General features: G+C 58.4%; 48 protein-coding genes and 1 pseudogene (1 of these 49 running past the window's edge). 16 read left to right on the top strand and 33 right to left on the bottom strand.

What is annotated here, in order from left to right:
- The 5 genes from P3T21_RS31705 to P3T21_RS31685 all read right to left on the bottom strand — a co-directional run.
- Positions 1 to 547: the 5' portion of an AraC family transcriptional regulator gene (locus P3T21_RS31705; RefSeq protein ID WP_429259896.1), read on the bottom strand. Its footprint begins 299 nt before the window's first position; only the first 547 of its 846 coding nucleotides appear in the window; it begins with the start codon at positions 545 to 547; the stop codon falls past the left edge of the window.
- Between the two features lie 400 nt (positions 548 to 947).
- Positions 948 to 1,886: a helix-turn-helix domain-containing protein gene (locus tag P3T21_RS31700; protein ID WP_429259895.1), complete on the bottom strand. Its 939-nt coding sequence runs from the start codon at positions 1,884 to 1,886 to the stop codon at positions 948 to 950.
- A gap of 76 nt (positions 1,887 to 1,962) precedes the next feature.
- Complete coding sequence (locus P3T21_RS31695; protein ID WP_429259906.1) at positions 1,963 to 2,784, bottom strand: VOC family protein; 822 nt, start codon at positions 2,782 to 2,784, stop codon at positions 1,963 to 1,965.
- Between the two features lie 108 nt (positions 2,785 to 2,892).
- A complete protein-coding gene (locus P3T21_RS31690; RefSeq protein WP_429259894.1) occupies positions 2,893 to 3,276 on the bottom strand; it encodes an ectoine synthase in 384 nt (127 codons plus the stop codon).
- A 172-nt stretch (positions 3,277 to 3,448) separates the two neighbouring features.
- Entirely contained in the window at positions 3,449 to 4,612 is a 1,164-nt protein-coding gene (locus tag P3T21_RS31685; RefSeq protein ID WP_429259893.1) for a branched-chain amino acid ABC transporter substrate-binding protein, read from the bottom strand.
- 389 nt (positions 4,613 to 5,001) lie between these two features.
- Between P3T21_RS31685 and P3T21_RS31680 the strand changes: the two genes are divergently transcribed.
- Positions 5,002 to 6,447, top strand: coding sequence for a PLP-dependent aminotransferase family protein (locus P3T21_RS31680; RefSeq protein WP_429259905.1), 1,446 nt, complete (start codon positions 5,002 to 5,004; stop codon positions 6,445 to 6,447).
- A 355-nt stretch (positions 6,448 to 6,802) separates the two neighbouring features.
- On the opposite strand, the gene P3T21_RS31675 is transcribed toward P3T21_RS31680, so the two are convergent.
- The 3 genes from P3T21_RS31675 to P3T21_RS31665 form a co-directional block, all read right to left on the bottom strand.
- The gene (locus P3T21_RS31675) at positions 6,803 to 8,905 is read right to left on the bottom strand and encodes a 2Fe-2S iron-sulfur cluster-binding protein (RefSeq protein WP_429259892.1); all 2,103 of its coding nucleotides are present in this window, start codon (positions 8,903 to 8,905) and stop codon (positions 6,803 to 6,805) included.
- 256 nt (positions 8,906 to 9,161) lie between these two features.
- Positions 9,162 to 9,773: a glutathione S-transferase family protein gene (locus P3T21_RS31670; protein WP_429259891.1), complete on the bottom strand. Its 612-nt coding sequence runs from the start codon at positions 9,771 to 9,773 to the stop codon at positions 9,162 to 9,164.
- A gap of 336 nt (positions 9,774 to 10,109) precedes the next feature.
- Positions 10,110 to 10,583 carry a DUF1348 family protein gene (locus P3T21_RS31665; RefSeq protein WP_429259890.1) on the bottom strand — a complete coding sequence of 158 codons (474 nt, stop codon included), beginning with the start codon at positions 10,581 to 10,583 and terminating at the stop codon, positions 10,110 to 10,112.
- A gap of 418 nt (positions 10,584 to 11,001) precedes the next feature.
- Here P3T21_RS31665 and P3T21_RS31660 point away from each other — a divergent pair, with 418 nt between their 5' ends.
- Both P3T21_RS31660 and P3T21_RS31655 read left to right on the top strand, forming a co-directional pair.
- Complete coding sequence (locus P3T21_RS31660; RefSeq protein ID WP_429259889.1) at positions 11,002 to 11,889, top strand: MBL fold metallo-hydrolase; 888 nt, start codon at positions 11,002 to 11,004, stop codon at positions 11,887 to 11,889.
- A gap of 147 nt (positions 11,890 to 12,036) precedes the next feature.
- On the top strand, positions 12,037 to 12,540 hold the full coding sequence (locus P3T21_RS31655) for a GNAT family N-acetyltransferase (RefSeq protein ID WP_429259888.1): 504 nt from the start codon (positions 12,037 to 12,039) through the stop codon (positions 12,538 to 12,540).
- A 346-nt stretch (positions 12,541 to 12,886) separates the two neighbouring features.
- On the opposite strand, the gene P3T21_RS31650 is transcribed toward P3T21_RS31655, so the two are convergent.
- Positions 12,887 to 13,357, bottom strand: a complete 471-nt coding sequence (locus P3T21_RS31650; RefSeq protein ID WP_429259904.1) for a DUF6130 family protein — start codon at positions 13,355 to 13,357, stop codon at positions 12,887 to 12,889.
- A gap of 288 nt (positions 13,358 to 13,645) precedes the next feature.
- Here P3T21_RS31650 and P3T21_RS31645 point away from each other — a divergent pair, with 288 nt between their 5' ends.
- From P3T21_RS31645 to P3T21_RS31630, 4 genes are all read left to right on the top strand, one after another.
- Positions 13,646 to 14,308 carry a carbonic anhydrase gene (locus P3T21_RS31645; RefSeq protein WP_429259887.1) on the top strand — a complete coding sequence of 221 codons (663 nt, stop codon included), beginning with the start codon at positions 13,646 to 13,648 and terminating at the stop codon, positions 14,306 to 14,308.
- 24 nt (positions 14,309 to 14,332) lie between these two features.
- Entirely contained in the window at positions 14,333 to 14,803 is a 471-nt protein-coding gene (gene cynS / locus P3T21_RS31640; RefSeq protein ID WP_429259886.1) for a cyanase, read from the top strand.
- Positions 14,804 to 14,932: 129 nt separating this feature from the next.
- A complete protein-coding gene (locus tag P3T21_RS31635) occupies positions 14,933 to 15,580 on the top strand; it encodes a cysteine hydrolase (protein WP_429259885.1) in 648 nt (215 codons plus the stop codon).
- Positions 15,581 to 15,733: 153 nt separating this feature from the next.
- A complete protein-coding gene (locus P3T21_RS31630; protein WP_429259884.1) occupies positions 15,734 to 16,219 on the top strand; it encodes a DUF3331 domain-containing protein in 486 nt (161 codons plus the stop codon).
- 179 nt (positions 16,220 to 16,398) lie between these two features.
- On the opposite strand, the gene P3T21_RS31625 is transcribed toward P3T21_RS31630, so the two are convergent.
- Together P3T21_RS31625 and P3T21_RS31620 are read right to left on the bottom strand one after the other, a co-directional pair.
- Complete coding sequence (locus tag P3T21_RS31625) at positions 16,399 to 17,811, bottom strand: MATE family efflux transporter (RefSeq protein ID WP_429259883.1); 1,413 nt, start codon at positions 17,809 to 17,811, stop codon at positions 16,399 to 16,401.
- A gap of 374 nt (positions 17,812 to 18,185) precedes the next feature.
- Positions 18,186 to 18,935: an SDR family NAD(P)-dependent oxidoreductase gene (locus P3T21_RS31620; protein ID WP_429259882.1), complete on the bottom strand. Its 750-nt coding sequence runs from the start codon at positions 18,933 to 18,935 to the stop codon at positions 18,186 to 18,188.
- A 92-nt stretch (positions 18,936 to 19,027) separates the two neighbouring features.
- Here P3T21_RS31620 and P3T21_RS31615 point away from each other — a divergent pair, with 92 nt between their 5' ends.
- The 3 genes from P3T21_RS31615 (at position 19,028) to P3T21_RS31605 (ending at position 21,745) form a co-directional block, all read left to right on the top strand.
- Entirely contained in the window at positions 19,028 to 19,381 is a 354-nt protein-coding gene (locus P3T21_RS31615) for a winged helix-turn-helix transcriptional regulator (protein ID WP_429259881.1), read from the top strand.
- Positions 19,382 to 19,876: 495 nt separating this feature from the next.
- A complete protein-coding gene (locus P3T21_RS31610; RefSeq protein ID WP_429259880.1) occupies positions 19,877 to 20,581 on the top strand; it encodes a glutathione S-transferase N-terminal domain-containing protein in 705 nt (234 codons plus the stop codon).
- Between the two features lie 735 nt (positions 20,582 to 21,316).
- On the top strand, positions 21,317 to 21,745 hold the full coding sequence (locus tag P3T21_RS31605; protein WP_429259879.1) for a hypothetical protein: 429 nt from the start codon (positions 21,317 to 21,319) through the stop codon (positions 21,743 to 21,745).
- A 9-nt stretch (positions 21,746 to 21,754) separates the two neighbouring features.
- On the opposite strand, the gene P3T21_RS31600 is transcribed toward P3T21_RS31605, so the two are convergent.
- From P3T21_RS31600 to P3T21_RS31540, 13 genes are all read right to left on the bottom strand, one after another.
- Positions 21,755 to 22,537 carry a hypothetical protein gene (locus P3T21_RS31600; protein ID WP_429259878.1) on the bottom strand — a complete coding sequence of 261 codons (783 nt, stop codon included), beginning with the start codon at positions 22,535 to 22,537 and terminating at the stop codon, positions 21,755 to 21,757.
- A 56-nt stretch (positions 22,538 to 22,593) separates the two neighbouring features.
- A complete protein-coding gene (locus P3T21_RS31595; RefSeq protein ID WP_429259877.1) occupies positions 22,594 to 23,097 on the bottom strand; it encodes an HAD domain-containing protein in 504 nt (167 codons plus the stop codon).
- A gap of 907 nt (positions 23,098 to 24,004) precedes the next feature.
- Positions 24,005 to 24,382, bottom strand: coding sequence for a hypothetical protein (locus P3T21_RS31590; protein ID WP_429259876.1), 378 nt, complete (start codon positions 24,380 to 24,382; stop codon positions 24,005 to 24,007).
- Positions 24,379 to 26,172 carry a hypothetical protein gene (locus P3T21_RS31585; RefSeq protein ID WP_429259875.1) on the bottom strand — a complete coding sequence of 598 codons (1,794 nt, stop codon included), beginning with the start codon at positions 26,170 to 26,172 and terminating at the stop codon, positions 24,379 to 24,381. The genes P3T21_RS31590 and P3T21_RS31585 overlap by 4 nt, the downstream gene beginning before the upstream one ends.
- Before the next feature lie 288 nt (positions 26,173 to 26,460).
- Positions 26,461 to 28,200 carry a hypothetical protein gene (locus P3T21_RS31580; RefSeq protein WP_429259874.1) on the bottom strand — a complete coding sequence of 580 codons (1,740 nt, stop codon included), beginning with the start codon at positions 28,198 to 28,200 and terminating at the stop codon, positions 26,461 to 26,463.
- Positions 28,201 to 28,326: 126 nt separating this feature from the next.
- The gene (locus P3T21_RS31575) at positions 28,327 to 29,769 is read right to left on the bottom strand and encodes an integrase (RefSeq protein WP_429259873.1); all 1,443 of its coding nucleotides are present in this window, start codon (positions 29,767 to 29,769) and stop codon (positions 28,327 to 28,329) included.
- Between the two features lie 55 nt (positions 29,770 to 29,824).
- Complete coding sequence (locus P3T21_RS31570) at positions 29,825 to 30,595, bottom strand: DUF7221 family queuine tRNA-ribosyltransferase-like protein (protein ID WP_429259872.1); 771 nt, start codon at positions 30,593 to 30,595, stop codon at positions 29,825 to 29,827.
- A gap of 67 nt (positions 30,596 to 30,662) precedes the next feature.
- The gene (locus P3T21_RS31565; protein ID WP_429259871.1) at positions 30,663 to 30,992 is read right to left on the bottom strand and encodes a GntR family transcriptional regulator; all 330 of its coding nucleotides are present in this window, start codon (positions 30,990 to 30,992) and stop codon (positions 30,663 to 30,665) included.
- Between the two features lie 163 nt (positions 30,993 to 31,155).
- Positions 31,156 to 31,719, bottom strand: a complete 564-nt coding sequence (locus tag P3T21_RS31560; protein ID WP_429259870.1) for a phospholipase D family protein — start codon at positions 31,717 to 31,719, stop codon at positions 31,156 to 31,158.
- 77 nt (positions 31,720 to 31,796) lie between these two features.
- Positions 31,797 to 32,000: a hypothetical protein gene (locus P3T21_RS31555; protein ID WP_429259869.1), complete on the bottom strand. Its 204-nt coding sequence runs from the start codon at positions 31,998 to 32,000 to the stop codon at positions 31,797 to 31,799.
- A gap of 120 nt (positions 32,001 to 32,120) precedes the next feature.
- The gene (locus P3T21_RS31550) at positions 32,121 to 33,587 is read right to left on the bottom strand and encodes a hypothetical protein (RefSeq protein ID WP_429259868.1); all 1,467 of its coding nucleotides are present in this window, start codon (positions 33,585 to 33,587) and stop codon (positions 32,121 to 32,123) included.
- 8 nt (positions 33,588 to 33,595) lie between these two features.
- A complete protein-coding gene (locus P3T21_RS31545) occupies positions 33,596 to 34,060 on the bottom strand; it encodes a PRTRC system protein E (protein ID WP_429259867.1) in 465 nt (154 codons plus the stop codon).
- Between the two features lie 82 nt (positions 34,061 to 34,142).
- Complete coding sequence (locus tag P3T21_RS31540; RefSeq protein WP_429259866.1) at positions 34,143 to 35,807, bottom strand: PRTRC system ParB family protein; 1,665 nt, start codon at positions 35,805 to 35,807, stop codon at positions 34,143 to 34,145.
- Positions 35,808 to 36,293: 486 nt separating this feature from the next.
- Between P3T21_RS31540 and P3T21_RS31535 the strand changes: the two genes are divergently transcribed.
- On the top strand, positions 36,294 to 36,584 hold the full coding sequence (locus tag P3T21_RS31535; protein WP_429259865.1) for a hypothetical protein: 291 nt from the start codon (positions 36,294 to 36,296) through the stop codon (positions 36,582 to 36,584).
- 66 nt (positions 36,585 to 36,650) lie between these two features.
- Here the strand turns inward: P3T21_RS31535 and P3T21_RS31530 are convergent, their stop codons facing one another.
- Positions 36,651 to 36,956, bottom strand: a complete 306-nt coding sequence (locus tag P3T21_RS31530; RefSeq protein ID WP_429259864.1) for a panthothenate synthetase — start codon at positions 36,954 to 36,956, stop codon at positions 36,651 to 36,653.
- A gap of 189 nt (positions 36,957 to 37,145) precedes the next feature.
- Here P3T21_RS31530 and P3T21_RS31525 point away from each other — a divergent pair, with 189 nt between their 5' ends.
- The gene (locus P3T21_RS31525) at positions 37,146 to 37,400 is read left to right on the top strand and encodes a hypothetical protein (protein WP_429259863.1); all 255 of its coding nucleotides are present in this window, start codon (positions 37,146 to 37,148) and stop codon (positions 37,398 to 37,400) included.
- Positions 37,401 to 37,766: 366 nt separating this feature from the next.
- On the opposite strand, the gene P3T21_RS31520 is transcribed toward P3T21_RS31525, so the two are convergent.
- The 5 genes from P3T21_RS31520 to P3T21_RS31500 all read right to left on the bottom strand — a co-directional run bounded on the left by P3T21_RS31520 (position 37,767) and on the right by P3T21_RS31500 (position 50,609).
- Positions 37,767 to 38,609 (bottom strand): outer membrane lipoprotein-sorting protein, encoded by an 843-nt coding sequence (locus P3T21_RS31520; RefSeq protein WP_429259862.1) that lies wholly within the window; start codon positions 38,607 to 38,609, stop codon positions 37,767 to 37,769.
- A 73-nt stretch (positions 38,610 to 38,682) separates the two neighbouring features.
- On the bottom strand, positions 38,683 to 39,117 hold the full coding sequence (locus P3T21_RS31515; RefSeq protein ID WP_429259861.1) for a hypothetical protein: 435 nt from the start codon (positions 39,115 to 39,117) through the stop codon (positions 38,683 to 38,685).
- A gap of 38 nt (positions 39,118 to 39,155) precedes the next feature.
- On the bottom strand, positions 39,156 to 47,381 hold the full coding sequence (locus P3T21_RS31510; protein WP_429259860.1) for an SdrD B-like domain-containing protein: 8,226 nt from the start codon (positions 47,379 to 47,381) through the stop codon (positions 39,156 to 39,158).
- A gap of 27 nt (positions 47,382 to 47,408) precedes the next feature.
- A complete protein-coding gene (locus P3T21_RS31505; protein ID WP_429259859.1) occupies positions 47,409 to 49,034 on the bottom strand; it encodes a multicopper oxidase domain-containing protein in 1,626 nt (541 codons plus the stop codon).
- Between the two features lie 12 nt (positions 49,035 to 49,046).
- Positions 49,047 to 50,609, bottom strand: coding sequence for a multicopper oxidase domain-containing protein (locus tag P3T21_RS31500; protein WP_429259858.1), 1,563 nt, complete (start codon positions 50,607 to 50,609; stop codon positions 49,047 to 49,049).
- A 582-nt stretch (positions 50,610 to 51,191) separates the two neighbouring features.
- On the opposite strand from P3T21_RS31500, the gene P3T21_RS31495 reads away from it, so the two are divergent.
- Positions 51,192 to 52,829 carry a c-type cytochrome gene (locus tag P3T21_RS31495; RefSeq protein ID WP_429259857.1) on the top strand — a complete coding sequence of 546 codons (1,638 nt, stop codon included), beginning with the start codon at positions 51,192 to 51,194 and terminating at the stop codon, positions 52,827 to 52,829.
- Between the two features lie 378 nt (positions 52,830 to 53,207).
- Here the strand turns inward: P3T21_RS31495 and P3T21_RS31490 are convergent.
- The 3 genes and pseudogenes from P3T21_RS31490 to P3T21_RS31480 form a co-directional block, all read right to left on the bottom strand.
- Positions 53,208 to 54,367 (bottom strand): annotated as a pseudogene (locus P3T21_RS31490) (IS30 family transposase).
- A 423-nt stretch (positions 54,368 to 54,790) separates the two neighbouring features.
- Positions 54,791 to 55,528 carry a hypothetical protein gene (locus tag P3T21_RS31485; RefSeq protein WP_429259856.1) on the bottom strand — a complete coding sequence of 246 codons (738 nt, stop codon included), beginning with the start codon at positions 55,526 to 55,528 and terminating at the stop codon, positions 54,791 to 54,793.
- Positions 55,529 to 55,565: 37 nt separating this feature from the next.
- Complete coding sequence (locus P3T21_RS31480; RefSeq protein WP_429259855.1) at positions 55,566 to 55,847, bottom strand: DUF3303 domain-containing protein; 282 nt, start codon at positions 55,845 to 55,847, stop codon at positions 55,566 to 55,568.
- 414 nt (positions 55,848 to 56,261) lie between these two features.
- On the opposite strand from P3T21_RS31480, the gene P3T21_RS31475 reads away from it, so the two are divergent.
- The 3 genes from P3T21_RS31475 to P3T21_RS31465 all read left to right on the top strand — a co-directional run.
- On the top strand, positions 56,262 to 56,639 hold the full coding sequence (locus P3T21_RS31475) for a RidA family protein (protein WP_429259854.1): 378 nt from the start codon (positions 56,262 to 56,264) through the stop codon (positions 56,637 to 56,639).
- A gap of 53 nt (positions 56,640 to 56,692) precedes the next feature.
- A complete protein-coding gene (locus tag P3T21_RS31470; RefSeq protein WP_429259853.1) occupies positions 56,693 to 57,007 on the top strand; it encodes a transposase in 315 nt (104 codons plus the stop codon).
- Positions 57,004 to 57,671, top strand: a 668-nt coding sequence (locus P3T21_RS31465; RefSeq protein WP_429259852.1) for an IS3 family transposase, incomplete at its 3' end; no start/stop codon positions are given. The genes P3T21_RS31470 and P3T21_RS31465, both read left to right, overlap by 4 nt.

Here is a 57,671-nt window from a genome sequence, read left to right as displayed (position 1 = left end):
GGTGAAGACCTGGCTCCGTACGCATCCGCAGCGATGACGCGGCTTTCGAGGAAGGCGAACCCCGATACTTACCCAGCAGCGATTCACAGAAGAGCGCCCACTCCCCCGACCACGCATCTACCGTCTCCGGCGACACGATAATCTGGTCCACGAACGCCTGTGTGAGCCGCATTTGTCGCAGGTCACCCGGGAATTCCCGCGTGAGTTGGCGAATGTCCACGTCGAAGGCTGCACACTGCTGCCGCCACGCTTCGTCGGGAACATAAAGCATCACGTACTCGCACATTCCGCCGACCGTCTTCCCGGCATGCGGACTCTCGGGAGGCATGCAGTAAACCTGGTTTTGCCCAAAGACCCGTTCGCGTCCTTTTTTCGCCGCGATGTCTTTCGCTCCCGCCACCACGGCTCCTATCGACCAGGTATCGTGCGCGTGGACGGCGAAGCGATGGTCTTCAAATCTGGCGTGCAACGCTTCAATCGCTCCGATTCTATCGACGCGCCCAAAACGGGCGAATTCGGTCGGAGTTCGACGTCGAGTTTCTGCCATAGTCGAGAGATGCTTTTAAAATCGGGGCCAAGTAAAAAAGTGACATCGCCGCCGGACCGCCGCTATGGCCTCGGCAAAACCGTAAGCAATTTGGAATATGCCAACGCCAGAAAGCACGCTAACTCACGCACTTGCTAGCAACCCGCGACGCAACGGTATTGGACCACATACGGAGGCAGCCGCTAAGAGGCTCAAGCCTTGAACGCCCTAAAGCGCAGTTCCCTTGGGACCAGACATGACGCTTCGTCAGCATCCGCTTACGTCGTCACCTTGGCCCGATATCGCGCGGGAATTTTTACATCAGCGTCCGCGCATGTATAGAACGTTTTTGCGTCACTTTTCATATTGTGCGAGCTTTGCCCTTCCTGTTTCCCCGCTTCGAGAGGCCGGCCATTGCCCGCTATCGCTTTGACCGTGAGGCCTGTTCCCTCCAACGCTTCGGTGTCAAACCCGTCGCCTTGCGGAACACCGTCGTGAAATGCGCCTGCGTATGAAATCCCACAGCGTAGGCAATTTGTGCAATCGGCAGGCGGCCTTCCGCAAGTAGTGATTTGGCTGCACCAAGCCGTTTCTCTGTCAGGTATGCATGCGGACTCAGTCCCGTGGCAAGCTTGAATTGTGCAGCAAAGTGCATCCGACTCAAGCCCGCGCGTTCTGCTAGGTCTGTCAGGCTAATCTGCTCACCGAGATTGTCCTCGATGTACTCAATGGCACGCTTCAGCCTCCAAGGCGCAAGTCCTTGGCGAAGACCCTCATCTGAAAACGCATTTTGAAACTCCATCGCGCGAGCAAGAATCGCCATGCCAAGGCTCTCGCAATAAAGACCAGAAAATGGACTTCGCAAGCTCGTGGCCTCGAGCAAGGTACACCCCAGCTTACCCATCACGGTGTCGGGGGCAAACCCGGGGTCCGACAAATGATATTCAGGTGGACAGCTGCATTGCTGCAGTTCCTCATAGGTTGCGACGAGAATCGCGCGCGGCACGAATACATGGACTGCTTCGACCGGTCTTCTGAAGCTGCAACGGATTTCTTCTCCGGGCGCTGCGATTTGAGTGCCCCCAAATCCTCCCGTGCCCTTCGTTATACGTCGACCATTTCGAAAGCAGTCCACGATGGTGTTCCGCAGCAGCACTTCGATAATGTAATGTGCTTCAAGTACTGGAGCGCGCAACTGCCGCTCATGTTCCGCAGTGTCACGCCAGAATGCGATAGAAATGCGCGACGCTGTGAGTTGGACATGGGCGCACTTTCGCCAGTCCGCCTCTTCTTCGAGCGAGTTTCCGGGGCTTCTGTCTTTTTGGAGCCCGGGCTCACATGCAAACATATCGGGATACATGACACTGCCCCTTACTCAACATATTACGTTGTACTAATCTAATTGGCCTTATTCCGCACCAATAGCAAGCACGCGACTAAGCTTGCAGCGTGGAATTCAGGTAGGTGCGTGGCGGCTCTCTATTCGCACACAGGCGGAGAGCTACTCCGCACGTATCGGCCACATTTAAATTTATCGGATTTGGCTGCTTTGGCGAACAGAGAACAAGGACGCACGGGCCTTGTCCTCTACGCGCGACGTAGTTCCGCACACGCGTTGCCACCGCTGTCATTGCTGGTGCTTCGACACTTACCAAAACGACCTGTGTCGCCCCGAAATCGACGACTGCCATGCATACGCCGAATGCGTCCGCCTCCGGGTAGCGCGCACTCTCAACTTCGAAGAGTTGTTGATATCGGCCAAGGGATGCTGGAGCGTCGACGACTGCAATCCAAATCGAATCTATGCCGGTCACGCCGTTGGGATGCAACCGGATATCACCATCAGGAACTCGAGCGGTTCGAGGCGTCATGTCGCAGCAAGCGAAAGGAATTTCTCTTGAAGCTGGCCATCCAACTCTCCACCGCAAGTCAAAGCCGTCTACCGTCTTTCTGGACCCGTCAATGGGTCCAGCCATCTGAATACTGTGGCTTTGCGCACAAGCGAGTAAACCGGCAAGGTCCTGCGTACTCACGGCAAAATCTACCAAGCCCTCGCCATCGGCTTCCAGAATGTGCTGCCAACGGTCTGCTGGTGAGTGCGCGGACCACTCAATCAGCTCAATGAATGACCCGTCACCAAATACAACCAACGCATTCCGCGTCGGTGCGTGTCCGTGTGCCCCCCCGGCAACCACATTGAAACCCAGCGCCCGATAACTGCGGCTCGCGTCCGCGAGATTCCGTACCGCGACGACCACATGGTCGATTTGCAATTTCGGGTTCACAACGGGAACTCCTTCAAATACTGACCGGCCGCAGCAGGGTCGTCACCGCATCAATCGCTTTGCAGTCCAATCAGGAGCGACTCATATCGGCTCGTATCCACCGTCTGCCGTGTGAGTCTCTTCGCCAGCGAGGGCGGGTGTGAATACACAAACAAGTCGAAGGTCACCTTTGATAGCACGCACGACGTGCCGGTCATGCTTATCAAGCACATATACGCTACCTGGCCCCAGCTGAAATCTCTCGCCACTCGCGAGGTCTATGACCTCGCCTTCGCCAGCGAAGCAATAATTAGCCTCCACGTGATGCCGATACTGCAGTTCCATCTGGGTGCCCTCTTCGACTGTCGTATCGTGAAGAGAAAAACCTACACCGTCTGCGGCAACGACCAACCTCTTACTGTCCCAACCTTCCCCACGAACGTGTCTCGGGGTTCCAACGGTCAAATCGACGTCACGTACTAACATTTCATGTTCCTCTCACTACCGAGCGATATCCCCTCGGGTCAACTGCTTGTCCATTTGCCAGTAACCAACCAAGCATTACTCAAATGCGAGCGACATGCGTCGTTGGACCAAGCAAGGCAGCGCGGAGTGACAACAAAGGCCTTGAAGCATGGCCCCATTCACCCGCCCCTCTCTACTTACCGTGGGCGACAAACACCTTTGCGTCGACCCAATGGTCACCGGTCAGTCGATACATCGTATACGGAGACACGGCGAGGTCACCGTTGGCGTCAAAGGCAATCGGCCCCGTCAAGCCGTCCATGCTTGTCTTCCTCACCGCCTGAAGTACGTCGACGGCTTTAGTAGATTGGGCGGCCAATACCGCCTGCACGATGACCGACGTTGCATCGTAGGCATAAGGTCCCTGGAATCCTTCCAGCTTTGCCTTGAATCGCGCCTCATAACGGGACGGAAAACCCTTTGCTGGCATCTTGTCGGATGGCAACCCGGGCTGGACAGTGACCGTGCCTTCACCGTCGCCGCGCGCCATATTCAGGAAGGTGTTGTTGTTGAACCCTTCGCCGGCGAGCGTCGCACGCATACCCAAACTTCGCATCCGTCTGACTATCTGGCCGGCTTGCGCATCAAATCCACCGAACACAACCACATCAGCGCTCTGGGAGCGTATCCGGGTCAAGACGGCGCTGTAATCAACTGTCTTGTCAGTTACGTACTCTCGGGCGACGATTGCGACGTGGCGTTGGGTGATGAAATCGTTCACCCGGTCGGCAAGGCCCGCACCAAAATCGGTCCGGTCGTCGATAATTGCGACCCGCTTGGCCTGAAGGTCTTCGACGATATAGCGTCCCAACTCGGCACCGGCCACCGCGTCCTGCCCAACCACTCTGAATGACGACTTTTTGCCTCGAAGCGTATATGTAGCGTTCGTGGAGCTCGGGCTTACCTCTGCTATATGAGCGTCGTCGTACACGTTCGAGGCGGCGATACTGCAACCAGAATTAAAATGCCCTACCACCCCGGCCACAGACATGTCCGCAAAGCGCTGGGCGACCTGACTTGCGACTCGCGGGTCCGCCTGGTCATCTAGTGGCACCAACTCGAATGAGACCGCACGGTCGACTATCTTCGGATGCCGCTCATTCGCATCCTCGATTGCCAGTCGCGCAGCGTTTTCCATTTCCTTTCCGTCGGCCGCCGACGGTCCTGTCAACGGGGCAGCAAATCCAATGCGGACAACAACCGCGTCCTCCGCCTGAGCGCCCTGACACCAGAGAGCTCCCATCACGACAAGCACGCCGGCAACGAAAGGCTTCAACGTGGTCATGAACCAGTTCATGATTTGCTCCCGATGAACGTTACGTCCCTAGTTCAACGGCGCGGTGTAAAACCACAGGCATTGCTGCATCGCGCATATCCATACAATAGAAACAAGCCTCGCGGAATGCAAACAATTTTCTTCGAAAAAACCACTTGTCTGCATTCAATCATCCAATTAAGCGCATACATTTTTCAGCATTGAATTTTTGGGCCACCAACGATTATGGTTCTATTTCGGGGCTCTCAGCCTTCATCTTATGTAAGAGCACAAGGTGCAAAAGGTCAATGTATGTATCGTTCCGAGGAAACCGCTATGGTTCCGACCAAAGCGCATCATTCCGCCAGACAGAGGGGATGCAGACACTGACGCACAAAAGTGGAGCAGATTTCAAAAATGTTGCATACAATATGAACAGATTGCTCCGGGCGAGGTGCGAAATGTTGCGAACATCTGGCTGGACTCCGGTCCTTCAAGATGGGAACGGTCCCACGTATTTGGCAATCGCAAATGCCGTCGCCGAAAGCATCAACAAGGGCGAACTCCGCGTTGGCGACAGACTGCCCCCACAACGCGTACTCGCCGCGTCTCTCGGCATCGACTTCACAACCGTTAGCAGAGGCTACGCGGAGGCCCAACGACGAGGCCTGCTTGAAGCTCGTGTGGGTCGAGGCACCTATGTGAAGGCAATACACCGTCCGCCCGCCAGCCCAACGAACGTGTCCGGCATCGACATGCTGATAAATCAGCCGCCGCCGTTCGACAATCCCACACTGGAAAAGCGAATCTGGGAAGGCGTGCCTGCAATGCTGACCGAGCGCGGCATGGAAATGCTCATGCGTTACCAGGTGCCGAGTGGAGCCATGAGAGACCGCCTGGTGGGGGCAAACTGGCTGGCTCAACGTATTCCGGGGCTTGGGCCTGAGCGCGTCCTCGTTTGTCCCGGCGCACAAGGCGCACTCCTTGCCGTCTCCATTATGTTGGCAAGCGCAGGCGACACCATTTGCGTCGAAGCGTTGACATATCCAGGCTGCATCCTGCTTGCGAAGGAACTGGGCATCCGTCTGTCGGCCGTCGAGATGGACGAACATGGAGCGATACCCGAATCACTTGACGCAGCTTGCCGGTCCGAGAAGCCGAAGGCGTTCTATTGCACTCCCATTGTTCACAACCCCACCACGATTACGATGCCTCTGGACCGGCGCATCGCGTTAGTTGAAGTAGCGCGCCGTCACAACATCCCAATCATCGAAGACGATAATTATTGGCCTCTGGTCAACTCGCCCGATGATTCTGCCGACGCCTTGCGCGAACTTCCCAGTCTTGCGTCCTTGGCGCCCGAGCTGGTCTATTACATTTCGGGACTTGCGAAATGCGTTTCTCCCGCACTGCGAATCGCCTATCTAGCCGTTCCTGACCAAAGCTCCGCAGAAAGAGCTTCCGTCGTGATACGTGCGACGGCTTCGATGGCCGCACCGTTGAGCGCAGCTGTCGCTACTTACTGGATTGAATCTGGCTTGGCAGAAGAGATGCTTCGTGCAATACGCACAGAAAGTGAGGCACGCCAAGTTATCGCGCGCCGACATCTTGGTGTGGACCTTGAAAACCGACATAGCCACGGCTTTCATTTGTGGCTACCGTTGCCCATGCCCTGGACGCGCAACGCGTTCATAACCCAATTGAAGCTCTCAGGTATATCCGTCGCTGGTACCGACGCCTTTTCGGTTTCCGAGGCGCCCGATGGCGTCCGACTCTGCTTAGGCGCGCCGAGAACACGCAGCGACCTTGAAAATTGCCTGCACCGAATCGCCGACATCCTGCATCTCAAATCATATGAACCGAGTCAGGTAATCTGATGCTCGTAGTGCTACGCGCTGAGATGTTCGTTTGAAGAACGCTAGGGGCCGAGCATCGCCTTCTGGCGTGCGCGACTACGCGACGTGATATTGAGAGGGTCGGGACGGTACCGTCTTACGGCATTGAGGTACCGTCTTGCGGCATTGAGGTTTCGTCCGTGCCATTCAACCATAGGCGATACGAGTCCAAAGGCTTCTGCAGCCTCCTCTGCGGAGGTGGAAGAGGCATCTTCACGCGACTTATGAACATCGCGGCGATGATGCACTCTTTAATAATACCCTCGCTCCACTTTGCTCGAAATGTCCATGCACCTCGCTAACATGCAAAGCGAAGCGCCCAAGTTGTCCAAAACACCTAGATATCCAGAGTGACGCCCTCACGATTGAGCGTTCCGTCCTCGAGGTGAGGCCCTGGATGCGGGCGTGCGATACAAATCAGCGCTTCGCCCGGTTCGACGTCATGCGCTGGAGGTTCAGTGTAGTCGACCTCACCTTTAACAACTCGCGTCACGCAAGTGCCGCAACTGCCCGAACGGCAGGCGTAGAGTGGCTGAAGACCATTGGCTTCCGCCAACTCGAGCAGACTGCCAGCTTTCGGCCTCCAGATTGCAGTCTTGCCACTTTTGGCGAACGTGACCACGACACCCTCGCTGTTGTCCACTTCCGCTGTCTGTTCGATTCGACGCGAGACCGAGCCCGGGCCGAAGCTCTCAAGGTGGATTCTGGAATCCCGCACGCCTAGTGATAGTAACGCGTCGTACACGCTCTGCATGAAGCCCGGTGGTCCGCAAAGATAAACCTCGTAATCGTCAAGGGGAAGCACCCTTCGCAGAAGCGTCCGGTCGATATATCCTTCGCTGTGGTGCGTTTTTCCGAGAACATCATCTTCAGATGGACGGCTGAACACCATGTGGAGAATCAGGTTGGCGTGAAGTTCTGCTTTCGTCGCGAGGTGTGCCGCAAATGCTCGGTGCTTGCTGTTAATCGCGGAATGTATGAAGTAGATTGGCTTGTGGAGGAGCGTACGGCCATCGTTGACCAGTTGACTATTGAGCATCGCGATAACGGGTGTAATGCCAACACCGGCGGAGATAAGCGCTAGAGGTCTGCCTGCAGTTTCATTGAACACGAATGCACCGCGCGGTGCGAGCGTCTCAATTGTGTCGCCAACGCCAATGTTGTCGTGCAGGTAGTCGGAGCAGCCGCCGTTGCCTTCGCGCTTGACGCTAATCCTATAGGTGCGACCGTTCGACGCGTCAGACAGAGTATAAGTTCGGGTCGCTGGCTCGGCCCAGCCAGGCGGCTGCACCCGGATAGGCAGATACTGCCCCGCCTGGTAAGTCACGAGGCCGCTGCCATCCCCTGGCGCGAGGATGAAAGAGCGAATACTCGTACTCTCGTCGACGGTCTCAAGAACCTTGAATGGTCGCCAGACCGTGCGAAGCCGCTCCGCTTCCAACGTCTTTTCGACGTCGCCCCAATCGCCAGTACGCTCAAGAAGTGGCGAATAGTCCGGAGCCGTGAAGGTGCACGGCAGGCTTGCCTCGACACGGCATACTTCGTCAATGTGATAGCGGAACAGGCGCTGTGCGCCGGTGAAAGCGCGGACCTCAGGACCGTCCCAGACAACCTCCGCGTGAGCGGCAATGTAGAGCATGTCGCCCCTATCAAAGTCGACGAACATCAACCCTGCATGAGTGTCGAATTGCCAGTTGCCAATCGTATTGAAGAGAAAGTTGCCAACAAAGTCCGGTGCGGTCAGCGTATGGTCGTCATCGATACGTACGAAGCCGGGCCGGCCGCCTCGGTGCGACACATCTGCACCAGTGGCAACCGCGTCTCCTTCTTGTAGAAGGACGCTGGCAACGAAATAGGTGTCGGATTTAGAAATAATGGCCGAGGCCGAGGCGTCCAGGTGGCTACTGCGGTGAACCGGTCGTGGCTCCGGTGAAAGCGGGTCGCGATGAAACGAAAGCGCGCGCCCCTGAATATATTGCGGGCAGATACCTAAGGTCTGCCGGACGTCGATTGTGAAACCATCAGGCAGCAAAGTCCCGACGGTGCCTATCATGCGATTGCGGCGGCGAGTATGAAACTGGACGCCGAGCAACGCTACCTCTGCGCCGGGCATGAGCGTGTCGTTAAGCGGGTCACCGTAAAGCGCGCGGGCCCGAACCGTAACTGCCACATCACTTGTGGGACTGACGAAACCGGGCTCGCCAACCAGCAACGACGCCCAAGGTCGACCAGCGGAGTCGACGGATGCCATGAAAACGTACGGGAGCATCGGGAAGAATTCCCGCTGTTGAGGTGTCAGGTAGCGGCGGACAGCACGGCGCCCCTGAGCGTCTATCTTTTCGCGGACGCCAACACGCTCTTGCACTTCTAATTCGCCTTCATGGAACGGCGAACGCTCAAGGTCCCACCCTGGTGAAGGGGGAACGGTTGAACCACTCATGACCTTGCTCCCTATGTCTCAACGTCTGGCGCCAAACTTCGGGATTCACCTTGATGAAGCACATCCATCGACGGGACCGTCCATCAGACCTGCCGGGATTGACATATCCGTTTCACGATGATTGTCCTTGCTTCTTCCAAAGTGGTCCGAGGCACAGTTACCCTCAAAATGGCGCAAAGGCGGAAAGCGTCCACTCCCATCTTCCCGGGTTGTTTCCCATGTCACATGCAAAGACCAGGCTTTTCCTCCAACACCCTTAGACGTTCAACCCGGCCGGAGTTTTCTGAAATTCCACAAATCCCGGCAGCGCCTCGATTCGCCGCAACCAGGCATTCACATTCGGGTAGTCTTTCAGGTCAACGTTACCTTCGGGTGCTCGCGCGATGTAGCTATATAGCGCGACGTCAGCGACGGTCGGATGGTCGTGTGAAATGAACTGGTGCCCATCCAGCTCCGCCTCGATGAGTTTCAGTATGCTGTGTGCAACGCCAATTACCTGCTCCGGGTCGTACTTCGCTCCGAAGACCGTGATTAAACGCGCTGCGGCAGGCCCATGCGCAATCTCACCAGCGGCCACGGACAACCAACGCTGTATGGCTGCCGCAGCCTGTGGTGCTTCCGGGAGCCAATCTTCCTTGCCATACTTTTTCGCGGCATAAATGAGAATGGCGTTCGAATCGGAGATTGCCACGCCATCGTCGACCAGCACCGGTACTTGCCCAAAGCGGTTAAGTTTCAGGAATTCGGGTGCCTTATGCGCCCCTTTCATCAGGTCGACCTCCACGAGTTCAGGCTGCAGACCTATAAGGGACAGGAAAAGTCGAGCACGGTGGGAATGACCGGACAGTGGATGGTAATAGAGCTTCATGGTTTTCTCGCCTCTTTCGAAATTTGAGTGGGTGATGCCGGTCGTCGGTAGGGAAAAGGGTCAATGGCGGACGGGACGTCCGGCGAAGCGAACCATTGACGCGCTCACTTTCCCAAATAAGCTCGAGGGCCTGGGGCTGGCGGAGCCTTGCTGCGCCTGCCCCCGAGCCCATCCCGCGGCGAGGACTTCCCCGCCTTGGGGCGGGGTTAGGGGTGGGGTATCGTCACCCAAGAGCGGTCCAATGCTCAAAAAATGTGCAAATTCTTACCCACTCCATTTTCAAAAGAGCCGTTTTCTCTCAATCGAAATGGAACAAGGAAGCGCTGCGGGTTGCCGTCAAAGTCCGAGGTCACTCAGTCCGGCGTGGCCGTCAGGACGTCGACCGAGCGGCCAATGGAACAATCGCTCATCTTCCCGAATAGGAAGGTCGTTGATGCACGCGAAGCGACGAATCATCAAGCCGTTCTCGTTGAATTCCCAGTTTTCGTTCCCGTATGAACGAAACCAATTGCGGGAGTCATCGTGGCATTCGTACGCGAAGCGCACGGCAATTCGATTACCAGAGAACGCCCAAAGCTCCTTAATCAGCCGGTAGTCAAGTTCGCGCTGCCACTTGCGCGTCAACAGCGCAACTATCTCAGCTCGCCCATTCGCAAACTCGGCACGATTCCGCCAGTGTGAATCGACGGAGTAAGCAAGGGAAACCCGCTCGGGGTCGCGAGTGTTCCACCCATCTTCAGCAAGCCGCACTTTGAGTGTCGCGGTTTCGCTGTCGAACGGGGGACACGGAGCGCGTACGTCTTCCGACATCATTCACCTCCTGCCCAGGTAAAGGGACATCAATTGCTGACCGGCGAGGCAAAGGCTGCTCACGCAGCAGCCGCCGTGCATTGGATGTGTGCGGACAAAGTTTGACCGTTGCCGATTCCGGTTGGTTACGTTCGCGAACGGTCAAAGCAACGTTTGTATTGGTTTTGCACGATTGCATCGCTGGGCTACACGAGGAGTGTTAGGCCACGCTGAAGATACAGTGCGAAATCGATACGAAATTGCAAACTTCGAAACAATGAGAGTGCGAAGCAAGGCAACATCCTCGAGCGAAGGCGACGCCGGCCAGCCAATCCAGGGCGCGCGGGCCTACCCCGTCCGATTGGACCTAGGTTTCAAAGGGGCGTCCGACCTGTGAACCAGCACAGAGCCGTATCATCATTTCGTTGTGGGAGGTCGCATGGCTACCGAGGCAGACAGCGGTGCGAACGACGGTCATGCCAGCACGGACATTCCAAGGTATCAATGCGTGCGCTGCACCGGGCCGTTCGCCGCCGTACCTAAGTCGTCCCTTGGACACCCTCCCGGACCGAGCGGTTACCGGCTCGAAAAAATCGAGCCTGGCGTCACGGCGGACCAAGTCACACACGTCATCTACAGTCAGTCTCACTTCGACCACATCGGCGCCGCCGATATCTACCCGCAAGGCGCAGTACGAATTGCACGCCAGTGCACTGCAGACAAGTTGGCCGAGTATCGCGACCATAAGCGTTCGATGCCGACAATCACATTCAGTGATGAATATGTGCTGGAGCTAGGCGCTACCAGGCTCGAACTCCGCTATCACGGAAACATCCATCAGCCCGGCAACATCTTCATATACGAGCCGAGACAAAAGGTCCTCATGCTCGTGGATATCATTTTCCCAGGATGGGTACCCTTCAGAAACCTGGCGGTTGCCAATGACGTTCACGAGTATTTGCATGCCCACGACTTGCCCCTCGATTACGACTTCGACGTTATCGTGTGTGGCAACCTTACGCGTTACGGCACGCGTGCCGACTTCGTCACACAGAGGGAGTTTGTGCAGCAACTGCGCGCGACTTCCATCAAGGCCTTGAAGTCTGTACGAATTGAAGACGTCGCCGCACGGACCGGGACGGAAAACCTGTGGGCCCTGATGGACGGCTATCTGGAAGATGCAATCGAAACTGTCACGAACGAAATGCTCACGACCCCGACTTCCGATGGACGGCTGTGGACCGAGAGGCTGGGAGGTGCGGACGTATGGACCAGGCACCATGCGTTTTCCATGATTCAGGCGCTACGCATCGAAAAACCCGATTAGTCGTTATGGAGTGCAACGCAAGAACGTTCTATAGATGTGGCGGCTGTTTCTATAAACTGTGTTCACGCCCGAGCTAGGTGAAAAACATACACGCTTCGCGGGGGACATATCTTGGCATGTCAACAAAGACAACCATGGAGCCACACCGTGCTGGATTGCAAGCAAGACAATAGGTGGAACATCGTCGATTACCGTCCCGAATTCACGGATGGGGTCATCGATTTGATTCTGACCATACAAAACGTTGAAGCGGGTCTTGACATATCGCTCGAGCAGCAACCCGACCTTCTCTCTATCGAATCAAATTACCTGCAGGCGGGTGGCGGATTTTGGGTCGCAGTAGACGAGTCGGGCGACGTAATTGGCTCCGTAGGACTTCAACGCGAGACCGAGGCCGTCGCCGTTCTCAAGAAATTCTTTGTCAAGGACGGCTATCGTGGGGCTGGCGTCGCGGCTGGCCTATTTGACAGGCTGCTCGCATTCGCAGACCAGAAGGGCGTGAAGACAATCATCCTGGATACGCCATCCCTTGCAAGTCGGTCACACGCGTTCTATCGCAAGAAGGGCTTCCGCCAGATAGATAAGTCCGAGGCACCTATCACGTATGACTACCCTGACCGGAATTCGCTGTTGTTCCGCCTGGACCGCTAAAGCAAACAAGAGGCGGCGAACCTATCGTCGCCTCTATTTTTTCGCCTCGTCGGCGGAATCTGTGGGTTAGTTTGGGCCCGAATCGTCATCAAACTGCCTGAATTAGGCTACTTCTGTGGTGCCGAAGCCGATACAGATTCAATACCGCTTTCGACGGGCAGTTCGAACCACTCGAGGGTCGTGCAGCGTCAAGTGTGGACGTAGTCCAGCGAAGCGAACACTTGATGCCACGCAAGCAAAATACGCTACCTGTATGGCCGGAAGCGGCGCACTCTCGCTTCCGGCCATACAGACCAGCGAGCACTCAGGAGCCGCATACCTAATGACATATCCAGCGGTCTCAAAATCACCCACAGATTCCGCCCAGGACCCATTTTTTCTTGGGGCGCGAAAACTGTTTCGGCACGACGAAATTTACAACTGCGCTGTCGAGCGTTTCATGATTGGCGTCCACGAGTTCGACTAAAACCTTGTGCGGTCCAACCACCAGCCCAACAATGATTAGGGGTTCCCCGCTTGCATCGGCCCAATGCCACGGCGCGTCGTCGACCGTTACATGAATGTGTCCGATACGTGGCGAGTCATCGAGTGCCTTAGGACCAAAGACCGGTACGATGTGAAGATTCTCTGCCCGGTACTGGATAAATAGGAAACCTTTTTCTAGAGGCTCGGGGAGTGGCGGGTCGACAACGATTCGTGCGGGGGGTTCGTTTTCAAGCGGGACAACGGGGTCCGCTCCGCGTATGTCTCGTGCACTCTGCCCGAACGCACCGCTCGCGCATAGAAAGACAGTCGCTGCGGCAATGCTAGCCAACATCCGATTCACGACAGGCTCCCTTTGTTTACCCCGAATGCGTCGCTCGACGTTGCTTGAACGAGCATCCGCCCAATCCTTCGATGGCGAGTATAGGTTAAGTGTTCGTAGCGTCGCACCGGCTTAACACGCGTCGGAGCCGAGCCCGCTATCCGGGACTGCGCCGCACCTGTGGTTCAAGACCGGGCAGACTCCCGTGCTAACAGGAAGCTTTTGCGTGCAAATCGGAAATACTTTGCCCGTGGTCGACGACTAACCTCAAGGCATCCTCAAGACAACGCGAGAGACGCCATGAAAGAAATCATTGAGGGGTTTCTACGGTTCCAAAAAGAGATTTTTCCGGAAAGAGCTGAGCTCTTCAAAAAGCTTTCAAGTGCTCAAGCCCCCACGGCTCTCTTCGTCACATGCTCGGATAGCCGCTTTGTCCCTGAGATGGTCACTCAACGAGAGCCCGGAGACATTTTTGTGATACGCAATGCGGGCAATATCGTACCCGCCTATGGCGGTGAGCCTGGCGGTGTCTCCGCAACTGTGGAATACGCTGTTTCGGTCCTCGCAGTCGCCGATATCGTCGTCTGCGGACATTCTGACTGCGGTGCCATGACAGCAATTGCGACGCACAAGGACCTGAAGCACCTGCCTGCCGTTGCTGGCTGGTTGCGCCACGCGGACGCAGCCGCAGCAATCAACGATTCGCATCAGCACGCATCACCCTCCGACGCACTTAACTCAATGGTGCGCGAGAACGTTATCGCTCAGCTGACCAATCTTAGGACTCATCCATCGGTTGCGTTGGCGCTCTCAAACGGTACGGTGAGACTGCACGGGTGGGTATACGACATCGAAACCGGTTCAATCGTCGCCTTGAATTGGGAGACACGGTGCTTTGTGCCGCTTTCAGAGTACCCGGAAGCATGTGCAACACCTGTGATGTCGGCGTCCCGTCTACCCTAAATCCTTCGTGATAGGTGATTAATCATGCTCCAGACACTTGTCTCACCGACCGCCCGCGAACAGCTTACCGACAAGGTTCTCGCATCGAAAGCGAGCAAGGGATTGTCCTGGCAGGACTTAACTGAGGGAACCGGACTGAGCCTGGTCTTCCTGACAGCAGCGCTCTTGGGCCAACACCCGATATCGAAAGAGGCAGCGGAGACCGTATCTCGGCGGCTTGAACTCGATGAAGAGGCAGTCGCACTTCTGCAACAGGTTCCGCTTCGCGGCAGTATTCCGGGCGGCGTTCCTAGTGACCCGACGGTCTATCGCTTCTACGAAATGATTCAAATTTATGGGACGACGCTGAAGTCCCTTGTACATGAAATGTTCGGCGACGGCATCATCAGCGCAATCAATTTCAAGATGGATATACAGAAGGTACCCGACGCCGAAGGCGGAGAGCGAGCCGTCATCACGCTGAACGGCAAGTTCCTGCCTACCAAGCCGTTCTGAGCCCCCTGATTCCCAGTGCCACTTTACAAAGAGATTGACTTGAAATTTTCCATTTGCGCTCGGCGCCCTTCCCAACATGAAGGGGCCGAGTTGAAGCGAATCCGACGACGTTACTGAGGAGTCTGAAAAGTGAACTTCAATCCTGACAATGCGGCCGTCGTGATTATTGACCCGCAAAACGATGTACTGAGCCCTAAGGGGACTGTCTGGGCAGCGGTCGGCGCTAGCGTCACGGAGAACAAAACGGTCGCCAACCTGGAGCGGGTTTTGAAGGCGGCAAAAGATAGGGGCGTAGATGTGTTCGTATCACCCCACTACTTTTACCCGACCGATTTGGGATGGAAATTAAACGGTCCGGTTGAGGCTGGAGAGGTTGAAGCCGGGACGTTCTCCAGACGCGGACAGCTCACGCTCCAGGACTTCGAGGGTTCGGGTGCAGATTGGGTTGAGTCGCTAAAGCCATACATAGAAGACGGCAAGACAATTGTTGTCAGTCCACATAAGGTCTTCGGGCCACAGACCAATGACCTCGTTCTTCAAATTAGAAAGCGGGGCCTCCAGAAAATATTGCTCTGCGGGATGATTGCTAATCTTTGCGTTGAATCTCATCTTCGCGATTTTCTTGAGCAAGGGTTTGAGGTCACTGTGATATCGGACGCGACCGCTGGTCCCCGCCATCCCGAATGGGGCGACGGATACAAGGCGGCGATGGTGAATTATCAATTCCTTGCTCATGCTGTATTGCCAACAGATGAGGTGGTCAAGCTGCTTGGTTGACGTAGATGGTGGCATTTGCTGCAATGAGCATAGCGATGCACTTTCGAAATTCAGTGTAGCGCCACCATCAGCTGCATCATCTTGGGGCATTGAGCCACGTTCACTTCCCGAGTCCCCAGTGGACCCGGGTCTGTTGGCTTATTGGAGAGGCAGATGCGTCCAGAACTTTTCCCGTCCGTTGGGCGCGCTCCGGCACAAGCTTCGCCTGCAGAAGTCACCCGGGATGCCATGACCTGCATCACAGAGGTGTTGCTCGGCCTACGTTCTCCGTCAAGTCACGCCGTGCCTTCCCCGAAGCGGCGGCTTCCCAAGTTTCGCGCTTGCGCCTGCACCGCTGCAGCCGTTGCAAATGAACCAGTTAAGCAGGTTACCGGACCAACCCGATTCCAAATTGTCGAGCGATTGTCGCGTGAAACGCTTTCCGTTTACTGGAGTGACGCCCGGACGGGACTATACGCCGACCAGCTTTGGAGACTGGGTCGTGCCCGCATACGTTCATTTTGCGTATTAACCGGTGCTCCCATTCAGGTCGGTGACTTGGTCTATCGTCCCAAATCACAAAATAAGGGTAGCCCCGCAAATCGGGACTTCATGATACTTGCGGACATGGTCCACGATGAATTTTCGGGCGTGAATTGACCGGTTGTAGAGGACCTGATTGACCTCAACGTTGCTCGCTCAACTTTGCCGGAAGCTGTAGTGAGCTAGCAATCTGCAAGCTTTCCCTCGCCCGGCCTTCGCCCTCTGTCGAAACTGCATTGAAGTTAGAACGAGCATTGGCGCGATTCCCCTAACACCCAGCTGTTTTACTCCGGGTTTTACGAGCCCCAGCGCGCCCGTCGAAAACCCCAGACGCTGATAACTGCTGCCACTACAACTCCTACAGAAACGATTGCAAATGCGGCATTCAGATTCGCGTGCCAGACCGTTACTGCGGCTGACGCAGCAAGTGCAAAACTGAATCGGGCAATTGCAGCCGTCATTGGCCAACCGACGCGGCCTGCGCCCTGCCCGGCGAAGTAAAGCTCCGAGACAACGGCAATCAATCCATAAACAGGGCCAACCACACGGAAGTAGCTTGCGCCGACCTCAAAAATTGCGAGGTCTTGCGTGAACAAGCCTATCCAAACCTTTGGTACAAAAGAGACAGACAGTCCGAGCCCTTCGAGCATCGTCGCTACGAAGATGGCATTGAGCATCGCTGCGCGTCTGGCCCGCATCACGTTCCCGGCACCCAGATTGGTTCCTACCATCACAATCGCAGCCGTCCCGAAACCAAACATGACGGGAATCAACAGCATGTCGAGCCGAGACGCAATGCCATATCCGGCGATTGCCGACACCCCAAATGCGCCTGCCGCCGCTGTCACCGCGCTGATAGAGAACGTTGTCATCAGTGCGTTTGTCGTTGACGGCAACCCTACAGCAAGAATCGCACGAAAATGAGCGCGATTCAGCGGATAACGGCGCAATTGCAGTGTGGCTCGCCCCGAACGCATGTACGCTACTTCCGCGACAAGTGCACCGATATTGCAAACCACTTGCGCAATGCCGGCGCCGGCCACACCGAGAGCTGGCAGACCAAATTTCCCCGATATGAGAGCCGGAGAGAGTATGAGCCCGGCGACCACACTCCCCAATATCATTAACGCCGGCGTCCTGACGTTGCCGGAACCGCGCAACGCGGATTGCAGGAGCGCCAGCATCCAGTACGGAATGGCGCCAGCAAAGAGAATGTCGGAGTACAGAATCGCCTGATGAAGTGATTGTCCGACGCCGCCAAGATATCGGTAGATTGTCGGACCGGCTGCAATGGCGACAATCGAAAACAGCCCACCCGCGATAATTGCAATCACCACTGCGTGCCACGCAATGCTCTCCGCCTCGCCATAGCGGCCGGCGCCACGGGCGCGAGCAATCGCCGACGAAACCCCGCCTCCAATTCCGCCATTAGCAACCATGGTCATCGTCAGCATGACGGGAACGACCATGGATGCCGCAGCGATGGCATTGGCACCAAGCGTACTGACAAAGTACGTTTCCGCGATGCCGAGCACCGTTGTCATCAAAAGCACAGCAACCGTTGGTAAAGCGAGCCGAATGAGCGTTGACAGTATGGGGCCGTGCAGCAATCGATTCGTTGACTGGACGACATTGTCTGGAGGTGCGGGACCTCGCGTTATGGGCGCTGTCGTGGAAAGTTCGGAGGTCGGCGTTTGAAATGACGTCATCTATTCGTTCTTGGCGTTGTCGTACGGTGCGGGCATCAAAAAGCTGCCGTCCCGAGACCCCAAGGCTGGAAATGCGCTCGCGGCAGATACGGAACGACGAGGGAGCAAATTAGCCCGACGTCCGCGCGCCGTATAGAAGGTTTATGCGAAAACCAGAAACAACCGTCGAAGCGAACCAATCCGCACGTTAAGCTAGCCTCCGTGGTTTTGGCTGGGTAGTCTTGGGGACAAGCCATCGGCGCCTGAACGAGGGCGCTAGAGAACCGATGGCTTTTTGCGTTATACGCGTAATACGTGAATTCAGAGATTCAGATGTAGAGGATGATTAGCCGCCCTCGAATATGGATGCAGACCATACACACCGCAGATGCGAATTAGATCTGAGCCGAGCCGCCGTCGACAAACAGTTCGCTGCCGTTGACGAAACTACTCTCATCGGATGCCAGAAACAGCGCAGCGCTTGCGGTTTCGTCGGGATTAGCCAAGCGTCCTAGCGGAGTCGTCGCCTCAACCGAGCTCACCATGCCTTCGTGTACGTCATTCGACGGCGCAAGGTTGTGCCAACCCGGTGTCGACGTCGACCCAGGCGCAAGTACGTTCACGCGAATCTTGCGCGGCGCGAGGTCCAGAATCCAGCCGCGTGCGAAGTTGCGGATGGCCGCCTTGCTTGCGCTGTAGACGCTAAATGCGGGGATGCCGGTGACGGCCGCCGTCGAGCCCGTGAGAACAATCGATGCGCCATCCTTGAGCAGCGGCAAGGCCTTCTGTACCGTGAAGAGCGTCCCTTTCACGTTAATCGCAAATGTTTTGTCGAAATGCTCTTCGGTGATATCGCCGAGCGCGGCGAACTCTCCGCCGCCAGCGTTCGCAACCAGGACATCGATGACGCCCGCTTCTTCCTTGATGGTCGCGTAGAGGCGGTCGAGGTCTGCAAGGTTTGATACGTCCCCTTGGACGCCACGAGCGTCACCGCCGACTTCGGCAACTGCCTTGTCCAGCGCCTCCTGACGACGACCGGTCATGAAAACACGCGCGCCCTCCGCCGCGAAGCGCTTTGCAATTGCGAGTCCGATACCGCTGTTCGCGCCAGTGACCAATGCAACCTTACCTGTAAGCCTACCCATCTCGACACTCCAGTTACGTTTCAAGGTCGCATTATGTAACGGCACATTCTGATAAGATAGTACCTACCTAAAGGTAAGTATGAGGTTTTTCGATGAAACTGCGTTCGGACAGCTGCGGATTAGAGGTGGCGTTGACGGTTATCGGCGGCAAGTGGAAACCCCTCGTTTTGTTCCATCTCAACCATGGTCCTCGTCGATTTGGTGAGCTGAAGCGGCTCGTGACCGGTATCAGCGAGAAGGTCCTGATTCAGCAGCTGCGAGAGCTCGCGGATGACGGGGTCGTCATTCGCCAGGACTATCAGACGGTACCGCCCAAAGTGGATTACGAAATGACCCCATTTGGTCACTCTCTGGCGCGAGCATTGAAACCGCTGTGCGCCTGGGGCGATGAAAACCGGTCGCGGATTGCTGAGTTACAAAAGGAAGCTCAGTCGACCGCCGCCTGACATGGATGACAAGAGCGCAGGGAGTCGGGCGAGCACTTTTCCTGACAGCGAAGTCCGCAGCAACGTGATGTCGTTTGTGGCACTCAGCGGCACAATGGGGCCTCTCAGGTTCTGGCACAGCCCTCGGAATAGCCAGAATCTCTTATCCGACCCGGCCCGCGTCGGGTCGGCTTTTTCCTATCGCACCCCACATCATCCCGAACGGACGCACTCCACCGAGCGAGGAAATCAGGGGTTGAGCGATTCGTGGAGCGTGGCGTCTTGCTATCAAATCAACCCTTGCCGTGCGGGTTCGGCGCCTCGAAGGCTGCTGACGCCCCCCGGATAAGTTCATAGCGCATCCGCCATGCACTCCGAGTCGCCCCGTCTCAGTGTTCGTGTTTCGAGAATGGTGTCTTCAGCTGTGTCCCGTTTCCGGAGTTCATGCAAGCGCACATACTCAGCGCCATCAATCACGAACAGCGTGATTCCGAATTCGACCCACGAGGAATTCCCATGGCTACCGCAGCGAACGCTAACTCTTCCGATATTGACTTCTACTATTGGCCCACCCCCAACGGCCAGAAAGTTGCCATCTTCCTTGAGGAAGCACAGGTGAGATATCGGATACATCCCGTCGATATCAGCAAAGGAATGCAGTTCGCTCCCGACTTCGAAAAGATTTCCCCGAACAACCGGATGCCCGCCATCGTAGACCGTCAACTCGACGCATCGGTTTTCGAGTCGGGCGCAATCCTGTTGCATCTGGCAGAAAAGACTGGCCAGTTCATTCCTGCCAATGCGCAAGGTCGCGTTGAGGTCCTGCAATGGTTGTTTTGGCAGATGGGCGGTCTCGGGCCGATTTTGGGTCAAACGGTATTCTTCCGTAACTACGCATCAGAGCAATTACCGTTGGCAATCGACCGGTTCACCAACGAAACGATGCGACTCTACAATGTGCTGAATAAGCGATTGGCGGACCGTGAACACATCGCCGGTGAGTATTCGATTGCTGACATGGCCACTTATCCGTGGGTAGTTCAGTTTGCCAAGCAAGGCATCGCAATCGAAGACTTTCCGCATGTTGCGCGATGGCTCAGGCGTATTGAAAACCGGGCCGCCGTCAAACGCGCGTACACGTTAGCCGAAGCGGTGCGTCCGTCCCAACTAACTGATGAGCAACGCAAACAACTGTTTGCCCAGCAAAAGGAGGTGGCTTGAACAGTAGTTGCAAGTCAATCTCTTGGTCACAGTGGGGTTGAGCGCAGCGATTTCCGTCTAACCATACTGGCGGAATTCGCTGCTTTTGGGCAAAGCCTTGATAGCAATATGTGCGTCTGTAGCTGCGCTACGGCATCGTCCGAAGACAACATCGACGGGGCTGCTTGCAGACGAAGTTGCGTGTGTTCCGAATCTGTCGATGCCGCTTAGCACGTGCATACGAGCCTCGGTATCAGGCCTGTGTCGGTACTCCAACCTCAGCCTTCCCGCTCAATCGGCTTGCAATCATATCTGCTCAATCTGGCAGTATCCGCTCAAGGGGTGCAGTGTCCGCTCAAAGAGATGAGCAGATGCGCTCATGTTCCGAATGGGACCGTTCGCATCGCTTTACTTCGCTTTTTATATGCCAGCACAGCAGCAGGCGAAAACAACGGATGTCCGTCCTGCGTGTGGGTAGCCGGCGTCAGTATCCCTGCAACGACAAGGCTCTCAAAATATAAGCCCGACACGTGCAGTGTGACAGCCGCAGCGTCGCTTGAGATGACGCGCTTGAAGCCAGGATACCGGCCTCGCATACGCTGCATTTTGCGCACCTTCAATTGAGCGCCCACCATACACAGTTGCTCATCTATTTCTCACGTATTGTAAAACGCACTGCTACCAGAACAACCAATTTGCCTACCATTGAGGCAGATATCACAATTGCATTCGGCTCATTTACCCAGTGAGGAAAGCATGCGCCGAAACGTACATCCTAGAGAATTCCGCAATATCGACAATAGGCGAGTACTCGACGACGACGGCCGCCAAGGAATCGACGGGGTGACTGGCCTAGGTTCATCAAGCGAGGTGCTTTGCGGAAAGCTGCTCGAGGAACTCCTCGACAACATGCCCTTCCTCTATCGTGAAAGACTGAACGACTGTCTCGAGGTTCTCTTCCACGTGCGCGACTTGAAGTCCACGAGCGTAACCGACCTTGAGCTTGACAGGTGTACGGTTTTCAGTGGCAGCACGCACGCGCTTTCGTCTTTTGTCGAACACTTCTATCAGGCCGCGCCATGGCTCGCAGTGTTTCAGATTGACGACCTTATCGCATGGTCTTTTCAGCTTCGCGATGGATTCCCGCTTCCAACAACCCGCAGCATCTTTGATGAGCGCCTATAAGGGGATTTCCTAGCGTTTTTTCATGTGCACCCGAAAAGCTGCAACTATCTGATGCACAACTTCGACAATGTTCTCGGCACTGACAACCGGAACGTAGTCGACCTGCTTCTGTAAATCACGCGTGTGGACGCAAACGCGCGCTGCGCCGTCGGCTACTTCTAAGTCCAGTCGCGCGTCTTCGACGTGATTGAAATCTCCAGCTTCGCTGCGTATCACGAGAACTGTTGCCGCATCAGCCCTTGGGTAAGGGCCAGGCGGCTCAATGTAGCCACCGGCTTCCATCGCCTCTAACGCCCGTGTCCAGAGGGCGGTTCTCGGGTCGACGTCAATTGCTGCAACATAAGTTGGCTCGCGTTCTTCAGGTTTGTTGTGTCCCGCCCACACGTTTACCGAAGTTCGTGACCACTCAGCGGCGTATGCTCGAGCCATCATACGCAAATGCCCGTATTTCATGTCGTCGGCAAGTGCCTCAACTGGGGTTATAGCGCCTAAGTTTCCGTGTCGCGAAGACAAATAGTTCAGACGGCACGCCGGCGGCGCGGGTACAAGTATTCGACAGACCGACTGCAAGCGTCTCTGGTCGACAGATGTGTCTGCCAGGATGGCTGGAAAATAGGCGACACCATCAACGTCTATCGCGAATGTGCCTCCGCTTGCGGCCATCCTCCCAAGTCGCCTTTCATCAATCCCCAGACGTTCACAAAATTCGTCTTGCGTAAGGAGTTCCTTGCTCTGCACCATCCCGCGACGCGCTGACAGAGCCTGCTGCTCAATCTTCTCGCGAAAGTTCATTGTCTTCCTCCCGAAGTTGGCGTTGAGGCTCAAATGCCTGCGGGGGCAGCAGCTCATCAAAAAAGAGGTGCCTCGCTAAATCGTTCCGCTAAGCGTGACCGGAGCACTTCAACCACAGCGCGGTCGCCGAGGCCCACGTCTGTCTGACAGTGCACGAGTCGGTCGAAATAATCATGAAAACCATCGCGCCGGTCATCAACGGCAAGCCAATCCGCGATTTTGTGACGCCGCGCAAAGCCGGCAATCTGGAGACCGCGCTGACGGTCCTGCCACGCCGCTACGTCCTCGCATTCTGGCTCATACGTAGCGCCCGTTACCCGCATGCGTAGGCCGTCCAACGGGAGTGCGTCACGCGCCCGCGCGAAGCCAAATTTGAAACACCAGTCGGTCGAAAGAACGAGTTCAATTTTCGGATATGGCGCAAGCATTTCCAGTAACACCGATGCAAACTCGAATAGTTCGATAATGCCAGGGGCACTGCTAACGACGCCGTTTGGCGTGACGTAGGTGTCACCTCGATGCAGCACACCATCGTAGTCCAGAAAAATCACCTGGCGCACGTCATGTCCTCGTTACCCTTCTCTGAGAGGTACACAGCTTTTCAACAATTCAAGAGACGGTCAATGTCAGCAAGGCTCATCATTCGGTTCGCTCCTGTTTTGCACCCACCCTTGCAACTCTCTCTACGACGACAAATCACCATTGGGCCAGCTCTGATGCTTCGACGAATGCTGCGAAGATGGTGCGCAAAGAATCTTTCGTGTTTCGCGCATCCGGCAGTGGAACCGTCAAACTTCGATGGGTAATTTCCTCAATTCGAACGACCGCGTTGCTGCCTTGTACGTCGATAGACAACCTCGCATGCAGTTCAGGTCGAGCGAAATCTCGCGGCTCTTGCCAAACAAAGACGGTCTGCGTGTGGAGGCCGTCACCTCCTACACGCGGATACCTATCGATTGCTGCCGTACATTTCCGCCAGAGGGAAACGCGCGGGTCTCCACCCGTGGTAGCAGTGAATACCGCTGTCTCGTGGTGCGGTTCAAAGCTATGCGTGCCGTTATAAACGCGCACAGATGTTACGTGCCAGGTGTCCGCCCACGCTCTGGCAGCGTCCCGCAAAAGGTCGTATCGCCTTTGGTCACCAAGGCAATCGATGGGGCGATAACCGAACGCGGCGGGAGGAGGTTGGAGTGGCGCGATGGATGGGCGCACGAACCATGACGACTTAATCCACGCCGGTCGCTAACGGAAGGATGTGAACGGAATTGTAAGCCGACGAGTCGCTGCTCGCCGTCGTCGAGTAGAGGGCTGCTCGCCCCTGGTAAGCGGACTTTTGCGAGCTAATTGTGATCGGCCGCTTCTGGCCGTTCTGCGACGCCCTGGCAGCCGCTTTCACCCGGCAGCTTTCACTGCGCCGCACAATGACAAACTAACCGCAGAATACGAATACCCGCTTTGAAACAGGGGTCATTGCACTGGAACGAGTCTACCCATCTTTAGGAGTCGGTTCTCTTCCGCCAATTGCTTGACCTCGGCCCGCAGATCGTAGACTTCGTGCAACAGAGCCACCTCCCTGTCGAGGGACTGGTCCAGTCTTCTCGTCAGATCGTCGATGTCCGTGCGCATACCAGGCACAGGATCCGAGGCAAGCTTAGCCTTTGCCTGCTGCTCGGCGGCCGAATCGATGGCCGCGATCAGTTCGGCGTAGGCAGGCCTAGATTTCTTGATGCTGCCTCGGCCACTGCCGACCTCCAACGCTACAGCATCGTTGCTGATGGGTTCGCCACGTGCCTTCAGACGCTCTAGGGCGGCGAAGTATTTGCCGACTTGGATTTTGGCGCTCATACGGACTCCGCCTCCGTGAGGCGCTTGCGGGCTTTGAGAAGCACCCGCAGATGATCGCCTTCCAAGCGGTGCTCGACGCTTCCCGCTTCGGTGCTGGCCAGTGTGGCGACCACGGTTTCTTGCGTCTTGATCAGCAGACCCAGACGTTTCTCAAACACCACGGCGTTGGTGCAGTCCTTTTCCAGGCAGTCCCACGGGATGGGTTCCAGCGGCGTGTGGTTGCAACCCTCCACGGCAATGCAACCGCCCAGAACGGTCTCGCGGTAGGCCAGCTTGCCGTCACGGAAGAGTTTCAGGGTTTCATCCTTGGAACGGCTGGAGACTGTTTCCTGCATTCGGACCGCGCCCCGTCCACCGATCTCGCCGATAAGGTCTTCATCCGAGAATAGCAAGGCCAGGCTGTAGGCGAGGAAGCTCGATTCTGACTTGGCGGCGTTCCACTCATGGCTGAAATGCTCTTTGTCGAAAACGAGATTGACCGCCCGGCAGAACCCATCGCTGTAATACGCGCGCATCTCGTCTGTGATGTGCTGCAACTGTCCTTTGAGGGCCGGCAGGCTCACCATGCCCGAGCGATGGGCATAAACCGACAGGCTGCGACGGTATTGGTGGAAAGTCAGCGGCCACGGTTTGCCGACCGCGATGCCCTCACGGAGCCAGCTACGCTCCAACTCCATCGCGTTCAGTTCGTCGATGTCGGACTGCGTAATGACGGGGCAGATATCAGGGATCAGGTCGTCGCGCATACGCGTGTACATGTTGCCGACATTCCTCTTCTTGTAAGGGTTCGCCGTCGAACCGAACAACAAGGCGGCATCATTGTTTGTGGGATTGCCGTCTTCCAGTACCTCCAAGATGGCCGACGTAACTTTTTGAGCGAGCAAGATTGCCCGATGGCCATCAGGGGTTGTCACCCAACTGGCGGGCTTCCTTCGGCCACCATTGAGCTTGTGGCTATATCCGTTGACCACATGATGCACCGAGCCACGGTGTTCAACCTCCTCAAGAACCCCTTTGAGCGGCAGGATCAGCACTTCGGCGACACGCATGCCGGTAAGAGCGATCACTAAATTCATCAGCCTGAGTTGAATTCCGAAGATCTCTCCTTCGACGAAACGCTGAAGGGTCCCCTCATTCCATCCCCGCGCCCGCATGGCTTCCCGCACATCTCCGAGTTCTTTCTCGCGCTGTTTATATAACTGATTTTCAGGCAGGCCTTTCGGCGCATTTAGCGTCCAAGAGCGCTCACGGCGGTAGGCATCCAGCAGGGTTTCCAAGTCGCGCTCGATCTCGTCCAGACTGCCCAGCAGGCCAGAAAGGATCGAGCAGTAGATTCGGGATGGGATGATGGGCGTTTGGCTGCACTCTACATCCTCTGGAGCGGATTGCTTGATGACATCAAGCAGCTGCTTCAAACGGACTTCCAGTTCAATCTTGAGGAAAGTACGGTGGCGCCACAGTGTCGTGAGCAAAGCTCGGGCGGTTTTGGCGTATCCGTTGCTCAGTTCCGCCGACTCTTCGCTCAGCGTCTGAGGGTCGCAGAACAATTCGAACAGAGAAATTCCGCGGCGGTGGGCACCTCGGGCAAGTTGGTTCAGCGTTCGACCTGCCTGCCGCGTCGTTTTCTGAGCCCTTTGTCGCCCTGCGTCCATATGCAACCAGAGCAGCGCCTTTTGCTGCTCGCGAATCAAAGCAGCGAGACCAAGTGTGCCGGTTTGGGGTGGGGCCAGCCGAGGCTGCGTTTCGAGGAAGGACAGATAGCTCGCTGTTTGCCCGCCGTCCGTGCTCATCGATCTCAGATCCCACCGCCGGTCTCCGTAACGGCTCAGAGGCTCACCATTCGGGTCCAGACTTACAACGACCTGGGCATCGAAATACGGTTCCAGCTGGAGAGCCTCTAGCGACCCGCCGGAATCTCCGTGAACACCCTCCGACAGCCTAGCGCGCCCCTGATCGGTCGCCCACGCCTGAGAGGAATTAGACGAAGTGGTGGCCAGCGTTGCCGGATTGTTTCTTTGCATTGAAAGTATTCTGTAGCAGATATTGGTGATGCTGAGAGTGAATGTGGCGTCTCGTGATCAGACCACTGCGGAAGACGGGTCCAGCAAACCCAATAAGTGAAGCTGTTGGAGCTTGCTAGCCCAATAACGGCTGAGTCGGCCTTCCTCCAGAACGGCCACCCGAGCCCGCTCATGGGCTTCGAAATTGATTCGCTCGATTTCGTTGAGCAAGGCACCAATGCGTTCAATCACGACGGCATAGACCAGTTCAGCAGCACCTGAGTCACCGAGTCTCGGAGCCAAGCGTGCCAGCACCGATCGGCACGACATTAGCTTGATGCAATCATCTTCGTCGGCGTGGACATGGTACTTATTGCAGAAGAAGCAGCCTTCGGTTTTCTTGCAGTCTGGCTTCACCAGCGGGTTGCCAGACAGAGCTTCGGGATGGCCGTGGTTTTCGCAACCTCCGGCGGGGATGGCGGTGATCGGGATGCCGCGCTTGGACGACTCGGCCCCTGCCTCCGAGCGGGTCAGGATCACCGAGGTCAATGAGGCCAGGAAGGGGGCCATTTCCGATCTCGACTCAGCATCCGTGATCTTGCTGTACTTACGGATGGCCGTGCTGACCGAATGTCCCATCATGTCAGCCGCCACCTTGGGCTTGTGCTCCTTGGCAACTTTGCCGGACTTATAGGCTCGCAACTGTTGCATCGTCACCAGAGGTAGCTTGATGCCGAAGGCCCCGAACCTACCGCGTAATGAAGAGGTGAAAGTGTGCCACAACGGGGTAATTCCCAGAGGCCTCGCGTGAGACGTTCCAGGGTACTTGCATTGAACGAACATCGGTCCGATTTCGGGGGCGTCGAGCCGCTGGCGCAGCGCTTCCCGGAGGCGCATGTAAGCCCGCAGGCGGGTCACAGTGGTGGAAGTGAGGTGAATCGGAACCGCTTTTCCACCGGCCCTGAACTTGATGACTTTGTGGCGCAGGTTGAGCCTTTCCGGCCTTTCCAGTTGAGCATCCATGTCCTCGGGCTCTTCGTACGACTGGATCGGCGCAAGGTTGGCACCCGAGTCGCCGATGCACAACGCGGCATAGGCTATGCACCCGAGTTCGATCACGCGCTCGATGTTGGTGCCGGTTTGGATCGGGACTGAATCTTGTTGAGATCCCGATTGCCAACGCAACTCGCCAATGGGGGCGTAGTCGCTGTTATCCCGTGACTCGTCAAGAACGATCCGGACCACCGAGTCGAACACCCCTTGCGCACATGCCATGAGGGCGGCCACGTCCTCAGTTTTTGGAGTCTTGATACCCTCGCCGTGGATGTACTTGATGGCCTCAATCTCGTTGCCGTATTCTCGGTCGTGAATCACGGACATCATCTTGATGGCATCGACATCCAACATCGACGCCGTAGACACGTCGATTCGCGTTCCTGTATGGTTAGCCTGCATGCGCTGTCGCAGGTAGCTGTGGTGCTTTCGGAGGGCCTCAAGGGCGAGATCCGGGTCGCTCAGGATCGACTCAAAGCGCCCATTATGGAGCGGGGCATCGAGCCAGTTCAAGAACCTAGACAGACCGTTCGCCAACTCGTCACGCACCGTCCTGGGCCTGGCGTTGGCGAAGCGGAAATGCTTGGATAGGCGCTCGATGGCCATAGGCATATCCTTGACCCGCTGCGACGACAGGCTTGATGGGTTGAATCGATATCTTCTACCGTGTACCTTGCGATCGAGGTAGCACCACAGGTAGGCATGGGTCTGGACACCGTCTGCGGTCTGCAAAATCGTACTATGCGGCGCATAGAGATCGGGCATAGCGCCATCTAGTGGGAACGCCAGACGGGGCAGACCTCTAGGATAGTCGCTACCCGTGCTGATCCAGTCAATCTCGTGCATGTTGGGTCCCGTTACTTCTCGTTCTTTTCATTGAAATCGTCACGCTCAGGCTGAGCAGATAAGTTCGATGAGACTCTGGTTCCAGTGAGCTTCCGCCTTTTCGAGGTTTTGAATTTGCTGACGGTACTCGATATACCGATCCGTCGTGGCTGGATTTTTGTGCCACATGAGTCTGCGGAGTTGATCTCTGGCCCAGAGATAGCGTTGGCGCGTGTCTTGGTTTTCCATGATCGCATCGACCCAGTTGAGCCCGAATGTCGCCCGCAGGTCATGGAATTGGTAGTGGAAGTCGGGGATCGTCTTACGGATCTCAGGGATCACGTAGTCGGTGATGAAGGACCGGAGGTTCTGCCCTGTCGAAGATGAGCGTTTCATCGGCTCGGTGGAATTCCGAAGGGCATTGAGATCATCCTTAGACTCGTAGTGAGAACCTCCCCGGCTGGACAAGAACAGATAGTTCATCGGGTCTTGCTTCCGTTTGGACTTCTCACGTCTGGAACTGGCGCGGGCAGAAACCGCGTAGGTATGCAGCCATTCGTAGAGGTTTCTTTGCACTGCGAGGAACACATTCGACACATCGCCTTTGGTGTCGATGCCTGTCCCTGGCCCGCACTGCAACTTGAACGGCCACTGGTTGATTTGGCTCGGCGGCGTAGCGAAATCACCCCAACGAAGTGTCAGGACTGTCTGGATACGAGCACCGGTCAGGAGCGCGACGTAGTGCATTAGCTCGTACTCGCGGTTGCCCAGCAGCTTGAGCGAATTGACCAAGGCTTTCTGCTCATGCCGGGACAGTGGCAGCAGCTTTCCCCCGTCGTCAATTCGGCGATCCCACGCGTAGTCCCGCTTGGGAACACTGATCGACACGTCGGTCGTCGTCACCGCCTTAACTTGCTTGAACCCCTTCCTATCGATGTATTCAAGGCCGACGGTGCGATCAATCCATGGGGAGTTCTGAGGACGGAAGCCCAGTCGACTGCTCTCCATGAGGAAGCGATAGAAGCCCACCACAGAGTGCATGCGGCTGCTGGCTGTGCTGTGCTTGAGGGCGCCGCTGTTAATTAGATCTTGGAGGTGGGTTTTGTAGAGGTAAGTAGGGCGCAGGTACTTGTCGACCGCAGAGAAATCGTCCCACTGGAGCCCGAATTCATCGAGGAACTCCTTGTAGGCCCGCAGCCCTTGCGCAATGGGATTCAGCGACGAAATTTTATGTGGCCTGGCCCGCGCACGATCCAATAACCACATGCAGGCAGGAGGCCACGGTGATCCGTCGGCATTGAGCACTAGTGGAAAGCGCGGGAACGTCTCCCACTTCACTGCCTTGGATGCGCGTAACTCGCGCCAATACTTGACCCGCTCCCCCTTGACCCGATGGTCTACCGGAATACGTCCAGGTGCCGGTTCGTCAGCAACCCGGGTATTGCGAAATATCGGAAGCGTGTAGACAGATGGCGTATGAGGCATGTGGGGCGCAGTATTGGAAGGCACGCATTGTGTCCATATCGACGCTACATGTCAAACGTACATAAAAGACAGAAACCTGCTAATGGAACAGGTGAAGCCGCGAACCAGCAGGAAGATGCCCTTCGAGACCCGCGAGAATAGCGTACAGGCCGTGCTCCGGATCTGTGAGATTCCTTCGGCATACCGACCCGAGGCCAATAAGCGCCGGTGGCGCCACCCACGGTTGCCATCGCTCCCACACTTGCATCATGAGATCGAGGCTTCGTCTGTAATCGGACACCCGCCAGCCCTGCAAAACAGGTACGGGAATCCGCACCATATTTCGGGCGACATCGGCGCTGCAGTCCTTTGCTAGTTCGTTTTGCCAGGCGTAGACCACGCGCAGCATCCCCTCCAGCAGCGTCGCAGTGGCATCGACCCGAAAGTCAATGGTCGCCTGATCCATCGCTATATCCGGCTCACAACAAAGATCAGCTTGTGCGAACCATGAAGCCCCGGACAACGAGGCCAATTCAAGATATTGCTCATAACTCCACGGGTAAATATTGGCCATTCCTGGTTGCCGTCCACGCGATTGAAACAGCTTGGTGGCGACATACCCGGCGCTGTCGAGTGCGAAGTCGAGCTCAGTCAGATTCGTCGCCTCGGGGATCCGAAAGCGCCCACGAGATGCGTCCCAGAATGCGTTGGCCGACACCATCGCTGCGTACCCTTCGTTGAAGGCGTGAAACGCGAGCTTTCCTCCGGTGTGGGGAATGCCAACCCGCATCAGCAGACCGCTATCCAGTTCCGCGTTGCGTTGGTGAATCGGCATACCTGCGCCGTGCAGCAAGGATTCGGTGAGGATCATTGATTGCTCCGTATTCAGCGGAGCAGCCCCCTTGCGGGGGTTGCCCGCAAGGGTTGAAGGTGCGCTTCTATCGCCCGAGTTCAGATTCGAGATCGGCCACGTCGATGGAAACGACGGTGCCGCGACGCGTGCAAGCGCGAACGAGTCCGCGGCGAGCCGCTTCCCTGAAGGCGCGATTGATCGTGTTCACGTGAAAGCCAAGGTCATCGGCAATCACACGCTGGGAAGGCAGTTTGTCGCCGAGCTGGAAGACGCCGGAGCGAATCGCGTACTCGATCTGTGAAGCGATGGCCAGATAGACGCGGCCGCGAATGCTGGCAAAATCCGGACGCCATTCGGTGCCCGATGCGAGCGAACGTGCAGACTGACACGTCGCCGCGATTCGAGAAGTGTTCATCGATACCTCAAATAAAAACGCGCCGTCGAGACGGCTGAATAGTTTGACCAGAGCGACGGGCGGTTCGCCGGGTGTGGTGCGCGATGGGAGACGTTATTCACTCGCCCGCAGAAGGAAGATGATTCACGATTTCGATGGAGCCGTTTTGGGCCCATCTCGAATTTCACGGCGCGGGGTACGACTGCCCTTGTGCCGTTACCGTGTTCCAGTTTGAAAGATAGGCGGCAGCGATTGCCGCGTTACCACTCATCACCAAAGCGTTCTCCGAATTGTAGCGAGCCGCCTGCTGGGTATAGTTGTAGCTCCCGGTCTCCACGATGTTCTGATCAGCCACCAGGAATTTTGAGTGCTGCAAGGCGTAGACCCTTACGGTCCGAACCGGTATGCCGGCATAGACCAGCGACGCTAGAGCAGCGCGCGCACGACCAGAACGGTCGTCTTCAATGTTGCTGCGATAGTCGACCGTTACCGCAACATCAACACCACGCCGCTTCGCGAGAATCAGCGCACGCACCACCGCCGGAGCGGTGAACGCGTACGCCATGACACGGATCGAGTGCTGCGCGCCCTCAACCGTATGCAGCACCAGCCGTTCAGCGCCACCATCAGGTGAGAACGCCACTTCGACGTTCGCCGATTGGGCGGCCGCTGCCGGCTGCGTCAACAGCAGGCAACCCGCTGCGACGAGACAGGCGGCGACTGTCGCCGCGATGATCTGTTTATTCATAAAAAAGCCTCCACGAATGTTTACCGCCAAAGCCCCGCTTCTTTCGACGTCGGGGCCACTGCGAGTGAGCAAGAAATTCAGGTACAGGTTTTCGGATGCGACGCCGGAAACACGATGACGCGACCGTCGTCGCAGAGAACGAAGTCGCCCTCTTCCCGTTTGGGCTCGTGGACAACAATCGTCGCTCTGTGCGGCGGCTCAGCCACCTGGGTCTGGGTCGAGCAAGCGCAAAGCGAAGAAGTACCGGCCGCAGCAATCAGCAGCATGAGAAAGTTGGACATGGTTTTGAATTGGAAAAAGGTTGAGCGCCCCGAAAGGCGCAACGATGAGGAGAAACTGATTCAGGCGAGGACCGCCCCCGTAGGGGCGGTTCACACGCGATAGCCAAGGACGCCTGACGCTCAGGCTGCGAGCGCTTCGACGTCGATCACTGCATCGGCTTCCGAAATCAGGTCAGGTGTCTGCGAGATGAAGAACTCCCGCTCGTACCCACCCTGGCGCAATACCTCACGCTTCATCCGCATGAACTGAAGCTTTCGCTTCGGATCGAGCGGACCATCGGACTCGTCACTGAACAGCGTCTGATACGGCTGGCCAGCATTGCGCGCGAGGTACAACGCGATGCCTCGCGTCAGACACTCGTTGATCCAGACCTTCTGGCCACCCGACATCACCGTGACTGACTTGGTGCTGTCGTGTTCAGCGTCGTGAACGAGGATTTCGAAACCCTCGCGCAGATCGCCGTTAGCCAGTTCACGTTGCGTCTGAATCTCGACCGTGAAGCGCATCCCGTAGCATGCAAGCAACAGGTCGTTGACCGTCTGCGTCAGTGCCGGGCCGGCATCGTCGATGGTCAGGGCAATCACTCCTTCATTGCCCAGCCCTTTTGCCAGCAGTTTCCAGCGAGCGATCTCGTCAGAGATACGGTCGGCGCGAGACTGCGTTGCGTCGAAGCCGGTCAACTCTTTCGTGATCGCGTCACGTTCGGCTTCACGCGTGGCCTGAGAACGGATCAGTGATTCGATCTGTGCTTCAAGTCGTACGATTGCCTCTCGGTTCGCCGTCAATTGCCGGTCGATGTCCCCTATTGCTGCGGTGACATCGACTGCGGCCAGCCTCGATGCTTCGGCCTCGACTTCACGCAACAGACCCGTGAGTCGGGCTGTCTCGGCTTCACGACGGGTTCGACCTTCAGTCTCCTCTACTTCGAGGGTTCCGAGATCTGCCCGCGCCGTGGCGACACCTTCCGTCGCTGCATCGAGCAGTGGTTTCCGGGCCGCGAGGTTCGTTGCCTTGTCGAGATCCTTTCGCGCGGCCGCCAACGCGTCGTTGATGGCTTGCATTTCGGTTCGCCGTGCCGCAAGTTGCTGAACCTGCGGCGTCAACTGATCGGCCTGCTCGCGAAACTTGCGGAAGTTCGCACGAAGCGTCTCGATCGAAACACGCTGTTCAGCCGCCTTCGCCGATGCCTCACGTGCCTGAGCGAGAAGCGGACAACGAGCATGCATTTCATCGCCGGCGCAAGGAACTGCGTCGACCACTGATGCCTGCTGTTGCAGGGTCTTGAGCAATGCCGATTTCGACACACCCTCCGACTCCAGACCTTTCAGGCTCGAAGTCGCAGAAGTGAGCGAAAGCTGCTTCGCTTCGAGCTCAGCGATGACAGCCTGCAACGGTGCGATCCGCGATTCCTCGCGACCGATCCGTAGCTGCGCGTCATCACGCAACGTCGCGGCGCCAAGAATTGCGTCGCGCTGGCCGAGTGTCGCTTCGTGACCTGCGATCACCTGCAGAAGCCCCTTGCGACGTTGGTCGACGCGTTGAGCGGCAGCCGTCCCTTCGTTGACCGCTGCGATGCTGATAGTCATGGATCACCTCAGAGAAGAAGCTGGATAAGGTCAGTGCCCGACTGCGCCGGAGCAGCTGCAGGTGCAGCGGCCTCTGGTGACTGTGATGTCACACCGTCGGCGCTTTCGTCTTCGTCCTGGTCCTCATCCGAAGACTCCGGTGATGCCGATGGCGCCGGAGCCGACTTCGAACCTTTGGCCAGCGCCTTCTGTGCCTTTCCAGCCTGCGACTTTTCCGCCGACTGCAGGATCGCCGTTGTAGCGGCAACCTGTTCGTCGAGCGACTTGTGCGCAGTGGAATAGGACTGAACGGCGGCTGCAAAGCCTTCGTCCAGTTCGGCGGGCGTGGCGCTCAGGATCAGCGGCTGACGCAGGACGGCGTCTTTCGTGTCGCCTTGCGGCGTCAGGAAGACCATCATCTTGTCGCCGTCCATCGCGAGTGACAGGACGATCTTGCCGGTTGAGCGGACAAGCGCCTCAATAGCCTGGAACATGGAAACTCCTCGAAAAAATGAAAAGCGCCGCACGGTGGCGGCGCAAAAATGGAAAGCGACAGGGTCGAAGCCTCGCCGTACATCAGAATTTGAGAACCTTCGGAACCTTGCCCTCGTAGTCGAATCCGTCGACCTTGAGAAGCGCTTCGATCACTTCCGGCTTCGATTTACTGAACACCTTCTTAAAGTTATCGCCAAGCGCGGCCCGCAGGCCCAGCTCGTCGGCGATCACCATCATTTCCGACTTCGTGATCAGTTCGAGAAAATCCACACTGAGCTTCCAGTGCTTCGTCAGCTCGAGCTTGTGGAACTTGCAGAGTTGCGTCAGGTACGACACGTCGATCCCTTCGATCGCGGAGAACAGCATCGCGAGCATCAAGTTCGACTGCACCTCGCCGCTCGTCAGAGACACGGCAGCCGCGGCTTTCGCTACATCGGTCACAGGCGGCTTTTCATCGGTCAGGCGTTCCCACATCGTGCGGAACGTCGACTCGTTGATCTGCCGCGCATGCCCTGCCAGCACGATCGCGATCAGGTACTGACGCGCGAGATCGTGATTGCCGCCGATGTCCTTGCGAAGGGCCTTGCGCCACAAAGCGACGCGAAACGCCTTCACCCGGTCTGATTCTGCGACGACGGTAGCTACCGTCTCCGCAGGCTTGCCTGCTGCTTTCGAGGATGGCTTGTCGCCAGTCTTCGAAGCGGGCTGGCCAGCATCGGCGGCTTTCGCCGGGGCGTTCGCCGCCTTTTCGAGAGCGATGCGGGCGGCAACCTTTTTCATGTTGCACACGGTGTCGAAACACTGGCCGCGATAGACCTTTCCCAACGAATCGGGAAGGCCGCTTACCGCCGCGCCATAGTTCTGGCAGCCGTGGCACGCCTTGGCCTGTTCGAGACCGACGCCTGACGGGCCGTCGATTGCAAGCTGGATACGCGTGTGGTTGTCACCCGCGCGCACGATGCGAACGACCGGCACGTCCTCACGGAGCGCGGTAGCCGTTGCTTCCAGAGCGATCTCAGTTTTCTCGTTGAAACAGGTCCGATTGGTGCAGTTACCTGTTGCAATCGACTCGCCGAACATCTCCGACTGGGTCGACGAATTGTGCGGACACGCCGCGCAATCAGTCTTGTCGAAGATGGCTGTCGCGAGCGAGCATGCTGCGCTCTCGATCAGTTTCTTCACGTCCGGGACCGAACGCTTTTCAGCGACGATCACCGGCAGCACGCGGTCCTGATTCTCTTTCGAGAGGGCCGCGAGCAGCTCCGCATGACCCAGCTGGATCTGGCGGGTGTTGAGGGCTTCGAGGACCGAAGTGCTGCAGTTCATGAGCGCCAGGCGCTTGTCGAGCGTCTGTCGAGACCAGCCCAGGAGCCGGGCAGCCTCATCCCGATCGCCCTTGTTCAGGCCGACATACTCAGCAGCAGCGATGGCTTCTTCAGACGGCGCCATGTCGGCACGCTGGATGTTTTCGACGAGCGCAGTGGATCGCGCCTCGATCTCATCCAGTTCCTTCACGACGACCGGCATCGCGTATTCCTCGCCGTACGCCTCCATCGCGGCGCGATAGCGGCGGCCGCCGGCGACGACTTCATATTCATCGCCTTCGAGAGGCCGGACGATGATCGGCTGCAGCACGCCCTGAACACGCACGGACTCGATCATTTCCGCCATTTTGGCGGGATCGAAATAGGTGCGCGGGTTGCGGCCGAGCTTGATGTGCTTCAGGGGAATCGTAGGCTGTTGCATGCAGGTTCTCCGGAGAGGGAACCTGCTCCCGATCGGGAGCGGTTCCCGATGGGGTTTAACAGCTGGTTGCCGGGCAGGCCGGCGGATCGATGCGTCAGGGACGCGGTAGGTGAAGCAACGATACCGCCGTCCGATCAACAGCGATACTGGGAAAGATGGAAAAAACCGCACCGCTTTCGGCCAAAAAATGGGGTACCGGATGCTATGGTTGAATTTCACTTGTGCGGTGCGATGGCGGTATTGCTCGTCGGACTGAAACCGGGCCCATTGCGGACATTGGCTGAAGGCACCAGGATTTTGCACCGCCTCCCAGGTTTACTACGAAGGCACAGCGACTACACTTGGTATGGGTCGCGGAAATCAGGTGCGTGGCCTTCTCAATTACTTCCACGCACTACACGCTGTCGGAAAGAGCAGTTGCATGCTGCACACATTGTTCGTGCGGCATGCTCGTCTCGCTGGTCCATCAAACAGGAGGATGCAATCATGCAAACTGTTATAAGGAGATTTTCCGGAAAGGGCGCAAAGGAGTTGTTCGATCTGCTGGAGAAGCGCACGGCTGACGTCGAGGAGCTGATGCGTTCGGTCAAAAGCTTTGTCGGCTACACCCTCGCACGCAGCGGCGATGGCGGATTCTCGGTGACTGTTTGCCAGGACAAGGCAGGCATTGATGAAAGCGTGCAAAAGGCGAAGGACTGGATCGCGAAAAACGCCGAAAGCACGGGCGTGGGCGCGCCGGAGATATCGGAGGGATCAGTCCTCATTCACCTGAAGTAACTTTGCCTTTCGACTGGCAGCGCGTGAGTTCAGCGGGCGGATTGGGACGCACGCACCGACCGCTCCTCACGCCCACTTCTTGCCGAGTTCGTCCAGACCGGCCTTTTGCAGATCCTCCGGGCTCATCACAATGCGGAACTTGCAGTTGGCCCGGAAGTTGAGAAAAAAGGGCTCCGCAAAAGCGGGAACGTCGTATGAATCTTCTACATTGATCAGGAAGATCCCACATCGCATTCCGTCTTGCTCAGTAAAGTACACCGCCTCCGGCTTGATAGTTTCCAAGATACGCCCAATAATCTCACCCGCCTTCCCGCCTCTGACGAGGGAGTTGAAGGGTTCATGAGGGATCTCGACCGTAAGTAGCATCTTCATAATTCAATTCTCCTTTCAACTTGTCGCCCTGAAGCCAGACGTTGGCCTCTGGCACTCATGCCGCCTGACATGCATTCAACGGACCCACCGGTCCGTCTATTAAGAATAGCGGAGCGTGAGCTAACGTCCATGTATGGTGTGCGGGTGGCCATGAGGCCTGGCGAGTTCGGACGGTGACACCCTTTCGCCATGGCAGACGTCGCGCAGGCGGAGCTTCGCAAGGTCAACCTCGTTCGCCAGCGAATTCTCATCGCCCATGGAGAGAGCGGATTGGGAATTCGGCGATCTCGCAATGGGCTGCGGATGGCTTGTCTTGAACCCGGCGGCGTCTCCGGGAACAAGCAGCACCACGCCGCTCGATTTCACGTACGGCAATCTGTTTTCTTCTTCATCGAGCGGCGAGTCGCCAACAAGCCGGCGCACGCGACTCATGCGAAACGTTGAACGGCTGCTTCGGGGGGGACTGACTGGCCGTAATGGATCGGGTTGAGTCGACCGTAGCCTTGCGAGATTCGGTTGCGTATGCTCATTGCATGAGACAGCAGCCGGCCATAAACCGCCGCTCACATGCGTCGTCGGTCGGACATTCAGGGGTCGGCTCCGCCCCGTAATCGGCCATTCGATTGTCAAAGGCGAACGCTCCTTCATCGGCCATTACGGTCATCCGCAACCGTCGTGTCCCGTGCGCACGAGCGGCCGCTTACAAGCGAAGCCTCGGACCGGAGGCCGTGTAATAGAACTGCAATCCATCCTGTCCGTCAGAACACCACGAAAGCTTTAGCAAACCCGGACGTCGCCATCAAAGTCATTTCAGTTCAACTGCGGTTTAGCAAAGCGAGTGTCGGGCAGATCCGGATTAACTGTCGCCTGCTCGATCACAATTCGTTCCGGCTGCCTCATGCCCTCACCCGCCGTCTCCATCACGAACGGGATCATCACACCGTTGACCTTGCGGTAGTCGCGCAGCGTCGTGACCATCGTCCGCGTGCGCGTACCGACCTGCCGGGTACCATCGACCTTGACATCAAGAAAATTCCCTGCGTCCACCCAAACGTGGCGGACGTCGCCGTTTTGCAGGGTGACCTTCAGCTTGTACGCACGGCGCCCATCTACGGGTTCGACGCCTTCCATCGCAATCTGGCTGCCTTTGGCGGCAGCGTCGATCAGCAGGCCATCGAGATCCTGCTGGTCGGCGGCGAGCTTCAATTCGGTGGGGTTGAACGGTTGCACGGTTGAATAGCCGAGATACGGACGCGAGTACCACCCTGCAGTGCCGTCGTACACCTGCACCGCGGTCTTTCCAGCAAAGTCGACTTCAAGGCGCACCTTGCGCGGCCGCTTCATCTCGATACGGTAGGGTAATGCAATCACGGTGCCCTCCATCGCGCCGCCCTTGCTGGTCATGGCCTTTTCGAACATGTGACGCTTGGGCGACGAACTGGGCGGGTTGTCGACTGTTCCTTGCGGCTCAGGGTGAGTACGCCCCACATCCATCTTGCCGGCGAAAGACACGGCATGCACCGCACGCCACGCTTCAAGACCGCCACGCGCGGCGACATTTTTTGCCACCACCTGTGCGGCGCTCATGGTGGCTGTCTCGGCCATGCTCGGCGCCGGAGCCAACAGGGCGAGCGCAATGCCGGCGACGAGCATGAGGCTCGCGCCACGAAAATTCAGGTCTGCGTGCTTCATCATTTGAACCTCATCTGCAAAGAGCCAGGTCAGACTATTCGACGATCAGGTCGTCCGCGACGAACTGGCCAATCTCAATGTTTATTCGATTTCCACGCTTCACAATCTGATTGGCATTTCCAAAAATCATGTAGTACGTCCGACCTTGCTCCGGCACCGCGGTCTGCCGCAACTCACCGGTGTTTTCGAGCGCTGGAACAGCCAGCTTGGCACCGCTTGCTTCATCGATAAGATACGGTTTCGCATGACTGTCGAGCAGCGCCTTGGCTTTGTCCGGATCGGTCACGCGATACTTGAACTGCAGCATCCAGCCCGAGGACACCAGTTTCACGCCAACAATATCGACGCCCCAGTTGCTGTCGAAATAAGGCGCCCGGCGGACCCGCCACGCGTGCGCCGCATCGCGGGGATCCACCGCGCTGGTAGTGGCGGGGCTGACGCATGCGCCCTGCCCTGCCAGTACCAGCAAGACGCACACCCCGGCCAATGCGCGCAAGCCTGGACGCATCATGGAGCCCCCGGCAGAGTGATGCCCGGAATGGCTAACTGCGGCATAGTCACCCCGGTTAGCGGCATCGTCGCCCCGGTTAGCGCCTTCACCTGCCTGGCGACGGCAGCGAGCATCGACTGCGGCGTCAACGCGAGCGCCCCTGGAACAGTCACTTGCGTGGCGCCGATGTCGACTCCTGACACGCGCCCCACCGCCGGACGTGCCGCGCCGCCAAAGTCAAACCTTGTGGCAGCGACAAGACTCTGCGGGTCGGCGAGCACCCCGTTGTTGTACGCAGATCCTGTACCCGTCACGTGGTAGTCGCCATACGCGACATAGCCAGGTTGCAGCGGATCGGACAGCGACAGCGGACCGTATTTGAGGTCGACGAAGTTGCCCGCCTCATCCAGCGTCACGCCCGCAGCGAGGCTGAACGGCGGCAGGAACGGCTGGCCGGGTTCGAACTTGAAGGCCGGGTTGGCGCGCGGGCCATTGCAATAAATCTTCGTGAGGCCCGGATCGTTGGTCGAGACGCCAGCACCCGTCGTGCTGTCGTACACGGAACCGCCGGGTGACACCACCGAATTGTTGATATCGGTCAGCCGGAAGCTGGACGCAGTGGCCGAACTGTCGCCAACCGTGCCGATATCCCAATAGGCGGGGGACCCGGTACAGGCGCCCGCAGCGGGAGACACAGGCAACACGGTGCAGCTCTGCCCCGCATCGGCAACGTTGTTGCTCGAGCAGACTTTGGCCGCGCCCGTGCTGGCGTCGACGAAGAACGACCGGTTATGCCAGATGACGTCGTTAAACAGTACCGGGTTCGAGTAGCTGTTATGCGCCTTGGTCGCCGTGACCGGTACGCCAGCCGACGCGGTTGCCGGCAAGGCTGCGAGCAACGCAGATGAAGTCAGCTCGGTACTGATGCCAGCCGGGCTCGGGTACGCCGTGGTCGGCCCACGCCCACCGGTGCCGAACAGCGACCCGACAATCGCCGCGCTGTCGTTGCTGGCGATCGTATTCTCATGGATCGCCGCATTCAACACATCGACGAGAGAGATGCCGCCGCCGGACCAGCCCGCAACGTTGTTGGCAATAATGTTGTTGGTGACCGTGGCACGGTACCATTTCGCCGGATTCCGCGGGTTCGTCACAACGTCGTTGCCGTTCACCTGTTGCAGGCGGATACCACCGCCGTGCCCGCCCTGCGCAAAGTTTCCGACAATCAGGTTCGAGTCGATCGTGATGTTGCCCGTCCCGTTCGACAGCGTGGTGGCAGATGTCAGATCGCCTTCGATGTCGATACCGCCACCGTGCACGGCCGACGTCTGCTGCCAGCTCTGGTTGAACAGGATCTTGTTGTGCGCAATCGTCCCGTTCATGTTGACACCGATCGCGCCAATGCCCCCACCATTGCCGTTGCTGTAGTTGCCACAGATGAAGTTGTAGTTGATCGCGTAATTGTCGGTACCCGTGCAGATCGACACTCCTGCGCCGGAGCCGGTTACGTTCACGCTGCCCGCACCGGGCGTCGCCTCAACCGTGCCGTTCCTCGTGATCGAGTTGTGATGGATGCGGACGTTGTTGTCGTATCCATAGCCGTCCGCCGGTGGTGTTTCCTCTTCAAACGGGCTACCGATCCGCACGCCGCCGTGCATCGCGCTGGCGTTGCTGAAAATTCGGTTGTTGGCAATCTCGAGTTTATGCGCCCAGCCGTTGACATAGATCCCGCCACCCGCATCGCTGCCAGTAATGCTCAACCCGTCGATGCGCGAAGGGGCACACAGGAAGTTCGAGTCGGACATCTTCCAGCCAGTCGGCGTCAAGGTGGTCGCGCTCGGGACGCCGTTGTTATACGACGTCACCTTGAAATAGCTGCTTGCCGCATTCATCGGAGAAGCTGGATTGGCACTGCAGTCGCTAGCCGTCAGCGGCGTCACACCATCGAGCCCGACGCCCTTGGCAAGCACCGTTATGCCCGCGCCCTCCTCCGTTGCGAGGATGGTCGGCTCGAGAAGAATGACACCTCCGGTAATCGGCGCTTGCGTCGGCAACGGATCAACCTGCGGATTGGTCACCAGTTCGCCCGCGCCGCCTGTGTCGGCGGTCCCTCCACTGCTGCTCGGCGCAGTCGGGTTGAGGCCGAACAGCTGATTGATGCGCGGCCGCCAGTCGTCGAGTTTCTGCGTCGGATACTTGGCCGCGTTGATCGTGACGGAAGCCGCGCCGACACCCTGCAGCCTGACCGGCTTCCACATGATGACGAGTTCAGGATAGACGCCCGCATCGACGATGATCAGGTCGCCAGGCTTCGCGGCGTCGATCGCATCCTGGATAGGATGCGGGAACCCTGCGGCATGACCGCTCCCAGTGGGGGCCGCAGCCGGGCTGACCACGACCGGCGCCGCGCCGCCGATGTCGACTGTCACGGCATCCACGCTATTCGTGCCGGTGGCATTCGTGATGGTGAGTTCACCCGTGGTCGTGCCGCTGGCAACGGTCCCGGTAATGAGACCGTCCGACCACGACACGTTAGTGAGCGGCACGCCGTTCACACTTACCGTGCCCGCCGTGGCGCCAAAGCCGTAGTGGCGCTTGATCGTGCGCTGGTTGAACGGCGCGGCGGTCGCGCTCGGACCCTGGTACACCGGGTTCGGCACATCGACATCGCCCAGCGCGGTGATACGCAAGGTATGTGTGCCATCGGCTGCCGCCACCCACGGACCCACTTTATCGCCGTCCGCCCGCTTGATCCCAGGCGTGCTATCGGGGTAATCGCAATCCGGCGGGCTGTAGCCGTCCGCGAACGCCGCGACGGGCAGAACCGGCGTATCGAGATACACCGTCGCGCCCGGCATGAACGGATTGGTATAGCAAAAGTTGCTGAACGACGGATTGAAGAGCGGGTCAGTAATCATCTGGCCGTAAGTCGCCGAACCCGGACGCGCATCCAGCACCGGACCGGGATCGTTCATGCAGGTGACGAGCATGTTCGGCGAGTAACCCGCCGGATTCGGCACATTCACCTGCCAGGTGGACGGCGTCATGCCGTTGTAGGTGCCCCACTGGTCCGAGTAGGTGCGCGAGATTTCCACGCCGTTCATGTCGCGAATCGACACCGGTGCGTAAGACGCGGCAAACTTCTCGCCGAAGTCCGGTGATGCGGCGTTGATCTCGCTGGCGGCGTCGTCAAGGATGAGCCCCGTATAGTGCGACGCGACAGGCGTATTGCTAAACACGAAGAAGTTCGCGGGCGCCGACATCTGGTCGCTCAGCGTGACTTCCTTGCGGTCGCACAGCGCCTTGGTCGCGCCAGCAAACGGCGCTACCTGGCCCGAGTTCGGGAAGAGACTCATGAAATCGGGAACGGTATGCTTCGTGCCGACGCAAGCTGGAAACTGCTGCTTCGCGCCTTTGAACCCGAGGGTTGTCGTCGGGTTGTTGGGGTTGCCCGGGTTGTAATACGCGGCCACCTGCGCCTGGTCGGGGATGATGAAGACATTCGACAGCGAGGCGAACTGCTGTGCGGCCGGCGCCACCCATGCGTCGCCGATCAGGATGTTCTTGTCCTCCTCCTTGACGACCTCGTAACCCGGCGGCGCAATCATTTCCACAACGTACTTGCCCGGCGTGAGCGCGTGGCCGGCCGAATCGGTCGTGAACGTGTAGGCGCCGTCGTACACAGCAGGCTGCACCTGATTCCACAAGTGGAAGCCGTCGTAACACCTGAACTGGTTCGATGTCCCAAGCGTGTAGGACAGGAACGGATCAGCCGGATCCTGCCCCGGACAGATCATGTTCGGGGCGCCGCCTGCCGTCGTGCCGTTCGCAAAATCGTCCCAGCTCGTCGTCCTGGTCGAATTGACGAGCGTGAGGCCCACAGTGCCGTCGGCATTCGGGGTTTCGCGGTACAGATTGATCAGCACCCGCGGCACGCCCGGCTCCCACATGAACTGAACCTCGAGGCTCGGGTCGTCGAAACCGCGGGTCGACGCATACACGACCATGCCTTGAATACCGCCGTTTTCGCCGACGGCGAATGGTCGCTTGCCCCAGTCGATCATCTGGGTCTGATTGATGAAGCCTTGCAGCCCCTCATAGAGCACCTTGCCGGAATCGACACGGCTCGTTACGTTCGACACGCCCGGCGGCACCGCGCCGTACGTCTTGCCCGAGACAGGATCGGTCCATGCATACGACGAGTTCAGAATTCCGCCCGTCTTCGAGCACGGCTGCGTACTGTTCTGGTTGCTGCTGCCAAGCGTTCCCTGTCCGGTCGCGGCGTTATACGTGACACAGTCGACAAGACCGCCGCCGTCGACCGTCACGTTGACGCCCGTGCTGGCAAAACGCGTCCTGTCGGATTCGACGACGTACCAGTTGAATAGTGGAAACAGTTCATTGAAGGTCGCGTTGCCGTCGGAATTCGTCAGCAACGTATTCGACACAGACCCGTCACGGAAGCGGATTCGCACCGGCACCTGGGCAACGCCCGCTTCGCCGAGGTCTCGTACGCCGTTGCCGTTCGAGTCGATGAACGTGCTGGCTTCGAGCCGCGTGAACCAGCTGAATACCGGAACATCGCCCATCGAGACCGGCCCTGTCGGAACGAGATTTCCGTTCGTGTCAGGGGTCGGCTTTGCCGTGACCTGCACCGCTTTGGACGCAATGATCTGGTCGAGCCATTGATCCCAGACCACCAGCATATAGTTGCCGACCGGGATATTGTTCAGCTTGAAATTGCCGTTCGGGTCGCAGGCTGCAAAGCCGATATTCAAGCCAGTTTCGCCCTGCTGATTCAAGCCGACGAAACAGGTGGTCGATGCAAGCGGCGCACGCGAGGCGGAATCCCACAATGTTTCCATGACGGGGCGCGACATGTGGAGGCTCGTGATGCGGCCGGTCACTGACGTCGTCGCGAGCGGGATCGGCCCGGTAACGGGCGGCCCCTCCGTATCGCCGTTAGGATTCGTGGGCGGCACCCCGCCCACCGGCACATGTGTTGCGATCACGTTCTGCTGCGCAATGTGCGCGGGATTCACGAAGCCGATGAACGTGTGAAATCCTGGCGGCCCGAACTCCTGGAAGTACGGCGGTTCGCCCGATTTCGTGAACGCGTCCTGTCCGGGCGTCCCTTCGAGCGTGGACACCTGATACCAGGTCTCCCCTGCACCTTCGCGCGCCGCACCCGGGTGCGCAATCACGTCGAACCGTCCCGGCATCAAATTCTTGACCAGCGCCTGGCCCTGCAGCGCGTAATCCGCGGACGGATTGGCCGGGTCCTTCGGATCACTCGGGCAGGTGATGACTACCCCGGTCAAATCCTTGCCTGCATAGCTAGGGTGAGTCGTTGGCGTGGCCGACGCGGTCGGGCTGTAGACATTTGGACAGCCTGGCGTCCCTAGCAGCGCGTTCGTCAGCGGTTGATTGAAAGTATCGTACGTCACCTGGCCGATCGGGTCGCCGCTGCGGCCGGCCACGTCCCAGATCACGATCTCAAAGCCGCCGAGGCCATGTTCATTGGCGTCGGGATCGCCGTTGGTCGGATTGCTGTCTTCGAAGATAAAGATCGATAGCTGCGCCGGCTTGAGCGGGTTGGGCTCAACCTTGATCGTTGCGGTCTGATACGCGCCGTTGACAGGTGGCGGGACCGATATGCCGCTCATGGTGTGGCCGCATTTTGCGTCGTTGGCGGTCGCCGAACTCGGCGTCAGGCAGTCGGGGTTGATGAGCGGATCATTGGCATAGCCGGCGATGAACGGATTCGCTGAATCGCCCGGCAGGATCGAAATGAAATACCACTTGGCAGGATCAAGCGCGACATCTCCCGGCATGGACCGTGGTTTCGCGTTCGCGACCGTGCCGCCATTCGATTGTGCGTCACCACAGCTCAGCGGTCCCGTGCAGCCGGCCGCCACGACAGGCATGTGGCTGCGGAAGAAACTGGTCGCGAGACTCGGCTGCGGTGTGCCGTTGACGACCGGCGGCGTCGTGCCGGGTGTCGGGTTATGCCAGGTCTGGTCCTCTTCGATGATCCAGCCGTAATCGTTCGGTAACGCCATCCCGTTCTGCGCATCCAGCAGATTCACCGGCAAGCCGCTGCCAGCGGGGAACACGACCGTGGCCGTCTGCGCCGCGCTCGACGTGCCCTGCGAATTGACGACGACAAACTGGAACGTGCAGGTCGCCGGCGCAGCCGAGCACGGCGTGGCAGTGAACGAGCCGTCGGAATTCACTGTGACCCACGCGGGCGCCGTGCCCGAGAGTCGCGCGGTAAGCGGGAAATTGCCGGGATCGGCAGCGCCTGCCAGCAGACCGGCGCCGCGCGGCACTTTGATGAGTGACGACACCCGACTCGGATAGGCGCTTGCCGCCGTGTTGTCGTATACGCGTGCGCTCGCGGTCGGCGCAGCGCCCGTCGCCTCGAACGCCAGCGTGACGAGCGCGCAAGCGGTCCCCGCATTGCCGCAGTAGGAGAACGTATCGCTGCTCGGGCTGGTGGTCGGCGCGCTCATGATCGTATAGGTGAGGGCGCCGTTCGTGTTAAGCGTCACCGTGCCGTGGGCCAGCGTGATCGTGGTCGACGTAGCGCCAGCGGCCGGCGTCACGCCCTTGATGACGACGTTGGAAACGCCGATGTCGTTGCTCAACACGTTGTTGCTGAACGTCGTGGCGTTCGGGGCCAACGTGTAATTGTCCGGATTCGCCTGCGCCGCGACCGCCGGCTTCGCACTGCTGCCGATCGTCCGGTTCAGCGCCGCCGCAAATGTGCCGGGACCCGCCGTGACAGTCGTCGCGCTAGCAATGGCCAGGTATCCCTCGAACCCGCCCGCGGTCTCATTGGCAGTCGTCAGACCCAAGGCGCGGTCGAAGAATGCGAATACCGCGTCGACGTACGATGTTGCATTCTTTGCCGGATGAACCAGCGCATCGATGGTCTTACCCGCTGGCATGTTCACTTCGTTCTGCATCTTCGGCATGCCTGGCGCGACATTGCCGTCCTCTGCGATGAGCTGCAACGGCTGACCGACAACGGACGGCACATGAGTACGCAACCCAGCGTTGACCATCCGCACCAGCACATTCCCGCTTAGCGCGTTGTAGTCACTTCCCTTGAGGTCCGGCATCGCCACGGAGGTGCCACTGGGATTGGACTGGTCATAAGACTTGCCGTTGACGAGGAAGTAGGTCGGCGCATAGTTGACCGCAGCGGGGTAGCATGGAATTTGCGCTTGCGCGACTCCGTTGACGACCGGCGCGGCCTTCTGGGATTGCGCGCATTGCTGGTCGTTCCAGCGGATCGTCTCGCTCGTGCCCGCGACAGCCGCTGCGTCCACCGCCGCATTCTGGACGGCATCGATCTCCGATAAGAGCAGAACCGCGTCCATGTCATAAGGCACATCGGCGAGCGAAGCGAGCGCTGGCCCAGCGTTCCGGTAAGCGCCCGGAAACGCCTTGCCCTCGGCATGAGGGTCGTTCGACAGATGGATCTCAGCTTCCTGGGTGCCGGCGCCCTCGACTTCGTACAACGGCGCATAGGTGACGACCAGCACGCCGTACAAACCCATCGGAGCCTGCATCGACGGATGGCTGCCCGTCTCATAGAGGTACGTGCCCGGCTTGAGATACGTTGCTTTCGCACCCGCCGCTGCGATGTTGGTATCCCATGTGTAAGACACCGTTCCGCCCGGAGCTGCCTCCTGCGCAAACGCGCGGGCACGAGCGGCTTGCTGCGGCGGAACAAATCCTGCCGAGCCAGCGGGCACCGCCGCGTTCGCTGGCCACGTCGTCGTGGTCACCGCCGGATGGACAATCGGCGCTGCATCGCGTGTCGGCTTGCCGGCGCTGCCGCCAATCTGGCCGAGAATCACCAGTGACGTTGGGGTTCCGGCAGGCAGACTGTTCGTGAGATTGATACGCAGTTTGTTGCCGACCGGCACCACAATGGTCGGCCCCGGCGCCCAGACGTTATTCGGCACCGGCGTGGTCGATCCAGCGGACTTCCGCGAGCAGACATTGGCGTTGTCCAGCGTGCCGCCCCCGAGTGCCGCACCCTGCGTCGGGTCATTCGTACAGAAGCCCCACATGGGAACGATCGCTCCGTCCGGGAGCGTCGTCGACATACGCTGCGCAGTCAGATTGACCGTCGTGACCGTTTGCGCGGACGCGAGCGATGCCAGGAGCATCGTCACGGCGCACACACACGCTGACTTCGATGTCAGTCGATCGATCAGGGATCTCATGCTTACGACTCCTTTGGCGCACTCGTGTCACTGCGACTCGTCAATCTTCGCGGCCGGCGGATCGATGATCATCATCATCATCATGCCGCCCGGGAAGACGTCGTTGGTTGTAATCTCGCGCTCGTCGTGCGAGTGCCACATGAAGGCGTAACCAGCACTGGGGTTCTGGCTTGCAAAACCCGGCGGAAGCGGAGTCGAGATGAACTGTGCACTTCCGCTCGGAATGCTTTGCAGACCGAGATAAGGCGTCCCGCCATACCACAGACCGTTGGCAACGATATTCGGGTCAGGCGGCGTAACCGGGATCGGCTTGTTGTGATCCGCACACCATTCGCCGTAGTTCGGAGTGACGCCCGGGATCGCGGCCGGATTGCTCGCGTTGGTGTAGTAGCCGTTGAGGTCCGGATAGCACGGCGCCGGGTCGCCATTGCCGGCGGTGCTCGGTCCTGCTGGCGCACCGGCATACGTGTGCCCATAGACATCCCAGTTCAGCCCCTTGCCGGTCCATTGAAACAGCGCGTCGACGGTCTGCCCCGATACCGTCGGGAACGTAAAGATCAGAGGCCCTGCAAGGCTGAGCTGATCGACTGAGGACAGCAGAAGGTTGCCGTCACGGGCAAGCACACGCGCGTGATTGCCGTGGATGTGCAGTGGATGCTGTATGCGGCCTTGACCCACCGCACGGATCAGCATGGTTTCGCCGGGATGCAAGTGCGGATTGCCGTTGTACGGTTGATTCGGATAAGCGGACGAGTACGGGCCATCCATGTCGTCCGGCATCGAGCGGCCGTTAATCAGAAAATAGTTCGGGTGGTACGGCTCGGTTTGCACGGCGATCGGCGCGCACGTCGCCGTTGGAGTGGCAGCGACTCGCGCATCGCAGTCCGTCACCTGCTGGAGCGCCGCGAGGTGAATGTTTGAGTCCATCTCCATGAGCTGGAACAGATATTCCCGGTCGTAACAGGTTTGCGGATGGTCGTAGGCCGCCGTGGAGAGCCGGTAGTCGGCCTGGGATCCAAGCGCGCCTGGCGTCTGACAGACCGCGGGAGGTGTCTTCGGCAAGACGATGACGACGCCGTAGAGCCCCATCTCGATCTGCAACTCAGGTTGCGTGCCGCTGTGGTAGACGTACGTGCCCGGCTTCGTCGCCGTGAACGAATACGTTACCGTGGTCCCACGTGTAGCCTCGCGCGCAAGAACACCTGCTACGCCCTTGGTCGTCGACACCTTGAAGCCTGGGAAGATGATCGACGTATTACCCGCGGCCACCGGCAATTCATTCGTGAGGTTGACCGTCACCGTGTCGCCTTCAGTGACAATCAGCGTGGGACCGGGCAACTGCATGACCGCACACGTGCTGATGGCAGTCAGCGCCGCGGGCGCGTAACCTACGGGCGCCGCGGCAGCGATCAGCCCAACCGCGCTTCCGGCCTTGCCGCAGCCGAAGCCCCACGTATAGATCGATGCGCCATCCGGCTGCGAAGTCGACCCAGCGCTCGCGACCAGATTGAATGTCGGGTTTTTTGCGCCACCCGTGATTCCCGGCACAGCCGCGCGCGCCAGTCCGCAACACATGCTAGTGACGACAGCCAGAATCAGCAGCATCGACATCGACCGGACGACGACCCCACCGCAGGTCTTGAATGAGTACATGACGGGCCGCTCCTATAAGACCCGGATCTCAGTCATCATTCCGCCGAAATTCTCGGCGTCGTTCGACAGGTGATCGAGCTGTGTGGTGTAGAGGAAGTACGTACCCTGTGGAATGTTCGTCACGTCGAGGATCACGTCGGCGGATTCGCCGCCGCCTATGGTCAGCGAGTTCGTCGTGTAGTACATGTTTGCGCCGGCCATGTCGCGTAACAGGCGCGCATGAAAGCCGATGACGAGCATCGGCACGCCTTCGATCGCAAGCGTGTGATATTCGGTGACGCTCAGGTTGGACACACGCAGCAACGCACGCGTCTGTCCCGCGGTCTTGTTGATTGTGATGAGGGTCGGCATCGGTTGCGACACGCGCGATACGCCATCTGAATCGAGTGTCGTAATAGCCCCGCTTGCGGTCGGGTTCGTCGCAGTGGTTGGCAGTTGCGCATAACCTGGCACGCCGATCGTATCCGGATAGCTGCGACCGCTCAGCAAGAAATACTTGTCCTTCATATCCGCAAACGGTTCGGGATTGAAGGTCATGCCAATGAAGTGGAAGTTCGGATCAAAGCCCATCATCTGGATCGGATACTCGACATCGTAGCGAGTCGAACCGTCGCCGTCGTTATAGGCGTACAGCGCGCCCGGAGCCTGCACTGCACCCGTATCCTTGCGCGGCAGCGGCGTTGAACACAGAACGTCTTTCCGGCAGTCTTCAGGCGGGAACGATGCATTAAGATAGTGCGCATTCGACGCAGTGCTGATCGGCTGCATCGGGTATTCATAGTCGTGTAACGCGGTATAGAGATTCGCGCCCGGCTTCAGGCGGTTCTGACGGGGACGCACGTAGAGTTGGCCTTCCATGCCCATTTGCAGATGCTCAGGCGGCGTGATATGGCAATGCCAGAAATAAGTTCCTGCGTCGGGTGCGGTGTAATAGTAGGTGAAGCTGCCCGCAATATTGATGGCCACCGATGCATCGGGTACGCCGTCAAAGAAAGACGACGCATTTGGATAGCCGTGGAAATGCACGGTGTGCTGCTCGAACAGGTCCGGGCGCATGATCATGCCGACGTTCGATAGCGTGAGGTAAAACTCGTCGTCCTCGTCTAGCGCCATCGTAGGCGCAGGCGCCTGGCCCGCGAGCACGCCATTGTTCATCATCAAGGCGGGCTCCTTGATGGCAGCGTTATTGGGCGCAATGCCGTCGCCCGGGAAAGTCGCGCCTACGAACGTGCTGTTGAATACCGACGCAGGCTGGGTGCCCGGCAGACCCATCGAAATATCCGCAAGGCCCGAGAGCGGGCCGAACGCAAACAGATAGATTTGCTGACCATCGGCCATCGTTGCGTAACCGTCGCCGCCCGAGATGTGCTGGCATTTGATCTGGGGATTCGCGTTCGCTGCGGTGGGTCGTGCCGGGTCGCCCTGCACCATCGAGTCGACTTTGCCGTCGAGCGATTTGTGCAGCGTGGTGCCGTTCGGACACTGCACGCGGAATGACTGCGCGAACGCCGGTATCGAGACGACGAGAAAGAAAAACGCGGGCAGCACGATACGAAACAAGCGAGTACCAAACATAGATCCCTCCGCGAACTGACGAACTGCCTGCGCAACATACGCCGGCATCCAGCCCCGATCCTTCAGATATCCACGCTTGGCCCGCCTGCTCGGGTATGCACGAGCGGCGATATGTTCAGCTTACGTTCGACATGTCTACATCTGCGCACGACCTTCGAAAGTCGCCATGCGGTGGATGATGCTGTCTACGAGCTGTTATTCCTGAAATCAAACTGCCAGGCTAGTGTCTTGGAAATGAAAGCACGCGTCATTGGAGAGAGACCCGCAAAACACAGTAGGAGATGTCCGCCTCGGTGCATGCGCGACCCGATTCGAAAAATGCGAATAAGCGATCGATGCGTGGAATCGGGTGATTTCAAAATGGGGAAAACACCCAGATTGAAAATCACCCAATCTGGATCATCATTCTGGCCAGCCAGTACGCCGCTGCAGACCCGACAGCTCCTGCGCAGCGGGGTTATCGGCCAGTTCGAGGAACCCCGAAAAAGCGGGCCGATTTAGTCTTGCGCGGAGGCGCGTAAAAATGATCCGCTTAGTGTCCCCCTTCCTAGGCCTCTTAGGAGCCCACTTAAGGGCGCCAATATGAGATTCCTGACTTCAGGCGTGCTCGCGTTCCTGCTGATAAGCCGCCTTGCATTTGCAGCGGACGCATCGAGCGCTGAGGCGCTGTATCGCAACGGCATCCTGCCGTCGGGCGCCCCGCTTGTCGGACAGCGCCTCGCAGGCGCATCAGTCAAAGGCGCCGATGCAGCGTGCGTCAATTGCCATCGTCGCAGCGGTTTCGGCACCGCGGAAGGGCAAATCATCGTCCCGCCCATCACCGGACACTATCTGTTCCGCCCAGCAAGCAGTGCGAACGACGATATGGACTACCGGTACATGCCGGGATACGTCAATCTCAAACGCCAGCCGTACATCGATCAGACGCTGGCGGAAGCCATCCGTCATGGGACGGGCCGGGACGGCCGCCCCCTCAATGAATTGATGCCGCGCTTCGATATCGACGACAACACGATGACCCAGTTGATCGACTATCTGCGCGGACTGTCGAGCACCCTTTCGCCCGGCGTCACTGAGGACACGCTTCACTTCGCTACGATTACCACTCCGGATTCGGACCGCACGAGCCGCGACGGAATGCTAGCGGTAATTCGACAGTTTTTTTCCGACCAGAACGAATTTCTGCGAGGCGGCGTCAAGCCGATGCAAAGCGACCGCAACGTGTTCTACCGGGTGAAGCGTCGCTGGCAGCTTCACGTGTGGGAACTGAGTGGACCACCGGAGACATGGGAGCGTCAGCTCCATGAGCATCTCGCCACCGAGCCGGTGTTCGCCGTCATCTCAGGCATCGGCGGCAACACATGGGCGCCAGTGCATCGATTCTGCGAATCCGAGGCACTGCCCTGTCTGTTTCCGAACGTCGACGTCCCCGTCATCGCCGAGCACGACTTCTACAACGTCTACTTTTCCAAGGGTGTCCTGCTTGAGGCCGAGCTGATCTCGGCGCGTCTGGCGCTCCCGCAGAGCGCGGCACTGGCGCACGGGAAATCGTCCGCCGACCGAAGGGTGGTTCAAGTCTTTCAGCGAGGCGATGTTGGCGAAGAGGCGGCCGCGCATCTTGCGGCCCAACTTGCGGCAGCCGGTAAACCGCCGCCGCTCGACCTGCCACTCGACAGCGACGCCGCGCCAGGCGCGATCAACCGGGCATTGACTGGAATCAAAGAGGACGATGTGCTGATCCTGTGGCTGCGGCCGGGCGCACTTGCTACATTACCCTCCTCTGCGCCCAGGGCTACCGTCTACGTGTCCGGATTGATGGGTCGCCTTGAGCATGCGCCGCTACCATCGGCCTGGCGCGAATCGGCGTTAGTCACCTATCCGTTCGATCTTCCTGTGCTGAGACGGGTCGCGATGAATTTTCCGCTCGCCTGGTTCAATATACGGCACGTACCGATACTGGATGAACGCGTGGAAGCAAACACGTACCTGGCATGCCAGATACTGGCGGATACGTTGTCCGGCATGCTCGATCTGTTTCATCGCGACTATCTGGTCGAACAGCTCGAAAATATGCTGAGCCGACGGCTGGTGAACGGTTATTTCCCTCGCTTGAGCCTCGCGCCAACGCAGCGCTTCGCGTCAAAAGGTGGCTATTTCATCAAGCTTTCCGGGAGTACGTCCGATGCGGTTTCGCCGCAAGGCAGTTGGGTCGTTCCCTAGCACTATTGCGTCCGTGTGACGTGAAAATCGCATAGCGGACCGGTTCACCCCGGTGTGCCCAGACGTGTAGCCGATTATCTGGACAACCGCTCTGAGCCGACCCGAGCGCCGTTCGCAACAGCCACATCCTGGCCTGGATGTTGTGGGAGCGGGCCTCGTTCGCGAAGGACTGGCGCTGAACGCATTGACGTCGATTGTCCTTTGTCCTGATCGTGACAGAAAACCTTAAGCGGACGCTCGCGCCGGCCGCAATCGGTTGACCGCGAACGTCGGCTCAGGCCGAACGTGCCGGCCGCTGCCGAGTTACGGATGACCGTTGAAACTCGGAAGCGGCCGTTGACGTGGTGTCGCCGCCAATGGCAGTTGTGGGTTGCGGATTCAACCGGTGGATGCAACAGATTGGTGAAATCGTTCGGCGGGCGTCTCGTAGTTCAGGGTCTTTCTTGGACGCTCATTCAGTCGCCGCGCGACGGCATTGAGTTTGGCCTGTGAATACACTGAAAGGTCAGTTCCCTTAGGGAAATACTGTCTCAGCAGTCCGTTCGTATTCTCATTCGACCCGCGCTGCCATGGATGCTGCGGATCACAGAAATAGACTTTAACGTCCGTGGCCACTGTAAAGCGTCTATGGTCCGTCATCTCAGTACCCCGATCCCAGGTTAGCGATTTATAGAGTTCCTGCGGCAACTTGCAGGCATGCCTGATCAGCGCGTTGATAACCGTCTCGGTGTCCTTGCTGGCGATCTTCACCAGCATCACATAGCGCGTCTGGCGCTCGACGAAAGTCGCAATCTGGCTGCTTGCGATGCCGCATAACAAATCCCCTTCCCAGTGACCGGGAACGGCGCGGTCTTCGACTGCAGCGGGGCGTTCGCTGATCGATACCGTATCGTGAATCCTGCCGTGATCTTCCGTCTTTTGCGTGTGATGGCGCGAGCGGCGCATGGCCCGGGTGCGCCGCAAATGCTCTAGCAACTCCTTCTTGAGCGCACCACGGGCCTAGACGAAGAGGCTGCGATGATGGTCTCGTGCGACACCTGGAAGTCCTCGTTGGCCGGGTATGTGCGCTTCAGCCACCCGGCAATCTGCTGCGGCGACCATTGCACCTTGAGCCTGCCTGCCACGATGTTTGCCAGCGCCCGGTTCTCCACCAGTCTACAGACTTTCGGGCGCCGTCCCCGATCCCAGGCGAGCTGGTCGGCCTGGCTCGCACGGTAGCCTTCCTGCCCGCCGTTACGCGCAATCTCCCGGCCGATGGTCGAAGGAGCTCGTTCGAGTTGCACCGCAATCGAACGTATCGACCGGCCTGCAACCAGCGGCCGCGAAATCTCCTCGCGCTCAGTCAGCGTGAGTGCCAGGCGGGAGCGATGTCGCGGTGCCGGCCGGATGCCGCCCGTCTCGGCCAGAATCCCTTGTACCGATGAGTGATTTCGATCAAACAGCTGGGCGATCTTCTGAAGAGATTCGCCCTTCTGCCAGCGCTCCCACATCAGCGCCTTCTGGCTATCCGTGTAATAAATCCGTCGTCTCTGCTTCATCTGCAACACTCCTGCTGCTTGCGCAGGCTTAAGTGTGTTGCATCCACCGGTTGAATCCGCAGTCGCAAGCGGCTATTCAACGACAGTGCGATTTCCATGCGGCATTACCCGTTTCTGACTAGTGAAGACGAATTCGACCAGGTCTTCTCTCGTATTCGTGACCGATGGCTTATGTACCGGGCCGATCCCGGTAAACAACGTGTCGGCGAACCTATCTGCACAACGATGGCCGGAGAGTGAATTCGACGATCCCGATGGTCATTTGCTTGAGGTCATGACCCGCCCTTAAAGTTGGCGACTAAAGGTTTGGCGCCTAAAGGTGCACAAACGCATTGCTCCTCTAAGGCGATGCAAATCGTTTCGCCGCGACAGCCACATGAAGCGGCGCATCAATGTGGCCTCTCGAGCGGGCTGGCGCGTCGCTCATCGCGCGCCGGCGATGGCGTTTGTCGATGAAACGGCATGGCCAAGCGACAGGTAGCTCCGGTGCAGTAGCGATTCGATAGTTGCCCAATCGGCGTCGGTGACGCTGCCCGCTTCTTCACGGGCGTCGCGATGCAGCATCGCTTGCGCGCGCAACTGGCCGTGTTCGAGTGTCGAGCCCGCGGGCACCCTATACAGCGATGCGGCAGCTTCAGCACACGCGCTGCCCAACGCGCCGGGCGGATAACGTTCACGCTGCCGGTGCACGATCCACCATTCCAGTTCGAGCGCGGTGGTGCGCGAGACATCGAAGTCGCGGTTCCCCGTGTTGCGGATCAGGCTGAAATAGGTTTGCAGCGCCGGCAACGCTTTTTCGTAATCGCTGCGTTCCTTGCCCTCCTTGAAGGTGAATGCGGCTGATGCGCCGTAGTAAGCGCCGACGTACGACCTTAGCCACGGAAAGTGGTATTGCGTGCGCAGGGTTTGCGCCAGTTCAAGAAAGAGCGCCACGTGCTGGCGGTCATAGTAGGAGCGCCATATTTTCGTTTCGAGTGTCCCCGTCGCGATGGGATCGAAGCGGCTCAGGTCACGGTGCAACGGCCAGAAGAGATCGGCGGCGGCATAGCCGATCAGAACGACAAGCAGGGCCAGGATCGTCCGTCGCCAGCGTCCTGGTCCGGCTGCAAGGATCATGCGGTGCCGCAGGCCGTGGCTGCGGGCGCGCCCGGTTGTGTTCATGTCGAATAGCGTCGATATCGAACGTGCGTTGAACCCTCTATTTCACTACGCGCCCCAGCACCTCGCTCAGCTCGGCGTCGTCAAGCACTGGGACGATGTCCAGCGCCATCAGATCGCTCCACTGATAGGCGAACTCGGTGAGTTTCTTCATATCATCTGTTTCGAGCAGATCGAACCCTGCGCCCAGATCGGCTCGCGTCCACCGGCCCACCAACCGGACGCCGTCAGGCGGGAGCCCGCCGGTTCGCTGAAAGCGCGCAATGGCTTCGGCACGCTGTTGGGTATCCGGTGCCCAGTGAAAGGTCATCATGAATTTCATGGCTGTGTCTCCTGACGGTGGCTCGTCCACCTGCTTCAATTTATACGTTCGATGGCGGCATATGGATGCAATTGGGTGTGTGCACTGCAACGCAAGTCGACACAGGGAGCAGATCGGGACGAACGCTTACATCGGCGGGGAAACCGGCAGTCATTCTGTTTGCATGCGTCGCCTCTAAATACCCCTTGCCGCGTATTCCGCCCGTCATAGTGCCGTCATGTTGCTCACGACAGACTGCAGTCGGCCCAGGAGCGGACGCAAGTTGACGTGGCCCTGTCATCGGACACTCACAGGATCGCGGGGAAATGGTTTGACTGCCGAGCATGGGGTATAGAATCGGCAGCGGTACTTTTCCGCGACGCGCTTCGTGATCATCGGCGGTCGCAGGGGCCGCAACGGTTGAAGGTGACTCAAATGACGATTGAGTACTTTGCAGAGAGCAATCCGGGTACCCGAAACCTGCCGCGCTCGCTAGCGACAAAAGCCGGCGACTTGGTGTTTGTATCCGGTCAGGTAGCCAGAGACGAAGTAGGTAGCATCGTCGCTGGTGGGATAGAAGCGCAGGCACGTCAGACATTGAAGAACGTCGCTCACGTACTCGCGCTTGCGGGTTGCACGCTCGAGGACGTCGTGAAAACCACCGTCTGGCTTGAAGACGCTCGCGACTTCGATGAATTCAATCGCGTCTACGCAGAGTTCTTCCCCGGGAACAAGCCGTCACGTTCGACATTACAGGCGACGAACATGGCCGGCACCAAGATAGAAATCGAGGCCATGGCTTACAAGCCCTGATGAAGTTGACCCGGGAAAACGGACACCTATTCTTTTGAAGAGGAGGTGCCGTCATGGGCCAGCATCGGAAGCCGTACCCGGCGGAATTCCGGGCGCAGATGGTGGAACTGGTGAAGGCGGGACGTACGCCTGAGGAATTGGCGCGCGAGTTCGAGCCGACCGCGCAAAGCATCATCAACTGGGTTGCGCAGGCCGATCGTGACACCGGCATGCGCCACGACGGGTTGACCACGGCCGAGCGGCAAGAATTGACGCGGCTGCGTCGCAAGGTCCGTCAGCTCGAGATGGAGCGCGACATACTCTCTCACGCGGCGGCCTGGTTCGCCCGGGAGACCGGGGTCGTACCGCCGAAGGGTACGGATTCATGAAGGCGAACCGGGTTCGCTGGCCCATTGCCACAATGGCGCGGCTGCTGCGGGTCTCCACCAGCGGCTACTACGCGTGGTTGGTACGAGAGCCGTCGAAACAGGCATGCAGTGATGCGCAGTTGCTTTCGCATATCCGTCCACTGCACGCGAGTTCGCGCGGCACCTACGGCGCGCCGCGCATCCATATCCAGCTTGGGCGCGAGGGCGTGCATGTCGGACGCAAGCGCGTCGCGCGTTTGATGCGCCTGGCCGGTCTATGCGGGGCAAGCCGTCGGCACTGGAAGCAGACCACGCGAGCTCGCGCGGGGGCACGGCGCGCACCTGATCTCGTACGCCGTCACTTCAGTGCCGACGGGCCTAACGTGCTGTGGGTGGCAGACGCCACCTACATTCCGACGAGCGAGGGATTCCTGTATCTGGCGGTGGTGCTCGATGTCTTCAGTCGCCGTGTCGTGGGCTGGGCGATGTCCAACCATCTGTACACGGAGCTGATGCTGCGTGCGCTCGATATGGCGCTCGCGCAGCGTCGGCCCGAGCATGTCATTCATCATTCGGACCAGGGGTGTCAACCCGCATTCAACCGGTCGTCGCAACACCCTGAAATCCGGGAGTTGCAATGGGAACAGAAAAACATGGCCGCTGTCGGCGTGGAGTGCGTCCGGCG

The organism is Paraburkholderia sp. GAS334 (assembly GCF_050436625.1).
Taxonomy (GTDB): Bacteria; Pseudomonadota; Gammaproteobacteria; order Burkholderiales; family Burkholderiaceae; genus Paraburkholderia.
Note: the sequence above shows the minus strand (reverse complement) of the source record. Positions and strands in the feature narration are given on the sequence as shown.

What these genes read in the sequence shown, in the direction of transcription:
- P3T21_RS31700 (WP_429259895.1), bottom strand. Translation starts at nt 1,886, where the DNA reads ATGTATCCCGATATGTTTGCATGTGAGCCCGGGCTCCAAAAAGACAGA.
- P3T21_RS31690 (WP_429259894.1), bottom strand. Translation starts at nt 3,276, where the DNA reads ATGTTAGTACGTGACGTCGATTTGACCGTTGGAACCCCGAGACACGTT.
- P3T21_RS31685 (WP_429259893.1), bottom strand. Translation starts at nt 4,612, where the DNA reads ATGAACTGGTTCATGACCACGTTGAAGCCTTTCGTTGCCGGCGTGCTT.
- P3T21_RS31680 (WP_429259905.1), top strand. Translation starts at nt 5,002, where the DNA reads ATGAACAGATTGCTCCGGGCGAGGTGCGAAATGTTGCGAACATCTGGC.
- P3T21_RS31675 (WP_429259892.1), bottom strand. Translation starts at nt 8,905, where the DNA reads ATGAGTGGTTCAACCGTTCCCCCTTCACCAGGGTGGGACCTTGAGCGT.
- P3T21_RS31670 (WP_429259891.1), bottom strand. Translation starts at nt 9,773, where the DNA reads ATGAAGCTCTATTACCATCCACTGTCCGGTCATTCCCACCGTGCTCGA.
- P3T21_RS31665 (WP_429259890.1), bottom strand. Translation starts at nt 10,583, where the DNA reads ATGTCGGAAGACGTACGCGCTCCGTGTCCCCCGTTCGACAGCGAAACC.
- P3T21_RS31660 (WP_429259889.1), top strand. Translation starts at nt 11,002, where the DNA reads ATGGCTACCGAGGCAGACAGCGGTGCGAACGACGGTCATGCCAGCACG.
- P3T21_RS31650 (WP_429259904.1), bottom strand. Translation starts at nt 13,357, where the DNA reads ATGTTGGCTAGCATTGCCGCAGCGACTGTCTTTCTATGCGCGAGCGGT.
- P3T21_RS31645 (WP_429259887.1), top strand. Translation starts at nt 13,646, where the DNA reads ATGAAAGAAATCATTGAGGGGTTTCTACGGTTCCAAAAAGAGATTTTT.
- cynS (WP_429259886.1), top strand. Translation starts at nt 14,333, where the DNA reads ATGCTCCAGACACTTGTCTCACCGACCGCCCGCGAACAGCTTACCGAC.
- P3T21_RS31630 (WP_429259884.1), top strand. Translation starts at nt 15,734, where the DNA reads ATGCGTCCAGAACTTTTCCCGTCCGTTGGGCGCGCTCCGGCACAAGCT.
- P3T21_RS31625 (WP_429259883.1), bottom strand. Translation starts at nt 17,811, where the DNA reads ATGACGTCATTTCAAACGCCGACCTCCGAACTTTCCACGACAGCGCCC.
- P3T21_RS31620 (WP_429259882.1), bottom strand. Translation starts at nt 18,935, where the DNA reads ATGGGTAGGCTTACAGGTAAGGTTGCATTGGTCACTGGCGCGAACAGC.
- P3T21_RS31615 (WP_429259881.1), top strand. Translation starts at nt 19,028, where the DNA reads ATGAAACTGCGTTCGGACAGCTGCGGATTAGAGGTGGCGTTGACGGTT.
- P3T21_RS31610 (WP_429259880.1), top strand. Translation starts at nt 19,877, where the DNA reads ATGGCTACCGCAGCGAACGCTAACTCTTCCGATATTGACTTCTACTAT.
- P3T21_RS31605 (WP_429259879.1), top strand. Translation starts at nt 21,317, where the DNA reads ATGCGCCGAAACGTACATCCTAGAGAATTCCGCAATATCGACAATAGG.
- P3T21_RS31600 (WP_429259878.1), bottom strand. Translation starts at nt 22,537, where the DNA reads ATGAACTTTCGCGAGAAGATTGAGCAGCAGGCTCTGTCAGCGCGTCGC.
- P3T21_RS31590 (WP_429259876.1), bottom strand. Translation starts at nt 24,382, where the DNA reads ATGAGCGCCAAAATCCAAGTCGGCAAATACTTCGCCGCCCTAGAGCGT.
- P3T21_RS31585 (WP_429259875.1), bottom strand. Translation starts at nt 26,172, where the DNA reads ATGAGCACGGACGGCGGGCAAACAGCGAGCTATCTGTCCTTCCTCGAA.
- P3T21_RS31580 (WP_429259874.1), bottom strand. Translation starts at nt 28,200, where the DNA reads ATGCCCGATCTCTATGCGCCGCATAGTACGATTTTGCAGACCGCAGAC.
- P3T21_RS31570 (WP_429259872.1), bottom strand. Translation starts at nt 30,595, where the DNA reads ATGATCCTCACCGAATCCTTGCTGCACGGCGCAGGTATGCCGATTCAC.
- P3T21_RS31565 (WP_429259871.1), bottom strand. Translation starts at nt 30,992, where the DNA reads ATGAACACTTCTCGAATCGCGGCGACGTGTCAGTCTGCACGTTCGCTC.
- P3T21_RS31560 (WP_429259870.1), bottom strand. Translation starts at nt 31,719, where the DNA reads ATGAATAAACAGATCATCGCGGCGACAGTCGCCGCCTGTCTCGTCGCA.
- P3T21_RS31555 (WP_429259869.1), bottom strand. Translation starts at nt 32,000, where the DNA reads ATGTCCAACTTTCTCATGCTGCTGATTGCTGCGGCCGGTACTTCTTCG.
- P3T21_RS31550 (WP_429259868.1), bottom strand. Translation starts at nt 33,587, where the DNA reads ATGACTATCAGCATCGCAGCGGTCAACGAAGGGACGGCTGCCGCTCAA.
- P3T21_RS31545 (WP_429259867.1), bottom strand. Translation starts at nt 34,060, where the DNA reads ATGTTCCAGGCTATTGAGGCGCTTGTCCGCTCAACCGGCAAGATCGTC.
- P3T21_RS31540 (WP_429259866.1), bottom strand. Translation starts at nt 35,807, where the DNA reads ATGCAACAGCCTACGATTCCCCTGAAGCACATCAAGCTCGGCCGCAAC.
- P3T21_RS31535 (WP_429259865.1), top strand. Translation starts at nt 36,294, where the DNA reads ATGCAAACTGTTATAAGGAGATTTTCCGGAAAGGGCGCAAAGGAGTTG.
- P3T21_RS31530 (WP_429259864.1), bottom strand. Translation starts at nt 36,956, where the DNA reads ATGAAGATGCTACTTACGGTCGAGATCCCTCATGAACCCTTCAACTCC.
- P3T21_RS31525 (WP_429259863.1), top strand. Translation starts at nt 37,146, where the DNA reads ATGGCAGACGTCGCGCAGGCGGAGCTTCGCAAGGTCAACCTCGTTCGC.
- P3T21_RS31520 (WP_429259862.1), bottom strand. Translation starts at nt 38,609, where the DNA reads ATGCTCGTCGCCGGCATTGCGCTCGCCCTGTTGGCTCCGGCGCCGAGC.
- P3T21_RS31510 (WP_429259860.1), bottom strand. Translation starts at nt 47,381, where the DNA reads ATGAGATCCCTGATCGATCGACTGACATCGAAGTCAGCGTGTGTGTGC.
- P3T21_RS31505 (WP_429259859.1), bottom strand. Translation starts at nt 49,034, where the DNA reads ATGTACTCATTCAAGACCTGCGGTGGGGTCGTCGTCCGGTCGATGTCG.
- P3T21_RS31500 (WP_429259858.1), bottom strand. Translation starts at nt 50,609, where the DNA reads ATGTTTGGTACTCGCTTGTTTCGTATCGTGCTGCCCGCGTTTTTCTTT.
- P3T21_RS31495 (WP_429259857.1), top strand. Translation starts at nt 51,192, where the DNA reads ATGAGATTCCTGACTTCAGGCGTGCTCGCGTTCCTGCTGATAAGCCGC.
- P3T21_RS31485 (WP_429259856.1), bottom strand. Translation starts at nt 55,528, where the DNA reads ATGAACACAACCGGGCGCGCCCGCAGCCACGGCCTGCGGCACCGCATG.
- P3T21_RS31480 (WP_429259855.1), bottom strand. Translation starts at nt 55,847, where the DNA reads ATGAAATTCATGATGACCTTTCACTGGGCACCGGATACCCAACAGCGT.
- P3T21_RS31475 (WP_429259854.1), top strand. Translation starts at nt 56,262, where the DNA reads ATGACGATTGAGTACTTTGCAGAGAGCAATCCGGGTACCCGAAACCTG.
- P3T21_RS31470 (WP_429259853.1), top strand. Translation starts at nt 56,693, where the DNA reads ATGGGCCAGCATCGGAAGCCGTACCCGGCGGAATTCCGGGCGCAGATG.